The sequence below is a fragment of the Fictibacillus enclensis genome (assembly GCF_001457035.1).
Classification (GTDB): Bacteria; Bacillota; Bacilli; order Bacillales; family Fictibacillaceae; genus Fictibacillus_C; species Fictibacillus_C enclensis.
On sequence record NZ_KQ758617.1, the window covers coordinates 1,712,859 to 1,770,035 of the forward strand.

67 protein-coding genes (2 of these 67 running past the window's edge) are annotated in these 57,177 nt (G+C 44.4%); 5 read left to right on the forward strand and 62 right to left on the reverse strand.

Annotation, left to right across the window (positions count from 1 at the left end):
- From AS030_RS08780 to AS030_RS08910, 27 genes are all read right to left on the reverse strand, one after another.
- Positions 1–235 carry the 5' portion of a YpiF family protein gene (locus tag AS030_RS08780; RefSeq protein WP_061970640.1) on the reverse strand. Its footprint begins 227 nt before the window's first position, so the window shows 235 of its 462 coding nt (coding positions 1–235); the start codon lies at positions 233–235; the stop codon falls past the left edge of the window.
- 90 nt (positions 236–325) lie between these two features.
- On the reverse strand, positions 326–862 hold the full coding sequence (locus tag AS030_RS08785; protein WP_061970642.1) for a ReoY family proteolytic degradation factor: 537 nt from the start codon (positions 860–862) through the stop codon (positions 326–328).
- A gap of 93 nt (positions 863–955) precedes the next feature.
- Positions 956–2,215: a tetratricopeptide repeat protein gene (locus AS030_RS08790; protein WP_061970644.1), complete on the reverse strand. Its 1,260-nt coding sequence runs from the start codon at positions 2,213–2,215 to the stop codon at positions 956–958.
- A 317-nt stretch (positions 2,216–2,532) separates the two neighbouring features.
- Complete coding sequence (hisC, locus tag AS030_RS08795) at positions 2,533–3,645, reverse strand: histidinol-phosphate transaminase (protein ID WP_061970646.1); 1,113 nt, start codon at positions 3,643–3,645, stop codon at positions 2,533–2,535.
- Between the two features lie 18 nt (positions 3,646–3,663).
- Positions 3,664–4,482 (reverse strand): tryptophan synthase subunit alpha, encoded by an 819-nt coding sequence (gene trpA / locus AS030_RS08800; protein WP_141687043.1) that lies wholly within the window; start codon positions 4,480–4,482, stop codon positions 3,664–3,666.
- Positions 4,472–5,680, reverse strand: coding sequence for a tryptophan synthase subunit beta (gene trpB, locus AS030_RS08805; RefSeq protein WP_061970648.1), 1,209 nt, complete (start codon positions 5,678–5,680; stop codon positions 4,472–4,474). The genes trpA and trpB overlap by 11 nt, the downstream gene beginning before the upstream one ends.
- Complete coding sequence (locus AS030_RS08810; RefSeq protein ID WP_061970650.1) at positions 5,661–6,320, reverse strand: phosphoribosylanthranilate isomerase; 660 nt, start codon at positions 6,318–6,320, stop codon at positions 5,661–5,663. The genes trpB and AS030_RS08810 overlap by 20 nt, the downstream gene beginning before the upstream one ends.
- Positions 6,310–7,068: an indole-3-glycerol phosphate synthase TrpC gene (gene trpC / locus AS030_RS08815; RefSeq protein ID WP_061970652.1), complete on the reverse strand. Its 759-nt coding sequence runs from the start codon at positions 7,066–7,068 to the stop codon at positions 6,310–6,312. The genes AS030_RS08810 and trpC overlap by 11 nt, the downstream gene beginning before the upstream one ends.
- The gene (gene trpD / locus AS030_RS08820; RefSeq protein WP_061970654.1) at positions 7,049–8,089 is read right to left on the reverse strand and encodes an anthranilate phosphoribosyltransferase; all 1,041 of its coding nucleotides are present in this window, start codon (positions 8,087–8,089) and stop codon (positions 7,049–7,051) included. The genes trpC and trpD overlap by 20 nt, the downstream gene beginning before the upstream one ends.
- Positions 8,090–8,442: 353 nt before the next feature.
- Entirely contained in the window at positions 8,443–9,225 is a 783-nt protein-coding gene (locus tag AS030_RS08825; protein ID WP_061970657.1) for a CheR family methyltransferase, read from the reverse strand.
- A gap of 110 nt (positions 9,226–9,335) precedes the next feature.
- On the reverse strand, positions 9,336–9,779 hold the full coding sequence (gene ndk, locus AS030_RS08830; protein ID WP_061970659.1) for a nucleoside-diphosphate kinase: 444 nt from the start codon (positions 9,777–9,779) through the stop codon (positions 9,336–9,338).
- A gap of 100 nt (positions 9,780–9,879) precedes the next feature.
- Complete coding sequence (gene hepT, locus AS030_RS08835; RefSeq protein WP_061970661.1) at positions 9,880–10,845, reverse strand: heptaprenyl diphosphate synthase component II; 966 nt, start codon at positions 10,843–10,845, stop codon at positions 9,880–9,882.
- A gap of 9 nt (positions 10,846–10,854) precedes the next feature.
- On the reverse strand, positions 10,855–11,703 hold the full coding sequence (locus tag AS030_RS08840) for a menaquinone biosynthesis protein (protein WP_061970663.1): 849 nt from the start codon (positions 11,701–11,703) through the stop codon (positions 10,855–10,857).
- Positions 11,704–11,768: 65 nt separating this feature from the next.
- The gene (locus AS030_RS08845) at positions 11,769–12,632 is read right to left on the reverse strand and encodes a UbiA-like polyprenyltransferase (RefSeq protein ID WP_074440489.1); all 864 of its coding nucleotides are present in this window, start codon (positions 12,630–12,632) and stop codon (positions 11,769–11,771) included.
- A gap of 16 nt (positions 12,633–12,648) precedes the next feature.
- Positions 12,649–13,356 (reverse strand): demethylmenaquinone methyltransferase, encoded by a 708-nt coding sequence (locus tag AS030_RS08850; protein ID WP_061970666.1) that lies wholly within the window; start codon positions 13,354–13,356, stop codon positions 12,649–12,651.
- Between the two features lie 2 nt (positions 13,357–13,358).
- Positions 13,359–14,066, reverse strand: coding sequence for a heptaprenyl diphosphate synthase component 1 (locus AS030_RS08855; protein ID WP_061970672.1), 708 nt, complete (start codon positions 14,064–14,066; stop codon positions 13,359–13,361).
- Between the two features lie 117 nt (positions 14,067–14,183).
- Positions 14,184–14,405 (reverse strand): trp RNA-binding attenuation protein MtrB, encoded by a 222-nt coding sequence (gene mtrB, locus AS030_RS08860; protein WP_061970674.1) that lies wholly within the window; start codon positions 14,403–14,405, stop codon positions 14,184–14,186.
- Positions 14,406–14,429: 24 nt separating this feature from the next.
- Entirely contained in the window at positions 14,430–14,996 is a 567-nt protein-coding gene (folE, locus tag AS030_RS08865) for a GTP cyclohydrolase I FolE (RefSeq protein WP_061970677.1), read from the reverse strand.
- Positions 14,997–15,184: 188 nt separating this feature from the next.
- Positions 15,185–15,457: an HU family DNA-binding protein gene (locus AS030_RS08870; protein WP_061970679.1), complete on the reverse strand. Its 273-nt coding sequence runs from the start codon at positions 15,455–15,457 to the stop codon at positions 15,185–15,187.
- 263 nt (positions 15,458–15,720) lie between these two features.
- Positions 15,721–17,199, reverse strand: coding sequence for a stage IV sporulation protein A (gene spoIVA, locus AS030_RS08875; protein ID WP_061970681.1), 1,479 nt, complete (start codon positions 17,197–17,199; stop codon positions 15,721–15,723).
- A gap of 295 nt (positions 17,200–17,494) precedes the next feature.
- A complete protein-coding gene (locus AS030_RS08880) occupies positions 17,495–18,211 on the reverse strand; it encodes a hypothetical protein (RefSeq protein WP_061970684.1) in 717 nt (238 codons plus the stop codon).
- A gap of 14 nt (positions 18,212–18,225) precedes the next feature.
- The gene (locus AS030_RS08885; protein WP_061970686.1) at positions 18,226–18,426 is read right to left on the reverse strand and encodes a DUF2768 domain-containing protein; all 201 of its coding nucleotides are present in this window, start codon (positions 18,424–18,426) and stop codon (positions 18,226–18,228) included.
- 174 nt (positions 18,427–18,600) lie between these two features.
- Positions 18,601–18,861: a stage VI sporulation protein F gene (locus tag AS030_RS08890; protein WP_061970689.1), complete on the reverse strand. Its 261-nt coding sequence runs from the start codon at positions 18,859–18,861 to the stop codon at positions 18,601–18,603.
- Positions 18,862–18,948: 87 nt separating this feature from the next.
- Positions 18,949–19,989: an NAD(P)H-dependent glycerol-3-phosphate dehydrogenase gene (locus AS030_RS08895; RefSeq protein WP_061970691.1), complete on the reverse strand. Its 1,041-nt coding sequence runs from the start codon at positions 19,987–19,989 to the stop codon at positions 18,949–18,951.
- A gap of 18 nt (positions 19,990–20,007) precedes the next feature.
- Entirely contained in the window at positions 20,008–20,595 is a 588-nt protein-coding gene (gene plsY, locus AS030_RS08900) for a glycerol-3-phosphate 1-O-acyltransferase PlsY (protein WP_061970694.1), read from the reverse strand.
- Positions 20,596–20,610: 15 nt separating this feature from the next.
- The gene (gene der / locus AS030_RS08905) at positions 20,611–21,924 is read right to left on the reverse strand and encodes a ribosome biogenesis GTPase Der (RefSeq protein ID WP_061970696.1); all 1,314 of its coding nucleotides are present in this window, start codon (positions 21,922–21,924) and stop codon (positions 20,611–20,613) included.
- A gap of 127 nt (positions 21,925–22,051) precedes the next feature.
- Complete coding sequence (locus AS030_RS08910; protein WP_061970699.1) at positions 22,052–22,663, reverse strand: YphA family membrane protein; 612 nt, start codon at positions 22,661–22,663, stop codon at positions 22,052–22,054.
- Between the two features lie 92 nt (positions 22,664–22,755).
- Between AS030_RS08910 and AS030_RS22980 the strand changes: the two genes are divergently transcribed.
- Positions 22,756–22,896: a YpzI family protein gene (locus AS030_RS22980; protein WP_074440490.1), complete on the forward strand. Its 141-nt coding sequence runs from the start codon at positions 22,756–22,758 to the stop codon at positions 22,894–22,896.
- Between the two features lie 77 nt (positions 22,897–22,973).
- On the opposite strand, the gene rpsA is transcribed toward AS030_RS22980, so the two are convergent.
- The 14 genes from rpsA to AS030_RS08980 all read right to left on the reverse strand — a co-directional run bounded on the left by rpsA (position 22,974) and on the right by AS030_RS08980 (position 36,281).
- Positions 22,974–24,119 carry a 30S ribosomal protein S1 gene (rpsA, locus tag AS030_RS08915; RefSeq protein WP_061970702.1) on the reverse strand — a complete coding sequence of 382 codons (1,146 nt, stop codon included), beginning with the start codon at positions 24,117–24,119 and terminating at the stop codon, positions 22,974–22,976.
- Between the two features lie 75 nt (positions 24,120–24,194).
- The gene (locus tag AS030_RS08920; protein WP_061970705.1) at positions 24,195–24,776 is read right to left on the reverse strand and encodes a lysophospholipid acyltransferase family protein; all 582 of its coding nucleotides are present in this window, start codon (positions 24,774–24,776) and stop codon (positions 24,195–24,197) included.
- A 3-nt stretch (positions 24,777–24,779) separates the two neighbouring features.
- Complete coding sequence (cmk, locus tag AS030_RS08925) at positions 24,780–25,454, reverse strand: (d)CMP kinase (RefSeq protein WP_061970707.1); 675 nt, start codon at positions 25,452–25,454, stop codon at positions 24,780–24,782.
- 131 nt (positions 25,455–25,585) lie between these two features.
- Positions 25,586–25,765 carry a DUF5359 family protein gene (locus AS030_RS08930; RefSeq protein WP_061970709.1) on the reverse strand — a complete coding sequence of 60 codons (180 nt, stop codon included), beginning with the start codon at positions 25,763–25,765 and terminating at the stop codon, positions 25,586–25,588.
- 129 nt (positions 25,766–25,894) lie between these two features.
- Positions 25,895–27,244, reverse strand: coding sequence for a germination protein YpeB (gene ypeB, locus AS030_RS08935; RefSeq protein ID WP_061970711.1), 1,350 nt, complete (start codon positions 27,242–27,244; stop codon positions 25,895–25,897).
- 14 nt (positions 27,245–27,258) lie between these two features.
- A complete protein-coding gene (gene sleB, locus AS030_RS08940; RefSeq protein WP_061970713.1) occupies positions 27,259–28,152 on the reverse strand; it encodes a spore cortex-lytic enzyme in 894 nt (297 codons plus the stop codon).
- Positions 28,153–28,272: 120 nt separating this feature from the next.
- Positions 28,273–28,953 (reverse strand): glutamic-type intramembrane protease PrsW, encoded by a 681-nt coding sequence (prsW, locus tag AS030_RS08945; RefSeq protein WP_061970715.1) that lies wholly within the window; start codon positions 28,951–28,953, stop codon positions 28,273–28,275.
- A gap of 150 nt (positions 28,954–29,103) precedes the next feature.
- Positions 29,104–30,072 (reverse strand): asparaginase, encoded by a 969-nt coding sequence (locus AS030_RS08950; protein WP_061970717.1) that lies wholly within the window; start codon positions 30,070–30,072, stop codon positions 29,104–29,106.
- A gap of 71 nt (positions 30,073–30,143) precedes the next feature.
- A complete protein-coding gene (locus AS030_RS08955) occupies positions 30,144–31,124 on the reverse strand; it encodes a YpdA family putative bacillithiol disulfide reductase (protein ID WP_061970719.1) in 981 nt (326 codons plus the stop codon).
- 143 nt (positions 31,125–31,267) lie between these two features.
- Complete coding sequence (locus tag AS030_RS08960) at positions 31,268–32,548, reverse strand: Glu/Leu/Phe/Val family dehydrogenase (RefSeq protein ID WP_061970721.1); 1,281 nt, start codon at positions 32,546–32,548, stop codon at positions 31,268–31,270.
- Between the two features lie 188 nt (positions 32,549–32,736).
- Positions 32,737–33,654: a D-alanine--D-alanine ligase family protein gene (locus AS030_RS08965; RefSeq protein ID WP_061970722.1), complete on the reverse strand. Its 918-nt coding sequence runs from the start codon at positions 33,652–33,654 to the stop codon at positions 32,737–32,739.
- A 166-nt stretch (positions 33,655–33,820) separates the two neighbouring features.
- Positions 33,821–34,411: a genetic competence negative regulator gene (locus AS030_RS08970; RefSeq protein WP_061970724.1), complete on the reverse strand. Its 591-nt coding sequence runs from the start codon at positions 34,409–34,411 to the stop codon at positions 33,821–33,823.
- An 82-nt stretch (positions 34,412–34,493) separates the two neighbouring features.
- Positions 34,494–35,438: a MerR family transcriptional regulator gene (locus AS030_RS08975; RefSeq protein WP_061970726.1), complete on the reverse strand. Its 945-nt coding sequence runs from the start codon at positions 35,436–35,438 to the stop codon at positions 34,494–34,496.
- 210 nt (positions 35,439–35,648) lie between these two features.
- Positions 35,649–36,281 (reverse strand): CBS domain-containing protein, encoded by a 633-nt coding sequence (locus AS030_RS08980; protein WP_061970728.1) that lies wholly within the window; start codon positions 36,279–36,281, stop codon positions 35,649–35,651.
- 175 nt (positions 36,282–36,456) lie between these two features.
- Here AS030_RS08980 and AS030_RS08985 point away from each other — a divergent pair, with 175 nt between their 5' ends.
- Positions 36,457–36,675 (forward strand): hypothetical protein, encoded by a 219-nt coding sequence (locus AS030_RS08985; RefSeq protein ID WP_061970731.1) that lies wholly within the window; start codon positions 36,457–36,459, stop codon positions 36,673–36,675.
- Between the two features lie 4 nt (positions 36,676–36,679).
- Here the strand turns inward: AS030_RS08985 and AS030_RS08990 are convergent, their stop codons facing one another.
- From AS030_RS08990 to AS030_RS09010, 5 genes are all read right to left on the reverse strand, one after another.
- Entirely contained in the window at positions 36,680–37,132 is a 453-nt protein-coding gene (locus tag AS030_RS08990; protein ID WP_061970733.1) for a DUF2663 family protein, read from the reverse strand.
- Positions 37,133–37,238: 106 nt separating this feature from the next.
- A complete protein-coding gene (locus AS030_RS08995; protein WP_061970736.1) occupies positions 37,239–37,535 on the reverse strand; it encodes a hypothetical protein in 297 nt (98 codons plus the stop codon).
- Positions 37,519–38,139: a CPBP family intramembrane glutamic endopeptidase gene (locus tag AS030_RS09000; protein ID WP_074440492.1), complete on the reverse strand. Its 621-nt coding sequence runs from the start codon at positions 38,137–38,139 to the stop codon at positions 37,519–37,521. Before AS030_RS09000 ends, AS030_RS08995 begins: the two co-directional genes overlap by 17 nt.
- The gene (locus AS030_RS09005) at positions 38,078–39,637 is read right to left on the reverse strand and encodes a RecQ family ATP-dependent DNA helicase (RefSeq protein ID WP_061970746.1); all 1,560 of its coding nucleotides are present in this window, start codon (positions 39,635–39,637) and stop codon (positions 38,078–38,080) included. The genes AS030_RS09000 and AS030_RS09005 overlap by 62 nt, the downstream gene beginning before the upstream one ends.
- Positions 39,612–40,679: a YpbB family protein gene (locus AS030_RS09010; RefSeq protein WP_061970749.1), complete on the reverse strand. Its 1,068-nt coding sequence runs from the start codon at positions 40,677–40,679 to the stop codon at positions 39,612–39,614. The genes AS030_RS09005 and AS030_RS09010 overlap by 26 nt, the downstream gene beginning before the upstream one ends.
- A 242-nt stretch (positions 40,680–40,921) precedes the next feature.
- On the opposite strand from AS030_RS09010, the gene AS030_RS09015 reads away from it, so the two are divergent.
- Both AS030_RS09015 and serA read left to right on the forward strand, forming a co-directional pair.
- Positions 40,922–41,170, forward strand: a complete 249-nt coding sequence (locus AS030_RS09015) for a ferredoxin (RefSeq protein WP_061970751.1) — start codon at positions 40,922–40,924, stop codon at positions 41,168–41,170.
- Positions 41,171–41,354: 184 nt separating this feature from the next.
- A complete protein-coding gene (gene serA / locus AS030_RS09020) occupies positions 41,355–42,926 on the forward strand; it encodes a phosphoglycerate dehydrogenase (protein ID WP_061970754.1) in 1,572 nt (523 codons plus the stop codon).
- 49 nt (positions 42,927–42,975) lie between these two features.
- Here the strand turns inward: serA and AS030_RS09025 are convergent, their stop codons facing one another.
- From AS030_RS09025 to AS030_RS09095, 16 genes are all read right to left on the reverse strand, one after another.
- Positions 42,976–43,785 carry a histidinol-phosphatase gene (locus tag AS030_RS09025; protein WP_061970756.1) on the reverse strand — a complete coding sequence of 270 codons (810 nt, stop codon included), beginning with the start codon at positions 43,783–43,785 and terminating at the stop codon, positions 42,976–42,978.
- Between the two features lie 27 nt (positions 43,786–43,812).
- The gene (locus tag AS030_RS23545; RefSeq protein WP_156412563.1) at positions 43,813–43,986 is read right to left on the reverse strand and encodes a hypothetical protein; all 174 of its coding nucleotides are present in this window, start codon (positions 43,984–43,986) and stop codon (positions 43,813–43,815) included.
- 152 nt (positions 43,987–44,138) lie between these two features.
- The gene (locus tag AS030_RS09030; protein ID WP_061970758.1) at positions 44,139–45,929 is read right to left on the reverse strand and encodes an ATP-binding protein; all 1,791 of its coding nucleotides are present in this window, start codon (positions 45,927–45,929) and stop codon (positions 44,139–44,141) included.
- Positions 45,926–46,645, reverse strand: coding sequence for a response regulator transcription factor (locus AS030_RS09035; RefSeq protein WP_061970761.1), 720 nt, complete (start codon positions 46,643–46,645; stop codon positions 45,926–45,928). Before AS030_RS09035 ends, AS030_RS09030 begins: the two co-directional genes overlap by 4 nt.
- 114 nt (positions 46,646–46,759) lie before the next feature.
- On the reverse strand, positions 46,760–47,953 hold the full coding sequence (ccsB, locus tag AS030_RS09040) for a c-type cytochrome biogenesis protein CcsB (protein WP_061970763.1): 1,194 nt from the start codon (positions 47,951–47,953) through the stop codon (positions 46,760–46,762).
- A 20-nt stretch (positions 47,954–47,973) separates the two neighbouring features.
- Positions 47,974–49,587, reverse strand: a complete 1,614-nt coding sequence (gene resB / locus AS030_RS09045) for a cytochrome c biogenesis protein ResB (protein WP_061970765.1) — start codon at positions 49,585–49,587, stop codon at positions 47,974–47,976.
- Positions 49,588–49,601: 14 nt separating this feature from the next.
- Complete coding sequence (gene resA, locus AS030_RS09050; protein WP_061970767.1) at positions 49,602–50,129, reverse strand: thiol-disulfide oxidoreductase ResA; 528 nt, start codon at positions 50,127–50,129, stop codon at positions 49,602–49,604.
- Positions 50,130–50,187: 58 nt separating this feature from the next.
- Positions 50,188–50,937: a pseudouridine synthase gene (locus AS030_RS09055; RefSeq protein ID WP_061970769.1), complete on the reverse strand. Its 750-nt coding sequence runs from the start codon at positions 50,935–50,937 to the stop codon at positions 50,188–50,190.
- A 113-nt stretch (positions 50,938–51,050) separates the two neighbouring features.
- Positions 51,051–51,581, reverse strand: coding sequence for a spore maturation protein (locus AS030_RS09060; RefSeq protein WP_061970771.1), 531 nt, complete (start codon positions 51,579–51,581; stop codon positions 51,051–51,053).
- Positions 51,582–51,584: 3 nt separating this feature from the next.
- Complete coding sequence (locus AS030_RS09065) at positions 51,585–52,178, reverse strand: nucleoside recognition domain-containing protein (RefSeq protein WP_061970773.1); 594 nt, start codon at positions 52,176–52,178, stop codon at positions 51,585–51,587.
- A complete protein-coding gene (locus AS030_RS09070; protein WP_061970775.1) occupies positions 52,171–53,340 on the reverse strand; it encodes a D-alanyl-D-alanine carboxypeptidase family protein in 1,170 nt (389 codons plus the stop codon). The genes AS030_RS09065 and AS030_RS09070 overlap by 8 nt, the downstream gene beginning before the upstream one ends.
- Before the next feature lie 74 nt (positions 53,341–53,414).
- On the reverse strand, positions 53,415–53,972 hold the full coding sequence (locus tag AS030_RS09075) for an isoprenylcysteine carboxyl methyltransferase family protein (protein ID WP_061970777.1): 558 nt from the start codon (positions 53,970–53,972) through the stop codon (positions 53,415–53,417).
- Between the two features lie 16 nt (positions 53,973–53,988).
- Positions 53,989–55,077, reverse strand: coding sequence for a type III polyketide synthase (locus tag AS030_RS09080; RefSeq protein WP_061970779.1), 1,089 nt, complete (start codon positions 55,075–55,077; stop codon positions 53,989–53,991).
- Positions 55,078–55,160: 83 nt separating this feature from the next.
- The gene (locus AS030_RS09085) at positions 55,161–55,550 is read right to left on the reverse strand and encodes a hypothetical protein (protein WP_061970781.1); all 390 of its coding nucleotides are present in this window, start codon (positions 55,548–55,550) and stop codon (positions 55,161–55,163) included.
- 15 nt (positions 55,551–55,565) lie between these two features.
- The gene (gene scpB / locus AS030_RS09090; protein WP_061970783.1) at positions 55,566–56,153 is read right to left on the reverse strand and encodes an SMC-Scp complex subunit ScpB; all 588 of its coding nucleotides are present in this window, start codon (positions 56,151–56,153) and stop codon (positions 55,566–55,568) included.
- Positions 56,150–56,902, reverse strand: a complete 753-nt coding sequence (locus AS030_RS09095) for a segregation/condensation protein A (protein ID WP_061970785.1) — start codon at positions 56,900–56,902, stop codon at positions 56,150–56,152. The genes scpB and AS030_RS09095 overlap by 4 nt, the downstream gene beginning before the upstream one ends.
- A 126-nt stretch (positions 56,903–57,028) precedes the next feature.
- Here AS030_RS09095 and AS030_RS09100 point away from each other — a divergent pair, with 126 nt between their 5' ends.
- Positions 57,029–57,177: the 5' portion of a DUF309 domain-containing protein gene (locus tag AS030_RS09100; RefSeq protein ID WP_061970787.1), read on the forward strand. The gene runs 370 nt beyond the window's last position; 149 of the gene's 519 nt are visible here — the first part of the coding sequence; it begins with the start codon at positions 57,029–57,031; the stop codon falls past the right edge of the window.

Genomic DNA, 57,177 nt, shown 5'->3' on the forward strand with positions numbered 1-57,177 from the left:
GAAACATCAACGTTTCACTGTCTTCCTCCATCAAATACGTGAACGGGGGCAAAAGAAACAGCCGTCCGTGAAGCTGGCGCTCAGTCTCCTCTCCGATCAGCGTCGCATAATCTGCCATGCTGGCGCTTGTCCTGATGGAAGCACCGAACGACAGAGGAAGCAGCGGGATGATGGCAGTATCCACAAACTCTTTTGACTGCTGGTATACGGTAATATCTCCTGAACTCCATTTCATCTGCGAAACTCCTTTTTATGTATGTATTGTCGTTGTATTCATCATCGTATCAGAAAATAAAAAATAAAGCCCTCTTTTTTTGAAAGAGGGCTACAATTTTCTTAGTTCATCCGTAAGTTTTTGGAATGTAACTTCATCCTTTTGGTCCAGTGCCTGATCAATCTTCACCAGTATTTTTTGTCTTTTGAACTGGGAAACAGATTGATCCAATATTAGTTCGGCCCATAGTCCGTATTTGCGGTCCGTTACCATGTTGTCAGGCAGGTGCGGATTTTCCTCCAACACGGACGCGTACTCTGGCGTTAGTCTCGAGGAGTTGAAATTAAGTTCTATAAAAATATCCTCTTCCTGGTTAAGGCGAATGTCGTGGAATGATTTCTCAGCATCGGTCGTCAGCACGTTTTGTTTGTAAAAACGGAACGGAACCCCATCCGTACACTGAGCTGACATGATAATGGCTTTAGGGCAGTACTCGGCTTTTTCTACAAAGTGAACCTTTTCCATGAGCTGGTCGTCACTGACAAGGTAGTTTAACAACCAGACGCACTCACGTTTTTTTAATTGATAATGATTTAAAAACCATTTAATAAAATCCTTTTTTTCAAGGACAGAAACGGTGCTGCTCATTGTGATCCCCCCATCATTCCTAACCAAAGTATATTACTTTAGTATATTCTTGCCCTGCTCGATAAATCCTGCTTTCCGGAAAGAATAATTGAATTAAAATTCCTCCAGCCTGCTGATGGTTTCTTCCAGATGATAAAGGTTTGGGTTTAATGACAAGGCATGCTTCAGGACTGTGGATGCCTTTTCAGGTTCTCCTTCTTCAATCAGAAACATTCCGTATTCTTCTAAAAAGACTTCATGGTTTTTAAAATTAGGATAAGCTGATTCATATTGTCCACGAGCGGCTTCAAATTCTTCTGCTTCCTTGTAGGCATAGGCGAGGTCCCATGCCATCTCAGGCGTCTCATCTCCCTGTTCCTTTACATGCGTTAGGAGCTCGATGATATCATCAAACCGCTCTTCTTTCTTCAGCTGTGAAGACAGATGAAGAACGGCATCTGCATTGGAAGGGTTCAGCGCAATGACATCTCTTGCAAAGCGCTCACCTTCTTCCTGATTGCCCATTCGATACAAAAGCTTTGCTGCGCGGACTTTCAGGTCTTCATTGAATTCATCCTTGGCAATCCCCTCCCGGACAGCTTCCAATGCTTCGTCAAGCGCTCCTTCTTCCTCATAGGCAGAAGAAAGCAGGGGATAAAGGGTCGTAAAATCAGGATCAAGGTCTTTTAATTCTGTCAGGGCTGTAATTGCCGTTTTAAACTCACCTGTTTTAAAGGCCGTCAGGCCATAACCGAACAAACTGTGCAATTCTTTTTTAATCTCCAAGCCTTTTTTGTAGTACTCAAGCGCTTCCTCAAACTTGCCTCCTCTGCTCAGCGATTCGGCAAGCCTTAAGTAAAGATCTCCTTCCGGAAGGGTGTTTGCAATCGGTTCGGCTTCTTTAAAGAAGGCAGCGGCTTTCAGGAAATCGCCCCGTTGTAAATAAAGTTCACCGAGCGCATATGCAAGAACTGGTTCCTCCGGATTGCTTTTTCTGGCTTTCAGCAGCTTTTGCTCTGCCACTTCATGCAGACCCTGCATGAAGTAAAGGTCAGCCTGCAAAAGAAGGGATTGGACATATGATTCATCATAGGCACTGATTTGCCCCAGTATTTCAAGGGCTTCATCTTCTTTTTCCATTTCAATGAGGAGTTCAGCCGCAAAGATGGTAAGGTCGCCTTCTTCCGGATAGAGCGCTCTCAACTGGGTAACAATCTTTAACGCTTCATCAAGATGGCCCCAATTTTCATAAAGCCTGGCAATGTCATACAAGGTTTGATGATCGGCTTCTTTTCTTAAAACTTCAACTAGCTGGATACCCTCCTGAACATGTCCCATTTCAACAAGGGTAATGGCTTCCTGTAACTTTTCCACTGGCAAAAACTCCTTCTCTCACTACAATTGTTCTATACGATTATTATACATGAGAGTAAGGGTGTACTTCAAAAGGTACGTTTGGCTAACCTTCTATAGACAGGCTATGAGGCCTCTTCCAAAGATATGATTGCCTTCCAATAAAAAAATCCCCGACGGTGAAAGCGCTGTCAGGGAAAGCAATAATATGGATAGGAGTGGAGAGAAACCATATTAGTTATAGTATAGCAGGTACATAATAAAAATCAACCGTATTTTTCGAAAATTTTGAATACAACAAGAAAGAAGCCAAGCGATGGCTTCTTTCTTGTGATTTATTATACGGTTTCCTTTTTTATGCCGGCTGCCGTCTCCAGATAAGTTTCCAAGTGGCTGATAATCTCCTTGTTCTGGATCTCATCGCCTACCGTGATCCGCAGGCTTGTTGGAAACCCGAGCGCTGCTCCCGAGCGGACAATATAGCCCCTTTCAAGCAAATGCTGAAACAGCTTATTGGCATCTTCATTAAAATCAATCAAAATAAAATTACCCTGTGACGGATAATAGGACAGTCCATTCTTCTCGCAAAAGTCGTAATACTGCTTGAGTCCTTTTCTGTTCCTGTCCAGACATGATGCAAGGAAGTCCTGGTCTTTAATGGCTGCACGTGCAGCTGCCTGGGCAATTCTTGAAGTGTTGAACGGTTCTCTAGCCGGTTCAATGGCCCGAATAATGCGCTCGTCCGCAATTCCATAGCCGATTCTTAGTGCTGCCAGACCATAGGCCTTTGAAAAAGTCCGCATGATTACAAGGTTAGGATATTGTGAGAGGTAAGGAATGGTTTCAGGATAATCCTCCGCCACCACGTATTCATAATACGCTTCATCACTTACGACGAGAACATGCTCAGGCACCTCGGCCATAAAGGATTCAAAAGCTTTTTGGCTGATATAGTGCCCTGTTGGATTGTTTGGAGAACAGAGCCAGACAATTCTCGTGTTTTCATTAATTGCTCCGAGCATGCCTTTAAGGTCATGCTCACCGTTAATTAGCGGGACTTCACGGATTTCTGCCCCTTCGATTATTGCATTATGCTTATATTGTGGAAAGGTATGTTCCGCCATCACCGTATTGGTGCCTTCACGCAAATAACTTCTTGAAAGAATCTGGACAACTTCGTCCGAACCGTTACCGAAAATGAGTTTTTCTTGTTTAACTCCCAAAAATTCAGAAAGCTCTTCTCTCAGTTCTGCGCTGTAGCCATCCGGATATAATCCAAGATGAGCGGTTTCTGCAATAATGGCATCACGTACTGACGGGGAGCTGCCATAAGGGTTTTCGTTTGACGCCAATTTTGTAATTTTAGTCAGACCGTATTCCCGTTTTACTTCTTCAATTGGTTTTCCCGGTTGATAGGGTGTTAAATTCTGCAGTTGTTTTTTCGCCTCCACAAAGACCCTTCCTTTCTGTTAACTGTACACTTTCTTCACCGGGACCACTTTGGACAGAAAATCAGAAAACGCCGCAATGGCTTTTTCCTTTGTTTCCTCGTTCACAAGTTCAGGCCCCAGTTCTTCAATTTTTTTGACAATGGCACTTCCCATGATAAATCCATCGCATTTCCCTTCAAACTGCTGCATCTGTTCCCTGCTGGAAAGACCGAAGCCCACAAGTACCGGAACTTGGCTTGAAGCCTTGGCATTTTCCAGAAAACGGTTCAGGTCTTTGGCAAATGAAGTTCTTGTCCCTGTCACGCCAAGGGATGAAATACAGTACAAAAAGCCTTGGGCCGTTCGGCTGATCTCTCCCAGCCGCTCCTTGGATGTCGTAGGGGCAGCCAGGGAAATGAAGCTCAAGTCATGTTGCTGGCACGCCTCATGAAGCTCTTTGCTTTCTTCAAACGGCATATCCGGCACAAGAAGCCCGTCAATATCATGCTGTGCTGCCAATTCAAAAAATTTCTGTTCTCCCAATTGTAACAAAAGATTGTAATAAGTAAAGATGATAACCGGTATCGTCAGTCCTTTCTCCCGCATAATGGAGACTAGCTGTATCGCCTTTTCGAGCGACATCCCGTTTTTAAGAGCACGCAGCGACGCACGCTGGATGACCGGTCCATCAGCGAGCGGATCGGAATAGGGAATCCCCAGTTCCAAGGCCGAAGCTCCTTCCTGCTGCAGGGCAAGAGCAAGGTCAACAGTCGCTTCTGGAGAAGGATCGCCAGCTGTAATAAAAGGTACAAAAAGTGGCGTCTTTTGCGTCTGAAACTCTTTCATCCTATTGGTCATGGGAATCTTCCTCCTTCTGCTGTTCAAACAGAGTATGAACATCCTTATCTCCGCGGCCGGAGAGGCATATAATCATATTTTCGTCAGGGCTCATGGTTCTTGCTTCTTTGATCGCCTGGGCAACAGCATGCGCACTCTCAAGTGCACAAAGAATCCCCTCTTCCAGGCAAAGAATGTTCAGTGCCTCGAGCGCTTCCTCGTCGGTAATACATTGATAATCCACCCGTTTAGTGAATTTTAAGTAGGCATGCTCAGGTCCCACACCTGGATAATCGAGTCCCGCCGAGATGGAATAAGGCTCCTGGATCTGCCCTTCCTCTGATTGCAGAAGATACGTAAGTGAACCGTGGATAACGCCTTCTCTCCCGTTTGCCATTGTAGCTGCATGCAGCCCTGTCAGGATTCCCTTTCCTCCGGCTTCAACGCCTACAAGCTTTACATCCTCATTGACAAACCCGGCAAAAATGCCGATTGCATTGCTTCCTCCGCCCACACAGGCTACGATCTTATCGGGAAGCTTTCCGCCATGCATCTCCTTGTACTGGGCTTTCGCTTCAAACCCGATCACACTTTGAAACTCTTTAACAATTTTCGGATAAGGGTGCGGACCAACAGCGGAACCAATCAAATAAAACGTATCTTCAACCGCTGACACCCACTGCCGGATGGCTTCATTTGTCGCATCCTTCAAGGTCCGTGTGCCGCTGGTTACAGGTATAACTTCTGCACCAAGAAGTTTCATTCGGAACACATTCAATTCCTGTCTCCGGATGTCTTCTTCTCCCATGTATACTTTGCATTCAAGGCCGTAGCGGGCCGCCGCAGTTGCCGCCGCCACACCATGCTGGCCCGCTCCTGTTTCTGCAATGATTTTCTTTTTCCCCATCCGTTTGGCGAGGAGTGCCTGTCCGATCGCATTGTTAATTTTATGTGCGCCGGTATGGTTCAGATCCTCTCTTTTCAGATAGATGCCTGCTCCGCCGAGTCGTTCGGTCAGCTTCCCTGCATAGGTTAATGGGGTGGGTCTTCCTGAATAATGTGTAAGCTCATGTTCAAGATCCTTTTTAAAATCTTCATCATTGATCGCTTCCAAAAATCCTCTTTCCAGTTCCTCAAGGGCAAACATAATCGTTTCAGGTACGAACTTCCCGCCAAACTGGCCATATCTACCCTTGCTGTCAGGATATACTGTTTTCATTGATGATCATCCCTTCCAATTCTGTAATTGCCTCTTTGCTTTTCTTGCCGTCCATTTCAATTCCACTCGAGATATCAATTCCATGAGGCTGAAAGCTCAGCAGCCTGGTGATATTACTGGCTGAAATTCCTCCTGCAATGAAGCACGGCACTTCTTGCACCGAAGCAGCCTCAAGATAAAAGGGTACAGCTTCCCAGTCAAACGCCGTGCCTGTCCCTCCATATGCACCTGCCACTCTGGCATCGATAACATAACCGTCAGCAACGCCCGCGTATTCTGCCAGTGCCTTCCATCCTTCCTCTTCATGCCTGACCGCTTTCCAAATGGTTTTGCCAGTCTTCTTCTTTAACTGCTTCAGAAACTGGGGTGTTTCGTCCCCGTGGCACTGAATCACGTCAAGAGGAAGTACATTAAGTGCCTGTTCAATCTCCTCAATGGATGAATTCACAAATACACCCACGAGCTTTTGAGGAACCGGTTGAAGTTCCTTTAACCAGCGTGAGACTTCTTCCGGCCTCACCTTTCGTTTGCTTTGCGCAAAAATAAATCCCGCATACCCTGCAGAAGAATTCATGACAAGCTCCAAATCTTCCCTGCTCCTGCATCCGCAATACTTTACCGCGATATTCTTATTCACCATACAGCAGCTGAATTCCTTTTCCCGGAGAAGAAGCGCGCATCAAGGTTTCCCCCACTAAAATGGCATCGATGTTATGCTCACGCAAAAACGTTAGATCTTCTGCCGTTTTGATCCCGCTTTCGCTCACGGTCAGTATCCCGTCTGGAATATGGCGAGCGATGGCCTCGGTATGTGTTACATCCGTTTTGAAGGTTCTGAGGTCGCGATTATTGATTCCGATTAATTTTGGGGTAAATACATTAAGGACCCCTTCCAGCTCTTCCACAGAGTGAACCTCTACCAGACAGTCCAGATTTTCTTCACGAGCATACTCATACAGTTCATGAAGCTTTCCGGGGTCCATGGCTGCCGCGATTAATAAAATCGCATCAGCACCAATATGGGCACTCTCCCTGATCTGTACTTTATCAATGATAAAATCCTTTCTTAGCACAGGCAGCGAGACCATTTGCTTTACGGCCACAAGATCAGCTGCATGTCCGCGGAAGAAACGCTGATCCGTCAGAACGGAAATGGCTGCGGCTCCTCCCTGTTCATATGACGCTGCAATTTCAGACGGCACATAATGTTCCTTAATGACTCCTTTGGAAGGAGAGGCTTTTTTCACCTCGGCAATCAGGGCGGGTTTTCGGCTGGAATTGGCAATCGCTTCATATAGGGATACCTTTTTCTGGTTCGGCTGGCCCTCAAACTCGCGGTCAAGCTTTGTTATTTCTTCTTTTTTCACTTCAAGAATTTGTTGCAGCATAGGGTACTCCTCCTGTCTGGTTTTGTATCATTTCAAGGTGCTCAAGGGCTTTGCCACTGGCAATAAGATCCTGGGCATAAGACACTCCCTCCCGGATACTATCCGATCTTCCGGTAAGGTATAGCGATGCCGCCGTATTGTAAACCACAATATTGCGTGCCGATTCAGGTGCATTCCCCTTAAGGACTCCCTGGATTAGAGCGGCGCTTTCCTGGCTGGATGAAACGGTCACATCCTCCAGTTTACCGTACGTGAGCCCCACATCTTCCGGGGAAAGGGTAAATTCTGAAACCTGGCCATCCTTCACTTCAAAAAAGTGTGTCGGTGCAAAAATCGAGCACTCGTCCAGGCCGTCCTCCCCCGTTACAACCAATGTTCTCTGATTCTTAAACTGTGAAATGGCGATCGCCATTTTTTCGGCCGTTTCCCGGTTAAACGCTCCGATCAGCTGATGTGTAGGATGTGCGGGATTTACAAGTGGCCCAAGGATATTAAACACGGTTCGGAATGAAAGGCCTTTTCGCGTCTGGCTGGCATGGCGAAGTGCCGGATGATAATTCGGCGCAAAAAGAAAACATAAAGAAAACTCATCCAGATTTCGATTAATTTCAGATACATCACTGCTCGATTGGATACCAAGCCTGCTCAATACATCTGCACTTCCGCTTTTGGATGTAACGGCCGAATTTCCGTGTTTTGCGACTTTCACGCCGTCTGATGAAAGCATGAGCGCTGAAGCTGTGGAGATATTAAAAGTGGAAGCCCCGTCGCCACCGGTTCCACACGTGTCAAGAAGCTGCGGAAAATCGACGTGCAAAGGTAAAGTGTGATCAAGAATCGCAGTGGAAAAACCGATGATCTCTGAAATCGTTTCTCCTCTGAGACGCAGTATGGTAAGCAAACTGGAAAGTTGAACTTCTGTTGCTTTCCCTTCCAATATTTCATTCATCATTTCGTAAGCTTCACTTTCTGAATACGTTTCTCCCAGGATTCCTTTTTGAAGCAGTTCTTTTATCGCCATTGCTATTCCTCCTTAATGATTGTATAAGCATTAGGGTGCAAGGCGCGTTTCATACCGGGGTTAAATAAATTGGAAGACAAAACATGTGTTGATCCACCTCCATCAGGATGGAGAATGAATGAGGAAAAAAAGGGGACAAAAAAACCCATGCACGAAGAGGCATGGGTGATATCTATGTAATAAACCCTCTGCTCCGCTCCACTCATCATTCTCGGCTATTCTCATCTCTCTGCTAAACTCACTCTGGTTCTCTAAATTCATCTCTAAACTCTGATCAACTAAACTAAATCGTTAAAACACAAGATAAAGCATTTACTTCAATTTGTCAACCCGCAAGAATCATCGATATCTGTTCAACTGATCGGCTTCTGATAAAAAAACGGCTCCATGGGATGCAAATTGAATCTTCCCGGGTAAAAAATCTGTTCGGTGCTGCCTACAAATAGATAACCTCCCGGCCGCAATGCTTCTGAAAATTTACGGAACAGTTCCTCTTTTGCTTCTTCCGTAAAGTAAATCATAACATTCCGGCAGACAATCAGATCAAATCCATCTTCAAAGGCATCCAGCAACAAGTTATGCTGTTTAAACCTTATGTTTTTTTTTAGATGGTCCCCTATGGCTGTTCCTTTTTCAGTATCGCTAAAACATGAGGACCTTATTGCTTCAGGCACGTGCTTCAGTGCGTTGTTGTCATAAATCCCTTCCTGCGCTCTTTTAAGGGCGGCCCTGTCAAGATCTGTTGCAAGAATGGAATATTCCCTCTTTGATGAATCATTATGCAAAAGACAGGAAAGGGTATACGGCTCCTCTCCTGCAGCACATGCGGCACTCCACAGCTTCAATTTCCTCTTTTGGGCGATAAGCTCTGGAATTATCCTATGCCGAACCACATCCCATCGTTCAGGATTTCTGAAAAACTCGGAAACATTGATGGTCATCCGTTCGAGAAATTCATCCATCAGGCGCTGATCTCCTTTTAATGCATCATAATAGCCGGAAAAGCTGGCATAATTTTTTTTATCGCGCAGAGCGGTAAGGCGTCTTTTCATCTGAGCCTCTTTATACAGAGATAAATCAATAGACGTTAACAAATTGATCCGCTCAACGAAACGCATGTAATCCTGATCCATCATTCTTCCCCTTTTTTGTGGTGATACCTTGTTTATCGGTTGAAAAGGGACAACTTTTACTTTTCTACAAAATGAAAAAACCAGCCGCAGCGGGCTGGTTTGTAACGCTTACATTAAATCCAGGAAGAACCTGCTTTTTCGTATTGTACGAGCTCTTCTTCATGAAAGAATAATCCGATTTCACGTTCAGCGCTCTCGGGAGAATCAGATCCGTGGATCACATTGTTGCTCACCTGAACTGCAAAATCTCCGCGGATGGTGCCCGGTGCAGCTTCGCCAGGGTTGGTTTTGCCCATCATGTTTCTTGCAGTTGCAATTACATTTTCACCTTGCCATACCATTGCAAATACAGGCCCGGACGTAATAAAGTTTACAAGATCACCGAAAAAAGGACGTTCTTTGTGCTCAGCATAATGATTTTCCGCAAGCTCGCGTGAAATGGTCATCAATTTTGCACCAGCGAGCTGGAATCCTTTTTTCTCGAATCGTGAAACGATCTCTCCGATCAGATTGCGTTGAACACCGTCGGGCTTTACCATTAGAAACGTTTGTTCCACAATAATTCTCCCCTATCTTCTATGTAGTTGCTTTTGAGGGTCGTCTATAATCTTCAACCCCTAGAAAATAGTAACAAAGATTAAGGTATTTAGCAACGTGTTAAAATTTCCGGCGGCCAATATATTTAGCAATCTTGATCATGCTGTTTTTCGCCTGTCCCGCAGGCAGACCTTCCGCTGCAGCAAGCGCATCTGCCAAATAAGACTGTGCCGTTTTGGAGGCACGCTGGATGGATCCGCTTGTCTTTATTGTATCAATAATGGATGAAAGCTCGCTTTCATCCATCGTTTTGTAAAAACGGCCGATTTTCTCTTTAAGTCCGGGAAGCTGTTGCATGGCATAAAAAACAGGAAGGGTAATATTGCCCTGCCTCAAATCGCCGCCTGCGGGTTTACCCAGCTCCTTCTCGGTGCCCGTAAAGTCCAGGATGTCATCGGTAATCTGATACGCCATTCCAACCGAATATCCAAAGCGGTACAGTCGCTGCTGAAGCTCGATTGAAGCATTCGAAGCAATGGCGCCAAGCTGGCAGCTGATGGCAATAAGCAGTGCGGTTTTTCTTTTGATCCTGCGCAAATACTGCCGGACATTCTGATTAAGATCATATTGTTCCCTGATTTGCTGGATTTCGCCAAGCGACATTTCCTTCATGGCATAAGACAAAATCTGATGTGCGGCAATTTGATGAATATCCGACATCAGTTCAATTGCCTTGGCAAACAGGAAGTCGCCCGTATACATGGCTACTTTGTTGTCGTAAGCCGCCTTTACCGTTTTTGCTCCACGCCGCAATTCAGCGTCATCAATCACATCATCGTGAACGAGCGAAGCCATATGGATGGTTTCAAGAGCAGCTGCCACCTTTTTGACAGGTTCAATATCATAATTTCCAAAATGTCCGGAAAGCACTACAAAAACGGGGCGGATTCGTTTTCCGCCCGCTTTCAGCAACTGGTTTCCTGCGTTCTGCATAATAGGGTGCTGAGAGGAAATGGTCTGTTCCAGTTCTTTTTCAATCTGTTGTAAATCCTTTTTAACATGCGTATACAGTTCTGTCAGTTTCATTTTCTTCACCTAAATGCCCTGTAAGGAATAATTGAAAAATGTAAATTCAGGAAGAGATTGAATGAAGGAATGCTTATAGGCCAGTTCAAAATAAAGCTTCAGCCCCTTAATATGGTTTTCACTCAAATCATAATTAATGCCCTGGAAGTAATGGGACCAAAACGCGGATTCGCCGCCATGCTCATGAAGGACATCTTCAATCATTTCCTGGTAGCCATCCGCCTTTGTACGGCCTTTACTTTCCGTCATTTGAATCAGGAGTTTCTCCAAGAGTGGAGCTTCTCTTTTGATCGCATCGTTTCTTACTGCCATGACGGCATACGTCATTGGAAGGTTGGTATTCTCATACCATAGTTCTCCAAGGTCATAGACGTAAATATCTTTTTCCTGCCTCCAGCCACCTTTAATCGCATCCTCTCCGATCAAGAGGCAAGCATCATAGCTGGAGAGCATCTCGTCATAATTCGGAGTCATTGTTTCATAGTAAGGATTCACGCCTATAAATTCTTTTAGGATCACCTTCAATAAAGCGACTGAAGTTGCCGAGCTTGAGGTCAGGGCTATACTTCGTCCGTCCAACTCTTCAATTTTTATTTTGGAGAATAAAAGAATGGAACCTACCTTTCCGTACGTAGAAACAGACAGGTTGGGAAAAAGACTGTACTGGTGACTGTTCTCGCCGTAGGCAAATGACGATATTCCGCCCAGATCAATTTCTCCCCTTGCCATTCTGCGGTTTAATTCGGCCGGAACCTGCGGGATAAACTGGGCTCCGGTCTTTTCAATTTCCTTTTTATTTAAATAAAAAAACAAAGGAAGAATGTTAGTATATTTAATTTCGCCAATATTCAGCGCCATTACTCTCCCCACCTTCTGAATGATTCATGATGCTTCCCGGGTTGTTACCCCTACAGCAAAAACTTTTATAAAAGCAAATCTCCCAAAGAGAAAATAAACATAACCACACTCAAAATTCCGTTCATTGTAAAAAACGCAAGGTTCAGCTTTGACAGGTCATCGGCGGAAACCATGGAGTGTTCATATACCATAATCGCGCCAGACAAAAATACACCTGCGAAATAAACCCAGCCAAAGGAGGATACCGCCCCTAAAACAAGAAAAGCTGTAAAGCTGATCAAATGAAAAATGCGAGCGATAACAAGGGCCTTGGGAATGCCGAAATAAGAAGGGATGGAATATAATCCGTGCTTCCTGTCATAGTCCGCATCCTGAGTGGCATAGATCACATCGAACCCGGCAGTCCAAAACACGACACCGGCATAGAGCAAAAACGCTTCAGCTGACAATGTTCCGGTTGCTCCCACCCATCCGCCAAGAGGAGCGAGGGCGATGGTCCCGCCCAAAATGACATGGCATAAATAGGTAAACCGCTTTGTATATGAATAGAATACCAGAAAGAAAACAGCAAGCGGCAACAGCCAGACAGACAGGATGTTCAGCTGGTAGGCACTGACAAAAAGCAGTACAAAAGAACCGGCAATAAACAAAGCTGCCTCTTTCATGCTGATCAGCTTTGCCGGGATGGCCCTCATGGCGGTTCTCGGATTTTTCTGGTCGATTCTCGCATCAATGACTCGATTCAGCGTCATTGCTGCACTTCTCGCGCCTACCATCGCAAGGGTAATCCAAACCCACTCCATCAGGGAGGGAAACGTTCCTTCCTCCACCACATTTCCCAGTATTGCTCCAAGGAAAGCAAACGGAAGAGCAAACAAGGTATGTTCGAATTTTATCATTTCAAGAATGATAGCTAATTTCTTAAACACAAGGCAATCTCTCTTTCTATGTTTGTTTAATTCCCATGTGCATAGCTGCCGTTCCGAACGTATATGGCTTAACCATGACACGGGTCAACCCGGCTTCTTCAAACAGGGACTTCAGTTCGTTTCTGTTTAAAAACTCCCCTGCCGATTCCTGAAGCCATGAGTATTCGTTGTAGCTTTTTGCAAGAAGCTTGCCAAGAACGGGCATGATCACTGAAAAATAGAAACGAAACAGAGGCCTGACCACCGGGGTGGTAGGCTGAGAGGTTTCTAGACAGACGACCTTGCCTCCAGGTTTTGCGACGCGGCTCATTTCTTTAACTACCTGCAGATAATCGGGGACGTTTCTCAGTCCAAACCCGATCGTTACATAGTCAAAGGTATTATCTTCAAATGGCAGCTCCATAGCGTTGCCATGGATCAGCTCCACATTTTCCATGTTAAGCGATTCTACTTTTTTCTTACCGACTTCAAGCATGTTCTGGCTAAAGTCCAGGCCTTTGACATGCCCTTTCTTGCCAACAGCTTCTGCCAGCGCTATGCTCCAGTCACCCGTTCCGCAGCAAACATCAAGCGCCATGCTTCCTTCTTTAACGGCCATCTGTTTCATCGTGTCTTTCCGCCAGCTTTTATGCCGCTGGAAGCTGATCACATTGTTCATGAAATCATATTGATTCGATATTTTTTCAAATACCGAGTGGACTCTCTGTTCCTTTAATTGTTCCATGGCTACCCTTCCTCCGGCAATAAATAGTGAGGCCCGTCAAGCAGTCCCCTCATTCTCTTTTCCATGACTGGTTTTAGCGATAACGGCTGCTTTTGTGTTTTCAATTTATGCCGGGCAAGCAGCACATCATTTTTAATTTGGAGATGATAATCTGAAAAAAGAGAGTCAGGGCAATGGGAGGTGGCAGAAATAAACAAAAATTCTGAGATAAAAGGTATGTATTGTTCTTTCTTCAGATGACGGGCGACACGGTTTAAAATCCCTGCCTCCATTCCTTTTATACTGTTGGTTACCTCTTCTGGCTTTATATGTTTGCTGTAAAAAAGCCGCATCTTGTTTTCATTGACATCCTGAATCCCCAAAGAGAGTGCACGAATTAACGCCACATCCTCACAGACGGAAAGCATAAAGTAGTAAAGGCTGCTGTAATAGTCTCCTGCCAGTACGGTCAACTGCCTCTCCTTGACATGACCATCCCTGATCTTCAAGATCGTTTCATGCGTGTCCAATGCACATTGAACAAGCATAACCGCAGCATATAACTCTTGCAGCTCCTCTCCCTCGTATCCGCTCTCGGCCAGCAGCGAACAGGTGATCAGACATTTATCCTTGTTTAACTGGGGAACATTAACATATTCCTTTAAAAACGAATGTTCCATTTTCTGTAAAACGTATTCATTTAACTTATTCACTTCATGGATGATCCTCATGTCACTGCCCCCGCATCCTGCAACTAAAGCTTACTCTATCTATTATGTATCATATCATATTGAGCATTCAACTATTGATTACTGCATAAAGAAAACTTGGCTCGTGCCAAGCTTTTTTTATACTTCCGTGTCGACTTCACCATGCCGTGTATAAATAACGGCTTTGCCCCGCACTTTCACAGCAGACGTATGTTCTGTAAATTGTGCGAGCATAACTTCGCCCTTGTCCAGCTTCTCTGAATGGTGGAAACGGGTCTCTGTCCCTCTTGTCAAACCGATGACGTTGACTCCGTTTTCTTTTGCCTTGATGACGAAAAACTCATTCTCATTTACCTTCATTCCGTACACTCCGTTCCTAAAATTTTAGCTCCGAATAAAAGTAAGAACTTCTGCCCGGGCGGCTGCATCATCTACAAAAACTCCTCTTACGGCAGAAGTTACGGTTTTCGAGCCGGGTTTCTTTACTCCACGCATGGTCATGCACATATGTTCCGCTTCAACAACAACAATCACGCCGTGCGGGTTCAGTGTTTCAACTAGAGAATCAGCGACAGTTGACGTGATTCTTTCCTGCAGCTGCGGCCGGCGAGTAACGGCTTCAACTGCACGCGCCAGTTTGGAGAGGCCTGTCACCTTTCCTCCTTTAGGGATGTAGCCGATATGGGCTTTTCCGAAAAAAGGAACCAGATGGTGTTCACACATGGAATAGAAAGGAATATCCTTAACGAGAACCAATTCTTCATGGTCTTCTCCGAAAATAGTGGCAAAGTGCTCTTTCGGATCCTGATTCAGCCCCTGAAAAACTTCCTGGTACATTTTAGCCACTCGTTTTGGTGTATCGACAAGGCCCTCACGCGATGGATCTTCGCCAATGGCCTCAAGAATCATGGTAACCGCCTGTTCTATTTTCGCCTGATCAAATTCCTTCACTGCATTATCCTCCAATTTCGTTCGTGCAACGTTCCAAGTAGTTTTACTTAACGATTGCTGTACGTTTTTCTAAACCGATTCTAGCATATGAATCAGGCAAAGGCAAAGGTAGGGGGCTAAAGTCGCATGTTTTACATAAAAAATAAAAGAACCGCACAATGCGGTTCTTGCTTGCCCTATGTATAAGCTTATTTTAGAGCATCCTTAAGGGCTTTTCCTGGTTTGAAAGCAGGTACCTTGCTTGCTGCGATTTCGATTTCTTGACCAGTTTGCGGGTTGCGGCCTTTACGAGCTGCACGCTCACGAACTTCGAAGTTACCAAAACCGATAAGTTGTACCTTATCACCTTCTTTTAGCGTATCAGCAATTGCCTCAAAAACTGCATCAACAGCTTTAGTGGCATCCTTTTTAGAAAGTTGAGTTTGTTCAGCTACTGTGTTTACAAGATCAGTCTTGTTCATTCCATTCACCTCCTCTCAAAGAACGCTGTATCTATGCTCTGAATATTCGGTTGTACTACTATCATAAAGCTCTCGCTCCTGTTTTATACAGGATTTACTAAATACTTTGATGACAAGCCTTATATTAAACGATAAGCCATAAGAATACAATGTTTTTATGCGAAAAATAGCGAAAAACCCCTATTCCCTTGGCCAAAAGGCCTATTTTTTGGAATAACCTCCTTTCTTTCCATGCAAAAAAGACTCCAAATAGGAGTCTTTTGCTATAAAATAATGGCTATTAATCCTCCGGAGCCCTCGTTTATGATACGTTCCAATGTTTCCTTCAGTTTGTACCTTGCATTTTCCGGCATGAGCGAGATTTTGCCCTGGATGCCTTCGCGTACAATTGAATTGAGTGAACGTCCAAAAATATCGGAGTTCCAAATCGAAAGCGGATCTTCTTCAAAATCCTGCATCAAGTACCTGACCAGCTCTTCGCTCTGTTTTTCCGTGCCGATAATCGGGGCAAATTCCGATTCAACATCCACTTTGATCATATGAATCGACGGGGCCACCGCTTTCAGGCGGACTCCGAAGCGCGAGCCCTGGCGAATGATTTCAGGCTCATCGAGGCTCATATCAGATAGTGCAGGTGCCGCAATTCCATAGCCGGTTTGCTTCACCATTCTGAGAGCATCCGCCACTTGATCATACTCCTGCTTCGCGTAGGCAAATTCCTGCATCAATTGTAACAGGTGGTCTTTTCCCCTGATTTCCACTCCCACAACTTCTTTTAGGATCTGGTCATACAAATCATCGGGAGCAAACAGATCGATTTCGGCAATTCCCTGCCCCATTTCAATCCCCGCAAGACGCGCATCATCAATAAACTCAAAATCGCTGAAACTGCCGACAACCCGGTCTACATCTCTTAATCTCCGGATGTCTTTCACGGTTTCTCTCACAGCTTCCTCATAGCTCTCTCTCAGCCAATGTTCCTCCCGCAGGACCATCACCCAGCTTGGCAGGTTCACATTGACTTCAAGAACCGGGAATTCGTAAAGAACTTCTCGAAGCACATTGTTGATATCATGCTCTGTCATGCTTTCCACACTCATCGCAAGTACGGGAATATCATATTTCTCATTTAATTCCTTGCGCAGCTGTTCGGTATCCGGGTGGTGCGGGTGAACGGAATTGACCACCAGAATAAACGGTTTCCCTACCTCTTTCAGCTCTTCAATGACACGCTCTTCGGATTCAATATAATCGTATCTTGGTATTTCGCCAATCGAACCATCTGTCGTCACAACCACACCCAGCGTGGAGTGCTCCTGAATGACTTTTCTTGTGCCGATTTCGGCTGCCTCATGAAAAGGAATGGGTTCATCATACCACGGAGTGTGTATCATGCGTGGACCATTTTCATCTTCATAGCCTTTTGCACTCGGTACAGCGTATCCGACACTGTCCACAAGACGGACATTCACATCAAGGCCCTCTGCCACATGAATACTCACTGCATTGTTTGGAACGAATTTCGGTTCAGTCGTCATGATGGTCTTGCCTGCTGCGCTCTGCGGAAGCTCATCCTGTGCCCGCTGGCGCTCGCCGTCGTTTTGAATGTTCGGAAGCACCACCAGTTCCATGAACCGCTTGATAAACGTTGATTTCCCTGTACGAACAGCACCGACTACTCCGAGATAAATGTCTCCTCCTGTCCGTTCAGCGATATCTTTGAAAATATCGATTTTTTCCAATTCAATTCCCTCCCGATCCAAATAAGTTCCGGATGCTATTCTTGGACATTACATCTATATGATGTTGTCCCAAAAATATGATAAGGAATGAAAGTTTTTTCATACAAAAAAGAGCGTGGACCTGAGTTCGTTGTATAGACCGGGAGAGAAGCACAATTGCTTGTGACCTTCCGTGTGCAAACTGTCCAGGTGTTCACCATGTCCGTTTTTTATATAAATAACTCTCCTCCTTTTCTATGAATGTATTAAAAAAGGGGAGAGTTCATGACTATTATTTGTGCCGCACCCTATAAACTTACCGTTTACCGATCAGGAACTCGGGTTCTCCATTCTTCACGCCATAGGGAACTGAACGCACAGGAACAAAATAGGAATTTTTCGTCAGCAGAGGGCGAATGTCTTTTCCTTCTTTATTATCTTTTGATTTTTTTAGCGCTTCGTATAAATCAATCGAATAATCCACGTGTACTTTCGAGTCATTGTCCACAAAAAACGGAAGATTTTTCCCGCTGTAAGGGCTTACGGCATAGGGTGCTTCCTTATACCCCATCTTTTTGTAATCGAGGGTATACCTTCCACTGGCCAAAATTTTGTCATAGGGAGGGTATTTGTGCGTGCGGGTATATTCCTTGAGACGAAGCTCAAGATCCTGGGCTTTGTTTACGATCACAAGATCGATCAGCTTTACCTTCGGCTTCGTTTCCGCGTCTATGAGAACATACTGAAAGGTTCCTCCTTTTTCAAACGAATTGCCTGGAGGCTGCTGCATATATTTGGGTACCAGTCGTCCAAAATCAATGGGATATTTTTCATAAATATCAGTGGATGCATCCTTATTCTTAATCGGCAAAACGGAGGTATCTTTTTTGTAGTCATTCACCGCTCCCTGCACCATTTGAATCTGGTCATTATAGGGGACCCGGTTCTCAGCTTTCTGTTGATTAGGATACAAGCAACCTGTCAGGCTGAAAAGCATACAGATGCTTGCGATAATTAAACATATTTTTTTCATTCCAGCTGCTTTCCTTATCCTTTCACCGGACCGCTAAAGACGACGAGTACAATTAGTATGCCTGCCGTGAACATGCAAAGATATGCGATAGCTGCCAGTATGTATTTAAAAAAGCCTTTTAATTTCGCCCTGCTGATCATAATCGAAAAAACGGCAATAAACATTAGACCGATGGATGACAGAGCGATCCACATTTTCATTAATCCTGCGTCCATATGTATCCTCCTTTTTACAGCGTAAATTATAGCATAAAATATAAGAATTGCGTAAGCGCTCTTATTTAATTCAAGAGGCATAATCTGCAAAAAAAAGGCAGGCTGGTGCGCGTTGCACCGCCTGCTTAGATGACTAAGTATTCCGACCTGCAGAGAGATTGACTGTGCGTTCCCCTACTTGTTGTCGAACATTTTGGACAATGTACTAAAATCAAGGGGTACATTGTTATTAATTACAGCACTGACAATCTGGTCTTCTTTTTGTTTGGAAACAGGAACACCGGCCAAGGAGGCTACCTGGGAGATCAGTCTTCTTAACGTTCGTTCATCCCGTAAATTTTCATTACTGACCGTTTGGGCCAGTTTGAAAATATCTTCCTTTTTTACGTTGGTTTTCTTTTCAACTTTATCAAAAAATTGATGATTACGATCCATTTTTCGTCCTCCTCCACAACCTATTCACCACTATCCTATGCATAGGTCTAATAATCGTGATAGAAATCAGGGAGAAGGACGGTGCGTTTATTCTGCGAGCCCGTCTGAAATGAGGGAAGAAACGTCTTCCACCTCATGAGTACGGCTTCTTTTCATGAGTTCATCGACCGCTTCTTTTGCATCTTTACCATCAAACAGGACATCATGAAGCACGCTCGTTATGGGCATTTCAACCATTTCCTGTTTGGCGAGCTGGTAGGCTGCTTTTGTTGTTCTTACGCCTTCTACTACCATGCCCATTTTTTTCAGGACATCATCAAGCGCCTCGCCTTTGCCAAGCATATTGCCAGCCCGCCAGTTTCGGCTGTGAACACTCGTACAGGTTACGATCAAATCGCCTATGCCGGTCAGGCCCGAAAATGTTAATGGATTTGCTCCCATTTTCGTTCCCAGTCTTGCGATTTCAGCAAGACCCCGTGTAATCAGGGCCGCTTTTGCATTATCGCCATAGCCCAGACCGTCTGACATGCCTGCTCCTAATGCAATGATGTTCTTCAAGGCGCCCCCAAGTTCAACACCGACAATATCAGGGTTGGTGTAGACACGGAAGTTCTGGTTAATAAATAAATCCTGTACAAACTCTGCCTCTTCAATAGCAGAAGATGAAACAGTCACTGTCGTCGGCTGCCTGAGTGAAACTTCTTCAGCATGACTCGGTCCTGAAAGAACAACAATGGACCGCCGTTTTTCGGCGGGAACCTCTTCTTCAATGATTTCTGATACCCGTTTATAGGTTTCAGGCTCAATCCCTTTGCTGGCATGAACCAGGGTCACAGGCTCATCAAGTACAGGAACAAGATCACGCAGCACTTCCCGCATCGCTTTTGTAGGAGCGACAAGCAGCAGAGTTCGTACTCCTTCCACCGCTTCCTTTAAATGGTTGTAGCCAACAATTCCTGCTGGAAGAACGACACCAGGTAAATATTTTTCATTTGTATGTATGGTATTAATTTCGTTGATTTGCTCTTGCCTTCTCCCCCATAATCGGACATCATGTCCATTATCGGCAAGTACAAGGGCCAAGGCTGTTCCCCAACTTCCTGCTCCGATTACAGCAACTTTTTCCATTCCTATTCCACTCCTTACCTATTGTCCTAATTTTCGTTCATTACCATTTAACAGTCTGGAAATATTGGTACGGTGCCTCCAAATGGAAAGCAAACCAATCAACATGGCAATGAGTGCTGCCTCAACTGGCACTGATCGAAAAACAAACATTAAAACCGGTGTTAAAATCATGAAAACAATCGACCCCAAAGAAACATAACGTGTTAACGCAATAATAAGAATCACCAGGATACCGGCAATCAGGGAAGGAAAAAACGAGGCCACAACAAACACACCAATCGTGGTTGCGACGCCCTTCCCCCCTTTAAATCCATAATACACCGGCCAATTGTGTCCGATGATGGCCATACCGCCTGCGATAATGGCCGTGGTCAGAGGAAAATGAAGAGACAAGGCTACCCAGACTGGAACGATGCCTTTTAGCACGTCAAGCAAAAGTACAAAAATGGCAGGGCCGACCCCGATTACCCGCAGTGTGTTGGTGGCACCGGCATTTCCGCTGCCAAGCTTTCGTATATCTCCCTTATTCAACCCTTTGGTAATGATGTAACTGAAACTGATGGAACCTAAAAGGTAGGCTCCAATGAATAATAAAAGAATGTCCATAAAAGGCACCAGCACCTAATCATTTTTCTTGCGGGCAATAATTCTGATCGGAGTGCCAATGAAACCAAATGTTTCTCTTACCCGGTTTTCAAGGAAGCGTCTGTACGAAAAATGAAGAAGTTCAGGGTCATTAACAAAGAGAGCGATGGTCGGCGGTTTGGTTGCCACCTGTGTTGCATAATTTATTTTCAATCGTTTTCCGTTATCTGTCGGTGTTGGATTCATGGCAACCGCATCCATAATCACGTCGTTTAATACGTTGGTTTGAATACGCAGAGCATGGTTCTCCGCCACCTGGTTGATCAACGGATAAAGGGCATGAAGACGTTGCTTGGTTTTAGCCGAAACAAAAAGAATCGGCGCATAGCTTAAATAAAGGAAGTGATCCCTGATCTTTTGCTCAAATTCACGGAGTGTCTTATCATCCTTTTCAATCGCATCCCATTTGTTCACAATAATAAGGACCGCTTTTCCTGCCTCATGGGCAAAGCCTGCCACCTTCTTGTCCTGTTCAATGATGCCTTCTTCGGCATTCAGCACCACACAAACGACATCCGCACGGTCAATCGCCTTTAAAGCGCGCAGTACGCTGTATTTTTCGGTGTACTCATACACTTTCCCTCTTTTACGCATGCCTGCTGTATCGATAATCGTATACTTTTGGCCTTCACGCGTAAATTCAGAGTCAATAGCATCTCTAGTTGTTCCTGCAATATCACTGACAATCACTCTCTCCTTGCCGAGGATGGAGTTCACAAGCGAGGATTTTCCGACATTCGGTCGGCCGATCAAGCAGAAACGGATGGTTTCTTCATCTTCCTCGCCCTCCGGCTGCTGCGGAAAGTGGCTGAATACCGCATCAAGCATATCTCCAAGACCGATCCCATGAGAACCGGACAATGGATAAGGCTCACCCATACCCAGTGAATAAAAATCATAGATAAGTTCCTTGCGCTCCGGATTGTCAATTTTGTTCACACCTAGGACAACCGGTTTTTTTGACCGATAAAGAAGCTTGGCCACTTCTTCATCCGCAGCGGTTACTCCTTCTTTTCCATCCACCAAAAACAAGATCACATCCGCTTCGTCAATGGCGATTTCGGCCTGCTGCCTCATCTGGTGCAACAGTGGCTCATCCCCGATTTCTATTCCGCCTGTATCAATAATATTAAATTCACGGTTCAGCCATTCAGCCGAACTGTAGATTCTGTCTCTCGTTACACCCGGCATATCTTCCACAATGGATACCCGGTCTCCTACAATTCGATTAAAGATCGTGGACTTTCCCACGTTTGGTCTTCCGACGATGGCCAATACTGGCTTTTGCATGTCGACACATCCTTTTACTTAATAGTTCCCAAAAAAGAAAACCCTTCCGTCATGAAGGGCCTAGAGTTAGCTCATTTATTTTAGCAGATAAAAGTCCAACCCACAACCACCAGGCGACGAGACACGCTTACCGGGAAGCCCGCTTCAGCACTCTCCCTTTTCCTTTTACTGTTTCTGCATAAACGTAAGCTGAAAATTGATGAAGTCCTTCCCATGCAAAGCAGAGTGCAATTGACAATGTCAAAACATCAAAAAATGTCAGGCTGCCCAGCTCAATATCAAACGTCAGTTTTTTTATAATGAAATGATACACCATTTCACCGACAGCCATCCCGGCTCCCAGCATAAACGGTCTCAGACTTGTTTCCCGCAATAAAAACAGAGATAATAGGAACAGTACCCCTGCAAGCAGCCATTTCACTTCCAGAACTATCCATACCGGATCATACATGGCGAAAAGAATCATGGCGTTATAGGCAAGAGCAATCAAACAGGAACAAAAGACAAATGACAGCATTCGTTTAAAATCCAGCCTGAATGCAAAAAGAAAACCGCACACCAGCAAAAATACAAACGAAAAATGGAGTAATAAATTCCCCGCTCTCAGTGTAAACCCCTGCAAGATCACGATCATTAAAAGCATTATGGAATAAATCGTCCTTCGCCGGCTTGCTTTCATCAAAAATGAGCAGTAGGCCCAGCCAATCCATGTAATCCAATAAAAGAAAATACCATCCATGTTGCTCTCCTCCTCATCCTCCATTATGGCTAAATCGAATAAAACCTAATCACACAGTCATAATAAAAGAAAAGCGAAAGGAGGAAATCCAGATGGGAAAAGACCGCCAGGAGAAAAAGCTGAGAGAATCACACCGTGTAGAATCCGATCGTGACCAGTCCTTAAAATATTCAGGTGCAACATCACTCGAAGGACCAGAAGAAGCCAGAAAAAGAAACCACCAGAAGGATTAATTTTCCCTTCAAAAAAAGAACTCCGTGGAGTTCTTTCTACAAGATAGGTGTGGAAAGAATGACGGAGTTCTTTTTAATTAGTCTTTTTTAAGCCCTTTGAGCTGATCGCCAATCATGTCTGCAAGAGAAAATCCTTTTTCTTCTTTAGGAAAATTATTTCGGATATCCTTCTGCTCAGTATCTTCCTGGGCTGCACGAATGCTGAGTGAAATTCTTTTCTCTTTCGTGTCTACATCTAGGATTTTTACGGTAACCGTTTCACCTTCTGACAATACCTCACCAGGACTTCCGATATGGCGGTTGCTGATCTCGGAAATATGGACAAGACCTTCAACACCAGGAGCTACTTCCACAAATGCACCGAAGGAAACAAGACGTTTAACGGTGCCTTGAATAACTTTTCCGGGGGATAAGCTGGAAACATTGCTTTCCCACGGTCCGGGCTGTGTTTCTTTGATAGACAAGGAAACCCTCTCATTGTCGCGGTCAACCGAAAGCACTTTTACCTTTACTGTATCTCCCTCCGATACCACTTCGGATGGGTTTTCAACCCGTTTGTGCGAAAGTTGGGAAATATGGACAAGACCGTCAAGACCGCCAAGATCCACAAACGCACCGAAATCAGTAAGACGCTGAACGGTTCCGTCAAGCACTTGTCCTGCTTCAAGGTTATTGAGCAGTTCTTGTTTCTTTTGGGATTCCAGTTCTTCTTCAACCGCACGGTGTGAAAGGATCACACGGTTCTTTTCCTGATCCAGCTCAACAATCTTTACTTCAAGTGTGCGGTTTTTGTAATCGGTGAAATCTTCAACAAATCGTTTTTCAACCATGGAGGCCGGAATAAAGCCTCGAACACCAAGGTCAACCACAAGGCCGCCTTTGACCACTTCATGAACGGTAACCTCAAATGTCTCATTTTGCTCGAACTTTTTGTTGAGTTCTTCCCATGAGTTCACAGTATCCACCGCTTTTTTTGAAACGGTCAGCTGATCTTCTGTCAGGGACGTGACTTTCACTGTAACCTTGTCCCCCTCTTTCAGGAAATCTGAAGCTTTTTCCACAAAAACATTGGAAATTTCATTGACGGGAAGAACCGCATCCTGTTTGTAGCTCACATCAAGAATGGCCAGTTTATCTTCAACCTTTAAAACGGTACCTTCTACGATATCCCCCACTTCAAGGACCTTTGTTTCTTCTAGACTTGTGTTTAATTCGTCAGCCATATGTCACTGCCTCCTCAATTTCGTATAAGTATATATTTTCAACCTTCAATTTGAAGGATGTATACAGTATGCCTTTTACGATGATTCCTTTAGAAGCTTTTCTATATTTAACATTATAAGGTTTGTTGCGTCCCTAGCGGAAGCTTTTTGCTCCCTCATTTCAGAAAAATCAATCGGTTTACCAAAAATTATGGTAACTGTTTTGCCGCGCTTATACTCTCCTTTAATGGCACATGGAACGACTGCAGCTTCCGATTTTAAAGCAAAAAAACCGGCACCGGCAAGCCCCTGTCCGAGTTCTCCTGTCTTGCTTCTTGTGCCTTCAGGAAAAAGACCGAGGACCTTGCCTTCTTTTAGCAGATTCAGGCCGTTTCTCAACGCTTGCTTATCGCTCATTCCCCGTTTGACCGGAAATGCATTGATCGTGGGGAGAAGCGTTTTTAGGATGGGCATGTCAAAAAGCTCTGCCTTGGCCATGAAATGAACATCTCTTGAAGCGGCTACTCCGACGAGCGGAGGATCAAAATTATTAATATGGTTGCTGCAGAGCAGAATCCCGCCGGTTTGGGGAATATTTTCTACCCCTCTAACCTTGATGCGGTACATGCTTTTTAAAAATGCGCCGCAGACCATCTTCCCAAATCTGTAAAGGTTCACTTATTATTCAGCCCTTTCACTCACCAAATGAAGAATTTCATTAACAACATCTTGAATGGACATTGATGTGGTGTCAAGCTCTATTGCGTCATCTGCTTTTTTCAAAGGAGCAAATTCCCGCTCAGAGTCACGCTTATCGCGCAGGCTGATTTCTTCTTTTAGTTGTTCCAAGCTGGTTTCGTACCCTTTATTCCGATTCTCTTCATATCTTCGCTTGGCACGCTCTTCCACGGATGCCACCAGGAATACCTTCAGTTCTGCATCCGGCATAACGTGTGTGCCAATGTCACGGCCATCCATCACGACCCCGCCCTGGGCTGCCAATTTTTGCTGCCGGCGGACCATCTCCTCACGCACTTCCTGGGGAGTGGCAACAAAAGAAACATTATTCGTGACCTCTGCGCTTCGAATTTCCTCCGAAACATTTCTACCGTCAAGAATGACAGCCTGTCCGGCATCGGTGATCTCAAGCTCGATCTCCGTCTCTTTTAGAAGAGACTGCAAAACGCTGCCATCATGTAAATTACTGCTGGTTTTCAGTGCTTTATAAGTAAGTGCACGATACATTGCTCCTGTATCTATGTAAATGTAGGAAAGCTGATCCGCGACCAATTTGGCGACTGTGCTTTTACCCGCTCCGGCCGGTCCGTCAATGGCGATTTTTAATTTCTTGTTCATGTTTCCTCCTGCTTATCAAACAACATATTTTGGTACCATACGAACAAAAGCAGGTAATCACCCTGCTTTTTGTAAGCTTAAAAGCATCACTATTCATAGGTAACTTTCCGCCATTAACTATACCATAAAGCTTATTGGTGGTCTATGGTCTCGGTTGTCCTTGGCTGGTTTCCTTTGATGACCCCTTCATAATAAATACTCTTATTGACATTCCTCTTCCAGCTGTCATGTGTCAGCACCCATTGCGACAATAGAAGAAAAACCAGATGAATCAGAGCAAGCTTTACGAGCAGATTTTCTACTTTTCTCATGGCCATTCCCCTCCATATTTGGGACTAATATAACCAATCCCCGGTCTCACTATACACTTTAAACCCATGGAAAAAAGGAAAAGCCAATGATTTTTCCCTTCGAAAAAATCTCTGACTTTTCCTTTCCTTTTACATGGAAGCGTAATCCGGCTGCCCTTCTCGCAATTTCTTCACTTGCTCTTCATCACCATTTTGCGCGCTGATATAAATGATGTACGTTTCATCACCGATCACACCGAGGAATTCATAACAGTACACTTCCTGTTTAACGTCATTCTGAATGATGGCCATGTGCTTTTCCATCACTTTAAATTTCGGGTTCAGCTTCGTTCTTGCCTGCTGCTCCGTAATTTTTGCAGCCGGAATCTTCCTGTCATAATGGGAAGTGAGGAAATCTGTGCCCTGGTACCCCATGATATCACCATTGTCGAGTGCGACTTTGATGGAGACCGTGTCAGGATAAATTCTCACTCCGTCTTTTGTGCTGACAAAGGTAAATACAGCAATATTGTCATACTGGTTTGCCGAAACCACTTCCATTTTGCTCTTCATGTGCATGTTAAGAAACGAAATGGCTTCTTTTTGTGCTTTGTTCACACTGATTTTTTGAGCTCCCACTTTACGATCCTGAAGAACCCAGAGCGGGTATCCGCCTTTTTTGGTCACATCCATATATGTGGTAGCTTTTGTATCCGGGTTATACATCGTAATGGAATACGCCCGGTATTGAGAACCTTTACCCGTTTCCTTTACAGTAATCTTCACATTCTTCTTTAATTGGAAGAACTTAATCGCTTCTTTTTTCGCTTCTTCCTTTGTGATGTTTCGGCCTTCGAGCTTGTTCACATTTCGCTTTTTCGCATTATGCATGCTCGCCACTTCCGGCCCAAAGTCGGTTTCACCAAATCCTTGCGCAGATTTGTCAACCGTTTTGAAGCCGTCAATGATCGTATTGTCGTGTGGCTGGTCTTTTTTGGACAATGCCATTTCCACATCCGTCCAGCGTATATCCTTTTTGCTCGCGACTGCTTCGGTTTTACGCAACTCATCCTGAATATTGGAGGAGTTTGCGTAAAGTTCTTTCAATTTATTGTATTCCTTATTGCTGAGCGGCTTTTTTTCCAAATCCCGCAATGAAACACGGTAACTGAAATCTCCCATCTTCGTTAGAAAATCTTCCGTTTTATTAAACGGTAGCAATCCAAGGGGCAGCTGTCCCACATTATTGTGAGCTTCAGACGTTAAGCGCCATACCTGGGCCAATGTTGGGGAGATCTGGCGCTTGGAGTTCATGGCGAGCGTCTCCCCAATTTTGTCGTGCAGCGCATCCATATTAAAGTTCAAATCATGGAACGCGCGCTGATAATTATTTTCCGACTGAATTCGTATCGCGTTCTTTTCCTGCTGCTGTTTATATCCCCAATACCCTGTACCTGCAACGGCTACTACTAAAAGAGCAATCAATGCATTTCGTATCAAGGAAATCACCTCCGTTATTTGGTATAGATGTGCTTACCAATTTTTTTAATTTGAGGCCGTGTCCAAATCCAGCCTGATGTGGCCGTATCCGGGTTAAAGTAATAAAGTGCTTCACCGGTTGGATCCCAGCCATTCAAGGCATCCATGACGGCTTTCTTTGCCTTTTCATTCGGAGTTAAATAAATTTGGCCATCCGCCACTGCTGTAAAGGCTCCCGGTTCAAAAATAACTCCTGAAACAGTATTCGGAAATTCGGAGCTTTCCACCCGGTTGATGATGACCGCTGCTACAGCGACTTGACCGATATACGGTTCTCCACGTGATTCGCCATAAACGGCATTTGCCATTAAATTGATATCATTCTGTGAATAACCGTCCGGAATATTTGCTCCCTGCTTTGGTGTGCGAACCTTTACTGCTGCTTTTGCACCAGGCTTTGCAGCATTTCCCTTGGCTCCCTGTTTGGCGGGTGTTCCTTTTGCACCGGCACCGGTTTTGCCTGTTGATTTTTTGACTTGTGTTTCTTTCGGTACTCCACCATAGGTGGTGAATTTGTTGCCTTTACGGATTTGCTTATGCACCCATCCATAATCAAATTTTGTTTGATCCGCCAGTTTCTTTTTTGTTGTAAAACCGGCGAGACCGTCCACTTTCAGCCTATTTTCATACTGAAAATTGCGGAGGGCCCAATACGTTCTCCAGCTAAAGACACCGTCTATCGGACCATTATAGAAACCGATATACTGCAGTCTGGATTGAAGCTCGATCACATCATCACCCGTTGCTCCTTTTTGAATGACTTGAGGGGTAAAAGCATGAGTGGTTTCCGGAGTAAATCCGGTCAAAAAACAAAATATCGCAATTAAAAACAACAGCGTTCGCTTTATGTAACGCATTGATTTCTTCATGGAAAGTGCCTCCTGTGAAATATTCTCAGCTTTGTATGATGGTGTTAGCTTTTGTAAATCTCAGCATTTTATACAAAAAGAAACGCATAGAAAAAACCCGAAGAATGCCTCTTCGGGTTTTTACGAACCAATATTTTTTTGCCTTGCCAGCCAGGCGGTTTTGTGTGCATTGGCGAGTTTTACCTTTTTTAACCCCAGCCACCATAGGAACAGCATGAATGGAAGCATGGCAATTAAAAAATCCTGTTCAAATGCCAATAAAATCCAATTATATACTCCGTGCAAAGCAAACGGAATGATTACAGAAAACACGAGAAGCCATTTTTTCTTGGAGCCGGATGAAAACTTGGCTTTTCCAAAGTAGTATCCGCTGATAACGCCAAACAGCGCATGGCTGGATACAGGCATCAATGCTCTTCCCAATGCTTCATTCACACCATGAACATACAAATAGAATATGTTTTCCATGGATGCAAATCCAAGGGATAAAGATACTGCATACACAATACCGTCATATGGCTCATTAAATTCGGCATGCATATAGGCACAATAAAAAACCAAAAACCATTTTAGAAACTCTTCAAGCAGCGCCGACAATAGGATTCCATCCGTCAGCGGTGACACCATAAGTTCTTCTTTAAATCCAAATTGAATCACCATTACGGGAAAAACAAGCAAAGCCCCGAAAATATATAAACGGATCACCATTGATACAGGCTCTGTCTCGTATTTATCTTTCAGATAAAAAAAAGCAAGCAGGGCAATAGCAGGTGCGAGCCCTGCCGAAATGATTCCAAACATAGCAGCCCTCTTTTCAGCTGTTTTCATTCATCGTACCATGGAAAAAGAAGAATGGGAACAACAAGACCCGTTTTATAAACAAATTGTCAATTTTACAAAAGAAAAGCTTCAGCACCTTGCCCAGGTCCGACAAGCGCTGGTGTCAATTGATTAGAAAAGGCTATTGATGGGGTCTTGCTCCTGTGCGGCAAGCAGAACGGCAAGCCGGATTCTTGCTTTTTTGCTGTCATAATCCTTGCCGAGGATTACACCGTTCTCAACCAGGTCATATGTGCTTCCCAGGTAGTCATACGTCGGATACACTTGACCTTCTTCTGAACTGGTGGTGATTACGACGTGAATGCCTGATTTCACTGCATCCACGATCGCTTCCATCATCAGCGGGGCCACCTGGCCGCGACCGGCTCCTTCTAGGACAAGTCCCTTTACCCCGCTATCCATTGCCGCTTTGATAAATTTCCCGTCAGCACCAATATAGCATTTGATAATATCCACTTGAGGTACTTCCTTGTGGAGGGGGTATACTTCCCGGCCGATCGGTTTTTGATAGGGAACCACTTTATCATTATCAATAATCCCCAGATAGCCAAATCCAAATGAATTAAAGCCCTGAAGATTGGACGCATGCACCTTTTTTACATACCTGGCACTAAAAATCCGTTCATTGAACACCACTACGGTGCCAGAACCCTTTAAGTCCGGATCACAGGCAGTGTAAATCGCATGGCGCATATTTGTGTAGGAGTCGCTTCCGGTTTCTCCCGGTGATCGTTGAGAACCGGTAACGACCACTGTACGCTCATCTGCTACCGTCAAATCAAGGAAATATGCGGTTTCTTCGATGCTGTCGGTACCATGGGTGATTACCACACCGTCATATTGATCCTCACGGTACAGATTTTCAATTGCTTCTTTCAACACCTTCAAATGATCAAAAGTCATGTGCATGCTTGGAACCTGAAACAGCGAAAATATTTTCACTTCAATGTCGCTGGGAAGTTCAATCATGTCAGCAAGCTCTTCTCCTGTAAGAGCGCCCGAAGACAAAAGTCCTGACGTTTCATTCGGCTTGCTGGCAATCGTTCCGCCTGTCGTTATTAATGCCACTTTTTTTGTCATATGTATACACCTCTTTCGTATCATAACACAGCGGGTTTGCAGGAAATTGTAAAAAAAAAAAAAGCCCCACGTTATTGCCGTGGAGCTGTAAGGGCTTCTGCAATGAGATGGCCATGAAACCTGCCATTTTCAATGAAAATTTCATTGGCGTTGTTTCCGGCAGCAATGACCCCGCAAATGAACACATTTTTAACGTTCGTTTCCATGGTTTCCGGATGGTGTGCCGGACGGCCGGTCTCCTTGTCGATATCGATGCCGATTTTATGCAGAAAACTATGATCAGGATGATACCCGGTCATTGCGAATACAAAGTCAGCTTTCACTGAAGCTTCTTCTCCATTTTTCTCATAGATGACATGGTCTTCCCCGATTTCAAGCACATTTGCTCCAAAGTGCATTGCAATTCTTCCATGATTCACATGGGATACAAAATCGGGAAGCACCCACGGTTTTACACTTGGGGAATAGTCCTCTCCACGGTAAAGAACCGTAACCCTCGCCCCGGCTTTCTGCAATTCAAGCGCCGTATCGACCGCTGAATTTTTTCCCCCAATGACGGTTATGTCTTTATCATAGTATGGATGTCCTTCTTTAAAATAATGGAAAACGTGTCCCTGGTCCTCACCTTTTACATTCATGTACGTCGGATTATCGTAATAGCCTGTGGCGATGATGACGGCACCAGAGGAATATTCATGCTGTTCACCTTTTACCGTTTCGGTCTGGACAGTGAATTCAGCGTCATTGATTCTCTCTACCCCGGTGACCTTCTCATACGTATGAATGTTAATTTCCTTCCGCTTCGCCACTTCTCGATAGTAGGTTAAAGCATGGATTCTTCTTGGTTTTCTTTCTTCATTCACAAAAGGCATATTTCCTATTTCGAGCTTTTCACTGGTACTAAAAAAGGTTTGATGGGTCGGATAGTTGTAGATGCTCTCTACAATGTTCCCCTTTTCAATGACCAAATAGGATAGTCCTTTTTCTTTGACGGCGATTGCTGCGGATAAACCGCAGGGACCCCCGCCTATAATCACAACATCGTACTTCATTTCTCCACTCTCCTGGTCTTTATCTGTAGGGATCTTTTGTCTGCACAACCATAGTATTCAATCAGAGGATTGAATTATCCAAAAACAAAAAAATCCCCTATCTGAAAGTAATGATAGGGGATTGAACCGTTATTTGCAAAAAATTAAATCCATCCGCGGAAGCGGGAAGCTTCCGCCATTTTGCGGACACCGACCATGTAGGCGGCAAGCCGCATGTTCACTTTGCGGTTCGTTGAGGTTGTATACACGTTATTGAATGACTTGACCATCACGGTTTCAAGCTTCTTCTCGACTTCTTCCTCGGTCCAGTAGTAGCCCTGGTTGTTTTGCACCCATTCAAAATAAGAAACGGTTACGCCGCCGGCACTTGCCAGCACATCCGGTACAAGGAGAATACCGCGTTCTGTCAGGATTTTTGTACCTTCAAGTGTCGTTGGTCCATTTGCTGCTTCCACAACGATGGAAGCTTTTATGTTGTGGGCATTCTCGGCTGTGATCTGGTTTTCAATGGCAGCCGGAACCAGAATGTCGCAATCCAGCTCCAATAGTTCTTTATTGGATATGGTGTCTTTAAATAATTTGGTAACCGTGCCAAAACTGTCGCGTCTTTCCAGCAGATAGTCGATGTCCAGTCCATCCGGATCGTGCAGGGCACCATAGGCATCGGAGATTCCAATTACTTTTGCGCCAGTATCATGCATGAATTTCGCCAGGAAGCTTCCTGCGTTTCCAAATCCCTGAATGACGACACGCGCACCCTCAAGGGAAAAACCGCGTTTTGCAGCGGCTTCACGGATGCAGATGGTCACACCTTTTGCCGTAGCGGTTTCACGTCCATGGGATCCGCCGAGAACCAATGGTTTACCGGTGATGAATCCAGGAGAATCAAACTCGCGGATCCGGCTGTATTCGTCCATCATCCACGCCATAATCTGGGAGTTCGTGAATACATCTGGAGCAGGAATATCTTTTGTAGGACCTACAAGCTGGCTGATTGCGCGAACATAACCGCGGCTTAAGCGTTCAAGCTCGCGGAATGACATGTTTCTCGGGTCGCAAATAATGCCCCCCTTACCGCCTCCATAAGGAAGGTCCACAATTCCAGCCTTAAGGCTCATCCAAATCGAAAGCGCTTTTACTTCTGTTTCGGTTACACTTGGATGGAATCTCACGCCACCCTTTGTAGGTCCGACAGAGTCATTGTGCTGAGAACGGTAACCTGTAAAAATTTTAGTGGATCCGTCATCCATTTTTACAGGAATGCGGACAGTCAGCATACGGATGGGCTCTTTCAACAACTCAAATACTTCTTCAGGGTATCCCAATTTATCCAATGCTTCCCCAATCACAGATTGTGTTGCGGTTAGCACATTGTTATTTTCATGATTTTCTGATTTGTGATCTGCTGCGTTTTGGGCAGTCATTTGTTTACCTCCCATTAATGTCACCTCTAAAGTTTAGTCAATCTTCAGAGACAGTATACACCTTTGTTTGCTCCATGAGAAGGGAATTTTGAAGAATGTCCCGAAAAACGTAAGCGCTTACGGTACTTTTTTCCCATCCGCAAAAAAGTCAGCAATAAAGCCCTTCTGTTCCAACAGAAGGGCAACTTTTATTTTTTTAGTGAAAGCGAAACAAGCTGTTCAATCATTTCAGGGTAAGAAAGACCTGCTTCTTTTGCCGCATCCGGAAATAAGCTTGTAGGTGTCATGCCAGGAAGAGTATTTACTTCAAGAATAACTGGATCGGTTCCATCTCCCGGAACGATAAAGTCTACACGTGAATAAACCTCGCATCCCAATACTTCATGAGCATCCACCGCTTGCTTTTGAAGCAAAGCTGTTGTATCTTCATCGAGACGTGCAGGAACATAATGGACGCTGCCGCCTGCGGCATATTTAGATTCATAATCGTAATATTCATTTTTCGGGACAATTTCAACAACAGGAAGAGCTTTGACATCCCCTTTATCTCCCATAACCGCTACGGTTACTTCTTTTCCTGAGATAAATTCTTCAATCAGGACGGTCTGATCGTGAAGCATGGCTGTAGAAATTCCCTTCAGCATTTCTTCTTCGTCCTTTGCAATCGTTAACCCAATGGTGGAGCCTTCATGGTTGGGTTTGACCACCAAAGGAAAACCGAATGGCACATCCAGCTGATCTTCCTTATACAGCTTTTTCTCCAGAACCACTTCTTGAGCGATGCGGATACCGGCATTCTTAAAAAACTGCTTGGACCTTGCTTTATCCATTGCAAGAGCAGAGGCTAGAACGCCTGAACCGACATATGGAATTTTCAGCATATCAAGCAAGCTTTGCAAGCGGCCGTCTTCGCCATAACGCCCGTGCAATCCTATAAAAACAGCATCCACATCAAGATGAATAATGTCATCGAGACGGTCGGGATGAAAGTCAACACCAATCACTTCATGTCCTCTGCTTTCAAGAGCATTGATGATTTGTTTGCCGGAGGAGATGGAAACCTCTCGTTCAGCAGATATGCCGCCATATAATACTGCAATCTTCATTGTTAAGAATCACTCCTACCCAAAATATATGTATTATCAGTATATTCCCTGCCACTCCGTATGAGCTTTTCTTTGAGGAAATCCAATCTATCATACCACGTTTAGTGCTTGATGTAATAGCAAACACCGCCTTTTGAACTAAAAAAACTCCCGTTTGGACGGGAGCTTAATTAAAATACTTATTAATTTGCGAAATCGCATGACTGTCCATCAGTGCTTTTCCGTATTCGATCACCCTGTGGCTCGTAATCGTAGATGAACTGCCAAACTCGGCCATCAGCGCAATCAAAGTATCCAATTCGATTTCTGTAAGGTCATGTTCTTCAAATTTCAAGTAAAAACAATTTTCGAACGAGTAGAGAACGCCAGCATCCAAATTTAAAGGTTTCAGGCGTTGTGCTAGTGCAATCACATCTTCAAAGGAAGAAAACTCATAGAAGATTTCGTCACTTTCATCAAGTGTAACCTGCATTTCAATATAGTCATCATCGTATTCATCTTCAAGTTCATACTCGTTATGCCCTTTTGTCACAATGACCACCATTCCTTGCGCCGGTAAAGCAAAAACTTCAACAGCGATCGGTCCGTCTGCTTTAAACCCTACTTCATCGTCTGCTTCGGTCATCATGTCTCGGAATAATTGGTGAACTTTTGGAATGTCCTGCCATATCTCATCTTTGGATATTCCGCGTTCCTTTAAATCATCAAACGTTAGGAAGATTTTGATCTTGTTATAAGTTAATCGCTCTACCCGCATTTCTGGTCCCCCTTACATTCGATTCCGCATCTCTTTACTTACACTATATGAGTGAGAAGGCAGTTGGTGATTAATGATCCTCTCACTTCTGTGACCAAAGAGGCGGTCGTTTTTCTTCTTTTAATTTTTGGTGAATCCATTGATCCCATTCCGTTTTGGTGTTCCCTATTATAATGTCTTTAAATTTGGTTTTTATATCATTGGATAAATATTCAAGTCCCAGGCCTCCCAAGCCAATTTGGAGGGAGGGATGGTGATATGCCGCCTGCTCTATCCATTCAACTGTTGACAGCAAATGCTCTTCGATGGTGCAGGAAACAAATAGCAATTTAGGATCAACCTCCCGGATGACAGTATCGAGATCTTCAGGAGGGATGCCTTCACCGAGGTAAATCACCTCAAATCCTTTTTGCCGCAGGTAAAGTGTAAAAATCAAAAGGCCCAGTTCGTGAGTCTCTTTTAGTCCGCATACTGCTATCACCCTTGGAAGATAGCTGTCCACAGGAAGATGAAACATAATATTACCAATCTTCCCTTTTAAAAAGCTGGAGGCATAGTGCTCATGGGCCACCGTTATTTTTTGGTTTTCCCACATGTCACCTACCTTAACAAGCAATGAACCCAGAATGTCGATGGTCACTTTTTCGAGAGTAAAAAGGCTGAAAGCCCTGTCCATCACTTCCTTGGCTTTGCGCTCATTGAATGACATCAGAGCGGAAAGAAGCTCGTCCGACAGCTGCATTGCTACATCCTTCTGCCCACTGCTTTCCACAACAATCTGTGATATTTTATTCCCATGGTGTTCCAGCAGGTCGACTGCCTGGCTTATTGTAAAACCATGTTTAATTTTATTCATAAGCCATTTGATAATATAGATATGTTCATCAGTATAAAGCCGGTGACCCGCTTCGTTTCTCTTGGGCTCAATGATCGAATATCTCCGCTCCCATGCACGAAGTGTTCCTGCCTGGATGCCAAGCATTTTAGACACGGCTTTTATATTGTATTTTCCTTCCGGTGATGCCATTTCTATATCCTCCAATAGCTGATTATACCTATTAGTATAGCGGACAGATTTACTGGTGTAAAATTTCAGGAATCCGGAGAAAAACCAATTTTTACTGAATACTCTTTTTTTATTTGGAGATTTTATTTTTCATTCCCCTAATATGCTGTTTGGTAAAACACATTTTAACTGAAAATTGCTAAAAAGGACAGCCCTAAATTAAGGGCCGTCTCAATCTTCATGTATGCTTAAAATCCTGAATCCGGACTGGCTGAGCTTTTCCGTAAATTTATTAAGGTTAGGGGTTTTTTCTACCTTCATCACCATCCTTCTGACCAATTTATCCGTCTCATCAAAAGTGGTTAACGAAATAATGTTTTCATGAAATTGTTTTGTAATTTCAGACAGTCTCGCAATCCTTCCTTCCGCTTCCAAAGAGGCAAAGGCGATTCGCACTCCAGGCATTTTCATGCCAAACGCGCTTTGAAACTGTTCAAGCACATCATACCTTGTGATAATGCCAAGGAGCACATTATGTTTATCCGCTACCGCAACGATTGGCATGTCGTTGACCATAAGAAGCGTTTGTTCAAACATTTCATCCTCAGACACAGCCTGGTTTTTGTACCTTGAAATTTCCCCGGCTTTTGTTTTCAGCAAAAATTGCTCTTTTGACAAAGAGCTTATGAAGCAGGACTCATAGATGAAGTGGCGTGTGATGATTCCCTGATAGCGTTTTTCCTCAACAACCGGTATGCCATCCAGGTCATGTTTTTCCATCAAATCCAATGCCTCCTGGACTGATGCATTCTTTTGGATAAAATGTGTTTTCCTCAATGGAACCATATGACTTTTCACAAACATACCCTATTTTTCCTCCCCAACATGTAAATTTTCCCGTCTCACTATTTACATGAGCAGGGCCATCTTTATTAAAATTATGAGAATATTTAAAAATCTCTTATTGTAAATCCTGTAAAATTGACTTATCATTAAAATTACAAACCGATAAATTTCAAATAGATTGGAGAGGAACAGCATGACTTTATTAAAAATCAAGACAAAATCTCTCGTGTTAAATAAAGATCTTGAATATAACGAAAAACTGGGTCTTCCCGTTGAAGTTTATTGCCCTCTGGCCCATCAAACCATTGCTTTCGGAAGGATTGAAACGCTGGATGACCATTTTGTCGTGATCAATTCGGAAAAACATGCAATTGCCGATTATTTCTTCTTTGGCTGCCCATGTGCCGTCTAACCTTTCATTTGTGATACAGATTAATGTTGTATTCTGATTTTATAAACTCCATGACCTGGTGCCTGTTATTCCACATGTCAGGTCTTGGCCATAAATCGTCGCCACGCTCTACGATCTCTTTCCGTATGCTTTCAAACTCTTCATCCGCTTTTGAACATTTCTTTTTCATCCGTTTCCACTGAACCCCTGCCAGCAAAAAGTAAACAAAAATAAACCAAACCATCTGGTCACCTGCCAGGGATGCCACTGCCGCCCGCACACTTTCTGCCTCATTCCACTTAAATCCATACAAATAAATCAAGCTTAAGCACCCCATGAGTGAACTGTAAAAGGCCCACCATTTCATCTGCTTGTCAAGCTGGTCTTTTCGTTCCTTTTTTTCGATTAACGTTTGGAGAACCACTTTGCAAATGTCCGAAATATAAGGCTCGACCTTCCAATTGTTCAATGCATTCATATAAGCCCCCTCCTGCTTCAAATTATGCTTCTGCCAATTAAATCATTCCGAATGGGCTTCCTGTTTTTGTTCATGAAAAAAAGCTGACGGCAGTTATGCCGTCAGCTTAATTATGAGATTCGATCTGCACTTTTTGAACATCATCTTTACCGTTAATCGGATTCATGACTTTCGGAAACCAGAGATTATAAGTAAGAATAAAAACAACAAGCAGCATAAATGCCAGAAGGAGGCTCCGGGTTAGCGGCAGCCGTTTTTTCTTTTCCGGAGTTGAAGGCGCAGGGGGTGTCTTTTCTCCGGCTTGTGTCCCGTTGATCCTTTTCGCTTTTCTTTGATGAAATTCTTTTCTCGAAGGCAGTGGACGATCCTGAATCAGTCCGGTCTCCTCACTCACGTTCTTCAAAAAAACCACCTCCGTTTCCAGCCCGATTGTTTCGGGAAATCAGCCAGCCTTTAGAGATAAGAAGGCCAAGCAGGAAATCAATAAAAAAATGTGCAGTCATGGGTATAACTAAATTGTTGGTTTTTTCATATAAGTATCCGAGCAGAAAACTTAATAGAACCGCTGCTATGAATAGAACTGGCTTTTTTATATATCGTACATGGAGTACAGCAAATAGTAAACTCGTTAGGCTCAAACCCAATAGAGGCTGAATGGCACCGCGGAACAGCCACTCTTCGGAAAACGAGATCACAGCCGTCAAAAAGGCAATATGCCAAATCGGGACCTTTCTGAAAATCCGTTCATTGATGCCGCCATCATCGAGCATTCTTTCGGGTAAAATCAAATGAAGCAGCAGATTGACCAGCACCACCAGAAGAGCTGTCCCCAGACCGAGTACAAGTACAGGAAACACTCCCCACCTGAACCTCTCCAGATGAAACCCGGTAAACAGCATAATCAATGTTCCCGCAGCCAGAAAAACTCCCTGGGACACATATATATTAAGTCGCAGCTCCTTGTCGCTCATTTGCCGGATCAGCGCAGATTGATCCCACTTCTTCATGAACACCATCGCTTTCCTGATTAAAAATATATCGAAGCTCCTTTTGCCAGCTCATATGCTCTTCAAAAGAACGTTCCTTTTCTTCTTTTCTATAAAAAAGACCGAGGTCCAAATGGCAAAAACTGCAGCAATTTCTTTTCATGCTTTGGCTGGTTTCACTAAAGATATCCCCGATTTTTTTCCGTTTGCAGAAATCACCTTTCGTCCATTCTACCATTTCATTCAGTTTTTTGCGCTTGTGCGCTTTTCTGTGTTGAATTTTTGATAAAATGCGATCTCTTGCCGTTTCTGGCAAGAGCTGTCTGGTTCTGGAAAAATAACCTTCCTCCTCAAATTGGTAAAACATAAATCTTCTCGCGCTCTCCCCCATTTCCATGCGTTCGAGCATCTCTAAAAATTGAAGAGGGTCACCGGCAGGCCACGAAGCGCAATGAAGGACTTGGGTTTCGTTTGGATACTCATGATCAATGAACATTTCCGGAAGTTCAGTATCCCCGCAGCTGTACAAAAGCACAGCAAGGCTGGGCTTACCATCCCTTCCGGCCCGTCCGATTTCCTGTACATACGATTCAATATTGGCTGGCATATGAAAATGAATGACGTAACGGATATTCGGTTTATTGATGCCCATTCCAAAGGCGTTCGTGCAGCAAATCAGATCCAGCTCATCATTTAGAAACTGTTTTTGAATCAACAGCCGGTCTTCATTTTCAAGGCCTCCATGATAGGCAGCCACCCTGCTCTTGCCATGCGCACGAAGCATTTCTGCGAGTTGTTCTGCCCATGACCGGGTTGAAGCATATAAAAGTCCGGGTCCTTCCAGGGTAGAAGCGAGCTCCAGTGCCCGGTTCAGCTTGTCCATATGAACCGGGTGCTGTTCGGTGGCGAGTGCAATATTTGGACGGTCTACACTGTACACATGCTCTATGCATGAAGGAATTCCAAGCTTGTCACAAATGTCCCTCCTGACTTCGGGTGTTGCTGTTGCCGTCAATGCCAGACATGGGGGTTGGCCCAGTTGTGACCGTATGGAAGAAAGTTTAAGATAGCTGGTGCGGAATTCGTGTCCCCACTGGGAAATGCAATGGGCTTCGTCTACTACAAAAAGAGAGATCGATAGTTTTTTTAACTCTCTGATCATATATTCATTTTGCAGGATCTCTGGGGATACATAAATAAACTTGTAATAGTAAAGGTTCCGCATAACCCTTCTTTTTTCTTGAAAATCCATAAAGCTGTTCAGGGCTACCGCTCTTTTCTCTCCCGACCGCTTCAGTTGTTCCACCTGGTCTTCCATCAGCGATAATAATGGTGATACTATGAGCACCGCTCCTGAAAAAACATATCCGGGTAGTTGGTAGCACAGAGATTTCCCTGTTCCTGTCGGCATCATTGCCAATACATCTCGTTTGCACAGAATATCCTCAATGACTTCAAGCTGGCCGGCACGAAATTCACGATAGCCAAAACGTTCATATAACAGGGTTTGAAGTTCCAAGAATATCTCCCGCCTTTCCTAAGACAAGCCTGATTTTAAAATACGATATATCTTCCAGTCTATCTTTAATCACTTTCAGCTTTTTTGTCTGAAGGACAGTATAAGCATTTAAAATCCTTTGCTGTTCTTCCAAAGAAACATAGTGATCGATTGAAAAACGGTCATAATGGATGGCAATTTCAACAAGATGATCTTCAATGGTGCTTTTTTTCATCCTGCGAATATTAATGATTTGCTCCATGCTCTTTCCTTCGTTCAAAAGATTCCAAGTTTTTTGTGCCGAAAGAGTTAACGGCTTGTCCAGATCCAGACCAGCCATCAATTTGTTCAGCACCTTGTACTCCTCATGTGCCTCCTTGGCCCTTTTCAAAAGAAAGTGAAGCATGGAACGAAAACGAAGCTGTGCTTCCACTTCCGGGATCTGAAGAATCTGTGCAACTTGTTTATTCGTTAAGCCTGTCCGGTTATGCCTGCTCAGTCTCAGGACAAAATTCTCCGCGTCAAGATCGGCCCATTCACTAAGAAGGGCTAACATTTCCCTATACAACTGATCCGCTTCCTTCTGCCTATCTTCCCCTTTTGGGAACCACACCTTTACTGAATGAAGAACAGCTGGATCCTGCGAAACTGGCAAAAAAGAAAAATCCTGCCTGATCGCATGAGAAAGTGATTGTATGTAAAGTGTTAGCAACTGGTAGAAAGGCTGCTCAGCCTGTTTGTAGCGCATGCCATCAAACATAAACAGGTAAGGATGCAGATTAAAAAAATCTTCAGTCACCTGTGCCCCTTTATCCGTTATCGTATAGCGATCATTCTCCAGACACACCCACCCTCTTTTCAGCAGCTCTGCAGCCGTATGTTCAGCCTCATTCCGGCGAAGACCGGGCAATATTCCAAAAAAAGATGAAATATTGAACAAGTGGCCGTCTGAGAGGGTTTGTGACGTCTTTTTTCCATTAAGCATGTGGAGAAGACCTGAAAGGCTGCGTTCCCCGTTAAATTTTTTAATCAAGTATAGAAGAAGTCCTTCTGTCATATTCATTGTTTTATCACCACGCTTATAGTTTACATGAAAAAGCTTAACTATGGGTTGCTTGTTCTGTGAAGAAACTGCAGGGGAATCGGAAGTATTCGAGGAGTGTTTGCACAAACGATCATTTTTTCTATTGAAATAATGGTAGAGAATAACTTACAATATGTATAGCACACATATATTGAAGTATTACAATTTGCATGTATACGTAATATATTGTATCGTTTTACCATGATTAGGAGGTTTTAAATATGCCAAAGTACACAATTGTAGACAAAGACACTTGCATTGCCTGTGGAGCTTGTGGAGCTGCCGCCCCTGATATTTATGATTATGATGATGAAGGGATCGCTTTTGTTACTCTTGATGAAAACCAGGGTATCGTTGAAATTCCAGATGTACTGGTCGATGATATGCAGGACGCGTTCGAAGGCTGCCCTACTGATTCAATCAAAGTAGCAGACGAGCCGTTTGAAGGCGACCCATTAAAGTTTGAATAGTTAAGGACGGACCAAGCCCTTCATCCGAAGGGCTTTTTATATTCATTAAAAATCATACCAATCCGGCTTGTCAATGTCCTCAAACGAACAATTTCTCAGATTTTGTTTGTAAGCAAAAAAATCCTGTGATAAATTATCAGTGTTATATAAATATTCTGAAAAATATCAGGAGCGGAGTGATTTTATGTATACGGTGCTGGCAACCGATTCGATTGCAAAGGAAGGAATGGCAGAACTGGAGAGCATGCCTGGTGTTTCTGTCATCTACGGGCACGTTAACGATATTTCCCAACCGGAACATATTGATGCTCTGGTTGTGCGGAGTGCCACCATGGTAACCAAAGAGATGCTGTCGCGTTTTTCAAACTTGAAAATCATTGCCCGCGCTGGTGTGGGGGTAGACAATATCGATATCGACGCAGCCACACAGAGAGGAATACTGGTCATCAATGCTCCCGACGGCAATACTATTTCCACAGCGGAGCATACGTTTGCGATGATCATGGCCCTCCTTCGAAAAATTCCTCAGGCCAACCAATCGGTTAAAGAAAAAAAATGGAACCGTTCGAGTTTCAAAGGAACCGAACTGTCCGGAAAATCGCTTGGCATTGTCGGTATGGGTAGGATTGGCACGGAATTAGCCAAACGGGCAAGAGTATTCGGCGCAAAGGTGCAGGTTTATGATCCTTTTCTGACCAATGACAGAGCAAAAACACTTCAGGTAACTTCTTTACCGCTTGATGAGCTGCTGAGTACCAGCGATATTATCAGTGTACATACACCGCTCACAAACGACACCAAAAAATTGATCAACGCTGACAATCTTTCAAAAACAAAACAAGGGGTTTACCTCATCAACTGTGCCAGAGGGGGGATTCTCGATGAAGAAGCTCTTTATACTTTCTTGACCCGTGGACATGTGGCTGGCTGCGCTCTTGATGTTTTTGAAACCGAACCAGCGGTGGAAAACAGGCTGGTTCAACTGAACAATGTGATTGCCACACCCCATATTGCTGCATCTACGACCGAAGCCCAGTTAAATGTCGCATCACAGGTTGCTCATGAGATATCCTCCTTTTTCAAGGGAAAACCGGTGAAAAATGCCGTGAATCTCCCTGCGGTTTCCAATGAGGAATTTCAAAAAATTTACCCATTCTATGAGCTTGCCAAGATGTCTGGCCAATTGCTGTCACAATCTTTTTCCTCCCCAATTAAGGAAATTAAAATTACCTTTGCTGGTTCCATCACCGACTATGACACCGGACTTGTAACCAGAGGGCTACTGTCAGGGTTTTTACAGCCAAGAGTTGACCGGATCGTAAACGATATTAATGCCGCACTGATTGCTAAAGAACAAGGATTTACCTTTGGCGAAACCTACAGCACGGATGCTCAGGGCTATGAAAATTGGATGAAAGCCCGAGTAATCGGAGAACATGACAGCTTCAGCCTTCAGGCCACCTTTATCAGCGGGTATGGACCGAGAGTCGTCAATATTAACGGATATTCTACCGATTTTGTCCCCGAAGGCTATCTTGTTTATATTGAACATATCGATCGCCCGGGCGTCATCGGAAGGGTCGGTAAGCTGATCGGCGACCTTGAGATTAACATTGCGTCAATGCAGGTGGGACGAAAAATGGCAGGCGGAGAGGCCATCATGATGCTGAGCTTTGACAAGGAGCTGGCTCAAGACATTCTGCTGAAAATCAAGGAACTGCCAGACGTTGTGTCAGCCACCAAAATTAATCTGTAACGCAAAAAGCACGGAGATCGAAACTCCGTGCTTTTTGCTGTGTTTTAAGTTAAAAGGATATTTCTTTTCTTTGTCCCTTGTTAAACGTCATAACCGAGGTGTATCCTGTTTCCTTTGCCAGTTGAAACGCTTGATCATAATCTGCTCCTACATGACCGGGCTCGTGTGCGTCAGAAGAAAAGACGATCGGTATTCCTTTATCTTTGCACATCTTGAGAAGAACGGGTTCTGGGTACAGCCTTTGAACGGGTTTTCTTAAGCCGGCAGTCGAAATCTCCACACAGGTCTTTGAATTTTTCAGTGCTTCAGTGGCCCGGTCGTACTGCTCAAGCAAAAATTCTTCATCCTTGGGTATGTACTTGAAAATCTTAACAAGATCTATATGGCCAATGATGTCAAAAAGATTGGACTCCGCGAGCGTGACCACCTGATCGTAATATTGTCTGTACACCTCATACAGGTCCCTGCGGTCCCATTCTTTGCGGTATTCCGCCAGGTCGATTCCGAAATCACCTACCCAGTGGACAGAACCAATGACATAATCAAAATCATAGTTTGAGATAAACTGCTCCATCTCTTTATGGCTACCGGGGGTATAGTCCATTTCGATCGACATCTTCACATCCAAATCGTTGTTCCATGCTTCATGAAACAATTTCACATAGTCTTCCATATCATAGTATCTGCGTTCTTCCATCCAGGGCTTGCTGACAATATCCTTCGTTTGATAGAAATGATAGGCATGTTCAGAAATCCCGAAATTAGGAATGTTTTTAGAGCGTGCTTCATCCACAAATTTCTTTAAGTAGTCCAGTGTGAGCGTTCCTTTTTCCAAATGATTGTGATAGTCTGTCGGCAAAACCGTTTCCTCCTCTTATTGTACAACCTATTTCTTGGGCAAATCCTTATCCACTTTTGTACCATGAAAAACGGGTTGCTTCAAGTGTTTTTCGAAATTTCCCCTCGATTTCGCCTCTCCGCCCTTCCCTCCAAGAAATAGCATGCCAATACAAAGGGTGATCGCCAGTACTACCAAAAAACGTCTTCCGTAGTCTTTCATCTTTTCCTCCTGAAACAAGAATCACCCTTTCATGTTATGCGGAAGACGTTTTTTAAGAACCTTTACCGTACGAGATAATAAAAAAACAAACGGAGGGAACCGTTTGTTTTTGGGTTTGTTTCTTATGGAACAAGAAAAATCGGGCGAATTACCTATTCTTCAACAGATAGCGGCAAGAAGATGGAAAAAGTGGTACCTTCGTTGAGCTTGCTGTGAACCGAAATGCTCCCATTGTGGGTCACCACAATATTTTTTGCAATGGCCAGTCCAAGGCCGGTACCGCCTTTTTTTCCGCGTGTTCGTGCTTTATCGGCTTTATAAAACCGCTCAAACACAAACGGAAGGTCTTCTTCTGCAATCCCTGATCCATTGTCTGTCACTTCAATCTTCAGCCCCTGTTTGAACCGTTCCACCAAAATGGCGACCTTGCCGTTCGAGGCGGTATGGCGAAGGGCATTATCGATCAAATTGGTCAGCACCTGTTCAATTCGGTCAGGGTCAAACCGGGCGGTGCCATGTGCCTTCAGGTTAAGGGTGAGCTCAATGTCACGCTCTCTGGCAATGCCATAAAATTTCCGGACGACCCGCTCAAAGAACTCGTTAACCGAAACCGTCGCCGGACGCAGCTTCATCTGTCCGGCTTCAAGCCTTGCCAAATCGAGTAGCTCATTGACCAGCCGCCCCATTCTGAGCGATTCATCATGAATGATCTTCACAATTTCTTTTTCCTCCTCCCTGGAACCAGCCACATCGTCCACGATGGCCTCACTGTATCCCTGAAGCATAGAAATCGGTGTTCTGAGTTCATGCGAGACATTGGCAATGAAATCTTTGTTCAGTTTCTCCATCTGCCGCTCTTCTGTCATATCACGAAGTACAGCCACCGCTCCCCTTACAAAGTATTGGTTGTAAAGCGGAGTCATAACGACCACCCAGCTTCGCCCCTGAATATCAATTTCGATGTATTGTTCTTTTTCGGAAGTGACAACATTTTGAAACAACTCGGTAAGCTCCGATGGCAGGGCTTCTTTTTTGTCCTTGTCCATTCCCTGTTCATAATACCAAGCCTGCAAAAAACGCTGTGCAGGAGGGTTCGAAACAAGGATGCTCATCCTGCGGTCAAACGTAATAACGCCATCGGCCATCGAGCTGAGAATTCCAGACAGCTGTTCCTTTTCCTGATTCAACGCAGTAATGAAATTTTTCAGCTGCCTCCCCATCCTGTTAAACGCCATGGCAAGTTCACCGATTTCGTCATGGGTCAGCATCGGCACCTTCATATCGAATTCACCACGAGCCATATGAGAGGCCGCTTCCCTCATCTTGCGCAGCGGCGCAGTCACACGGCTGGATAGAAAGAAAGCAAAGATTGTTGTCAGGATGATGGCGATGCCAGCCGATAAAAAGATCAGTCTTTTGGTATAATTGGTGCTTTCAGCTATGTTTTCCAGTGACTGATACACATAAACGGCACCGGTTTTTCCGTTTTCCATCTTAAAGGGAAGACCGACGATCAGAAGCCTGTTATGTATTTCCTTCCCTTTTGACATGACTGGAAAATCGCCCTTCTTGACCACTTTTTTACCGTTTTGGTAAACAGAGGCGAGGGATTTATTTTTAAAAAAGACACTCACCGGAAGGTCCGCTTCTTCCTGCTTTCGTGATGTCGGTGAGTAATGCTCCTTTTTATTCATGATGATCATGGCGTTCAAGGAATAGGCATCCACGAGCTCCGATGAAATGCGCAGCGCCTCTTCTTTGCTGTTATAGTCCTCAAGAAGTTCCACCATTTTATGCGTGAGCTTGGTGAGCTGTTCTTCCGCTTGATTATCGTAATAACGGCCAACAAACTGCGTCAGCATCACCGTCAGTATGAACAAAACAACCGAAACCAGAAGTAAAATGGTGACCCACAGTTTTCCGACGACACTACGCCAGATCATGCTTGTTCTGCAACCTCAAATTTGTAGCCGACTCCCCACACCGTCGCAATCATGGATGCAGCTTCCGGAGACACTTTATTTAATTTTTCACGGAGCCGTTTAACATGTGTATCCACTGTTCTCAAATCCCCAAAGAACTCATAGTTCCATACATCTTTTAAGAGCTGTTCCCGAGCATACACTTTATCCGGTGTTTTGGCCAGATAATAAAGGAGCTCGTATTCTTTTGGTGTCAGGTTGACCTCCTTGCCCCCGGCAATCACACGGTGAGCGTCATGGTCAATGGTCAGATGCGGAAACACAATAATATTTTTGGCAACCGACTCCGTTTGTAAGAATTTTGTGGAAGAGGACCGCCGAAGCAGCGCTTTAACCCGCAGAATCACTTCACGGGGGCTGAACGGTTTTACGATATAATCATCCGCTCCGGACTCGAAGCCCTGGATCCGGTTAACTTCTTCCCCTTTTGCTGTCAGCATAATAACTGGTGTCGCTTTTCGCTGTCTTAATTTTTCACAGACTTCCATACCGTCCATACCCGGCATCATGAGATCAAGCAATATCAAATCATAGTTCAGTGTCAAAGCAAAATCCAAAGCTTCCTCTCCGTTTTCCGCTTCATCCACTTCATAATTTTCGCGTTCCAGGTACATTTTTAAAAGCTTGCGGATTCGTTCTTCATCATCCACGATTAAAATCTTCGCTTCTTTTTCCACTGGTGTTCCTCCATTTCATTGAATCTGCACCTCTATCATACATGAACAGCTTGTATATAACAAAACCCTTCATCTCAAAAGGAAAAATTGAGATGAAGGGCCGCTTTTTTCGTGTTACGCATAGGAATGAAGGCCGGATATTACAAGATTAACAGCAATCAGATTGAACATGATGATGACAAATCCAATGACGCACAGCCAGGCTGATTTTTCGCCATGCCAGCCTCGTGAAAGGCGGAAATGAAGATAGGCGGCGTAAAACAGGAAGGTGATCAAGGCCCAAACTTCTTTTGGATCCCATCCCCAGAACCTGGTCCAGGCCTCCTGTGCCCATATCATGGCAAAGATCAGCGCCCCGAGCGTAAATACGGGAAAGCCGATGGCCACTGACCGGTAGCTGATTTCATCCAACAGATCCGGTTTCAGGTTCATGAGCTTCGGCTGAATCGCGGCTGAAATTCGTTTTCTTAAAATGAGCCGGACAATGCCGTACAGCACACCGCCTGTAAGCAGCGACCAGATAAAGGTATTGAATTTCCTTGGAGCCTGCTCTCCATTCATCCACGAAGGTGAGGCAACGAGCGGTCCAAAGTGGTCATCTGCCTGAGTACCGTTCGGCGGTCCGACAAGCGCAGGCACATTGTAGGTTAATTCCACCTTCTGATCCTTCTTGTCGGTGAAGTTGAACGATGTTTCATAACCTGCTGCTGCAGAAATGGCGCTTACAAGAATAAAGCCGAATACACATAAGAGAAAATACATAATGATTTCGAGCATTTTCGTCTTTTTGGTAGAGCGAGTCTGGTCAACGACCCGGATTAGAAAAATCAATCCAGCGACAAAGGAAATGGATAGAATTCCTTCTCCCAGCGCAGCTGTTGTAACATGGATTTTCAGCCAGTCACTTTGAAGTGCAGGAATCAGCGGGGCGATATCCTTTGGAAACATGCTGGCATACGCAATAACAAGAAGCGCGATCGGCATGGCAAAAACACCTAGCGCGTTGGTTTTGTATATCCCATACAGCAGGATAAAAGCAAACACCATCATCATCCCAAAAAAGGTTGTGAATTCAAACAGGTTGCTGACCGGTGCATGTCCGCTGGCTATCCATCGGGTCACAAAATATCCGAGCTGCGAGATAAAACCGAGGATAGAAAGAGCGTAGCCCACTCTTCCCCATCTTCTCGTATAAGCCGCTTTGTTCTCTTTTCCTTTTTTATCAGAAAGAGACATGGCAAAGACAAGCGTTGCAATGAGATAAATAATAAAGGCGATATAAAGCAAAGTACTGCTGAGTTCAGCCATAATAACCTCCTGTACAGGGCTTAAGCACTTTTTTCGTCACTTTGGTCAATCGGCATGACCAGCCCGGAATCTTCTGAAATGTTCTGCATCTCTCTTTTCAAGCCAAACCAGTTTTTGTTGGTATGGGCAGCAATCCATAATTGACCGTTTCTCTGTTGAATCCAAATTCTCCGGTGGTTCCAGTACAGACCCTGGACCACACCGAGCATGAAAATAATGCCCCCGATGATGATGATTGGAAGGGTCTTATCCTTTTTGACGGTCAAAGCTGAAACATTCTTAGTTTCAATTCCTGAAAACGACATTTTGTATTTGTTGTCGCCAGCCTCCACATTTTTCCGTATGCCAATAAACGCCGTTTCCCCTTTCGGCGTCTCCGGGGTAAACATCTTGAAAACAAAAGCAGGATTATCGGGAACACTGTTTTCCGTCGTTGGCTGGTCATTTTCGTCGAGTTTGAAGTTCGGAAAATACTCAACCATCTCCACTTTGTAGCCGTTTCCAAGAACGTAGGTAGATTTTGGATTAAACAGGTTTACTTTAATCTCGCCATAGCTTTTTCCTGATTTTTTATTTTCCAGCTTCAGATTCATCCTATGAAACTCATTTAACTTAAAATCTACTTGATAGAGAGAATAATCATTAAAGGATAACGGTTCATTGACTTTAATTTTAGCGTCTCTTTCTTTCTTAAGCTCTGGTTTTGCCCCGACAACATCAGAAGGACCCGCATGGTAAAGGGTGACATTGCTTTGATAGTTTTTAGGCACAGGATTCCCTGTTTTGTCCAGGGCAGCTGAATAATCTTTATCCTTCTTGTCATAAAGTTCCATAATAAATTTGTGGTTCTTCAGATAGTATTGTCCATCTTCCGTCTTTGTTCCGGGTACAGCCACTGTCTCACCTTCCCGAATCCACAGTGTCTGATCGGTATACATACCCGGGAAGAAACGAAGCATCGCCCCAATCAGAAATATGATCAGACCGGCATGGTTAACATAGGGCCCCCATCGTGAAAAACGATTTTTCTCAGCAAGGATATTGCCGTTGTCTTCCTTGATTTTATAATGTTTCTTCGCCAGCACACGTTTCACACGGTCCATGGAAATTCCGCTGTCGGACACGGCAAAAAGCCTCTGTCTTTTCATAAAGCTCTCATGCCTGGTCACCCGCTGGTATTTAAGGGCTCTGTAGAGAGGAAACCCACGGTCAATGCTCACAATAATGAGCGAGATCCCAAGCGCTGCAAGCAGCAAAAGAAACCACCAGGAACCATAAAGATTATGAAAACCCAGCAAATAGAAAATCTGGCCCGGTGTTCCGTATTCCTCTTTGTAATAAGTTGTCGGGTCCACATTAGGTGGTATGTACATTTCTTGCGGAAAGATGGTCCCAATCGCTGCAGCAATTAAAATCACAATAATGATCCAAATTCCCACTTTAACGGATGAAAAGAAATTCCAAATTTTATCAACCATCGTTTTATTGTAGGTTTGAGAACGCACGGCGCTTCCCTCATACCTCATGTTGATCAATTCGCGCGAATTTTCATTGGTTAACGGCTTTCCGCACGATTCACAGATTTCGGTTCCGAACGGATTGCTATGGCCGCATTCACATTTGATTGTTTTCAATTTTGCACACCCCGTTACGGCTTGATTTTTTCCATATACGATTTAATGGTCTCATTCGATAACGACTCACTCGTTATTTCGATGACTTTTCCGTTTTTGTCCACCAGGAACGTGGTTGGGATTGGCCCAATGCCATACGCTTTGGTGACTTCCCTGGATCCATCAAGTGGAATAGGAAAAGACAAATGAAAGCGGTCAGCAAAATTCTTAACAGAAACGCGGGATTCCCCCACATTAACGGCGAGAATCTCTACTCCCTGCTTCTTATAATTTCTGTATTCCTTTTGCATATACGGCATTTCCCTCTGACAAGGCTTGCACCAGGTTCCCCAAAAATTCAGGAATACACCCTTTCCTTTGTAATCTGAAAGCTGTACCTTGTTTCCCTGTAGATCCGTCAACTCAAAATCGGGTGCTTGATCTCCTTTTTGAACACTGCCGCTTTTATCGTTAAATACATTATTATATAGGGTGTAGCCAACCGCAACGGCAACGATGACAAGGAGAATCGAACGAAACACCAGTCTTTGCTTTTTCTTCACGTGCGACGCTCCCATCTTCTGCTTCTAGGTTTCCATCTTAACTATAACGCCTTGTATTTTAGTTATGGCCCCTCTTTTTTGACGGTTGTGTGACAGCTTGGTTTCGCAGTTGCTTCACTTCATGAGGCGTCAGCTCTCTAAATTCCCCTGGATTTAGGCCTTTCACGTCCAAAAAAGCATACCGTTCCCTTTTCAGCTTCAGGACCGGATGCCCAATGGCTTCAAACATTCGCCGTACTTGACGGTTTCTTCCCTCATGGATAGTGAGCTCAATAATAGCCGTCTGCTTTTTCTTGTCTCCCGAAAGGAATTTAACCCTTGCCGGAGCCGTTTTTCCGTCATCCAGCATGATCCCTCTTTCAAGCTTTTTCAGAACTTCCCGTTCCGGAATTCCTTTTATCTTTGCAATATAGGTTTTATCCACTTTATATTTCGGGTGCATCAACTCATTGGCAAATGTACCGTCATTGGTCATAATCAGGACACCAGATGTATCATAATCCAGCCGTCCGACAGGAAAGATCCGCTCCTCGACGATATCTTGAAAATAATCGGAAACCACCTTTCTTCCTTTATCATCCGAAACTGCCGTAATCACTCCAGATGGCTTGTACATTAAAAAGTAAACCGATTGTTCCCTTTCGATTTGCACGCCATTAACTTCAATCCGGTCTTTTCCTGTAACTTTTGTCCCAAGCTCCCGGACAACGGTTCCGTTGACTTTAACTTTTCCTTCCGTGATTAACTCTTCTGCTTTTCTTCTTGATGTAATGCCGCTTTGGGCAATTACCTTTTGTAAACGTTCCATGATTTCACCTCATTTAACATCATACTCTCTCGCCTTCCATTTCACAAGGTCGCAACAGAAAAGCCGGTTTATAAACAAAAACACACCGGATGTTTGGTTCCATCCAGTGTGTTCTATGAAAATACGAGACTGACAACCACAATTGAAGCGATAAAACCGACAAGATCAGCCAGCAAACCAACCTTCAGAGCATAGCCCATTTTCCGGATGCCCACCGCCCCAAAATAGACGGTCAACACGTAAAAGGTTGTATCGGTGCTCCCTTGAATCGTTGAAGCAAGCCGGCCAACAAAGGAGTCAGGGCCATGGGAAGCGATCAAATCAGATGTCATGCCAAGCGCCCCGCTTCCGGAAATGGTTCGCATCAGCCCGAGCGGAACAACTTCCCCAGGTACATGCATCCAATCAAACAGCGGCTTTCCAAAATCGAGAAGGAGATCAAGCGCTCCTGAAGCCCGGAAAACGGATATCGAAACGAGCATGCCGACCAAATATGGAATCATAGAGACAGCAAGAGAAAAACCTTCTTTTCCACCTTCCACGAAGGCTTCATAGGTTGGCACCTTCTTGCAGGTGCCGTATAGCAGAATGAATCCGATCAAAAAAGGAATAAACCATATCGAAAATGAATTTATGAAACTCATACTCTATTTTTTCCCCTTCCGGACGGACCTGTAATAGAAAAAGCGGTCAATAGAAAGTGCGAACACGGTGGAGACAGCCGTAGCCATCAGTGTTGTCCCTACTATGTCCGTAGGGTTTTGCGAGCCGTAGTTCATCCGGATGGCAATAATAGTCGTAGGAATGAGCGTAATGCTCGAAGTGTTAATCGCCAGCAGGGTAATCATGGAGCGGCTCGCTTCGTTTTTCCCCCCGTTTAATAATTTCAGCTGTTCCATAGCCTTAATGCCCATAGGAGTAGCAGCATTCCCAAGGCCAAAGAGGTTTGCGACCATATTGGATAATATATAGCCAAGCGCCGGATGGCCTTCTGGCACATCTGGAAAAAGCCGTTTAACGAGCGGGCGGAACAAAAGAGCCAAAAACTCCAGCAGCCCGCCCTTTTCCGCAATTTTCATCAATCCCAGCCAGAAAACAAGGATACTGATCATGCCCAGACTGATGGTGACGGCTTCCTGTGCGCTTTTAAAAACGGCTGCATTCACCTTATCCACATTGCCGCTGAAAATCGCGACAATAAACCCGGTCACCATCATCCCCACCCAGATGTAATTAACCATGACGAGTACCTCCGTTTATCGCGAACAATGAGGCAACCATCTGTTTAAACACATTCCAGATACTCCTGTCTTCCTTCACCAGGCCTTTCCCTTCATAAAACAAAGGAAGATTACCAATGATTTGGTCTCCAAGCATCACCTTCATTTTGCCAATTGGTTTAGGCACTGCTCCCTTTTTCCATTTTCCTCCTTTTGGCGGCTGATACAGATTCACCGATTTTTGGATCTCCCTTTTCTCCCCCTTCATCAAGGGGTAATTGAGGTCCCTTGCCGCTTCAATTTTATTTTCATACGCTTTAAGCTTAATCCCGTCTACAACCCCTTTTTTAACGAGGCTGGTCAGCTTGAACGTCCGGTACCCCCAGTTAAACATGGCAGAGTGATCTTCCCAGTCATTGGGATCATTCAACGTAACGGCGATCAGCCCCATGTCGTCCTTTTTGGCGGTGGATACAAGGGTGCGTTTAGCAAGCTTTGTATAGCCCGTTTTTCCGCCAGTGGAATAGGGGTACAGCTTCAGCATTTTATTTTTATTCCTCCAGACCCGTTCCCATTTCTCGCCTTCTTGTGGCGACCGGTACATAACAGAGGAGGAAATCTCCCTGAACTTTTCATTTTCCATCGCATACCGGGTAAGCAGCGCCATATCATAGGCGGAGGAATAATGGTCATCGTGGTCATCAAGACCATGCGGATTTCTGAACAGGGTGTTCTTCATTCCGATTTCACGGGCTTTTTGATTCATCATATAAACGAACCCATCCATACTGCCGCCCACATATTCGGCGATGGCCACAGCTGAATCATTGCCTGAACGGAGAATCAATCCATATACGAGATCATTCAGGGAAATATGCTCCCCCGGTTTTAAATAGAGAGAAGAACCTTCCGTCCGTGTCGCCCTATCACTGATGGTGACACGGTCAGATAGCTTGCCCGATTCAATGGCAAGGATCGCTGTCATGATCTTGGTAATGCTTGCAATGCGCATGGGACGGTGTTCATTGCGGGCATAAAGAATCCTTCCTGATTCCTGTTCCATTAAAATAGCGGCCCTAGCTGATACACCAGGCCCTGCAGCTTTTACTTGAGGAAGCATGCAGGTCATCAGAAGTGCAGCCACTATAATAAGCATTGTCCATTTTTTCGTTGAATAGCGCATGGTATCCCGTCCTTAGTTGTTTTGTACAAGTTTATGCAAAAAACGGACGGTTATGATTGGTAAATTCTTTCCAGTCAGCGATCATCGCCTGGCAGGAACCGATGCTTCCCCTCAAAATGGGCGTTATAATTGGTTGCCTTCTGCAATGCCTTTTCTTCTTCCGGTATTCGGACAGACAGAATAACCGCATTTAAAATGAGAAAGAGCACCATTGTGAAATAGGCTTGAAACACTAAAGGAATCGTAATAATTTCAAGGGTAACGATGACATAGTTTGGATGTCTTATATATTTGTATGGTCCTTTGGCCACCACATGAGCACCGGGCAATATAATGATCTTCGTATTCCAGAAATGGCCTAAAGAGGAGATGCACCAAACACGAGCGCATTGGGCAAGAAGAAATAGTGAAAAAGGGATCCACCACCAAAATGCCGGTTGTTTATTAAACAAAAGTACTTCCACTAAAAACGAAATAAAAAAACACGTATGTATGCCGACCATCCATTTGTAGTGTTCCCGTCCTGCTTCAAAAGCTCCTTTGGAAAGCAGGTATTTTTCATTTTTTCTGGCAATCAAAAGTTCTGCAAGCCGTTGAATCACCAGCACTGCAAAAAAAATCCAGAACAGCATGGATCCGCCCCCTTTTTTATCTCCATTGTATATAAAGCAATTCAGATGAAAATCCCGGTCCCAGCGCAGCCATTAGACCGGTATCCCCTCTTTCAGGCATTCTTGCCATAAAACGTTCCATCACATAAAAGACCGTAGCGGATGACATGTTCCCAAATTCCTGAAGGACAGCCTTGGAGACATCCGATTTCTCAAGAGGCATGTCCAAAGCATCCACATAGGCATCCAGCACTTTCTTTCCGCCGGGGTGAGCAATAAAATGACGAATATCACGGCCGGTAAGGGCATTGCGTTCAAGAAATTGATCCACATTGGGCTTCAGCCAGCCACGAATGATGTTAGGAATGTCACGGGAAAACACGACATACAATCCGTTGTCTTTTACATCCCATCCCATCACCTCTTCAGAGTTTGGCATGAGGGTTGACATGGTATCTCTCACTTCCGGCACAGCGTCTAGAGATGAGGCGCTCCTCGCCTCAGATTCATCCCCGCAAAGCAAGGCGCAGCCTACTCCATCCGAAAATAGTGACGTGCCCACCAGGTTGCTTTTACTTTGATCATCATGCTGAAACGTCAGACTGCAAAGTTCCACACTCAGCACAAGCACGTTGGCGTCCGGAAACGCTTTGCAATACTCATAAGCTCTTGAAAACCCGGAAGCCCCGCCTGCACAGCCAAGACCCCAGATCGGGATTCTCTTGGTATGCGGGGAAAACGGCAATTTATTCATAATCCTGGCCTCGATGCTCGGTGTGGCTATGCCTGAACTGGAAATAAAGAAGATAGCATCAATTTCATGATAATCAATCGGACGGTTTAAAAACGGAGATTCCTGCAAGCACTTTCGAATGGCCCGGCCGCCAAACCGGGTCGCACTCTCGATATATGAGTCATTTTTCTCCTGCAGAGAGTGGGGTTCGGCAAACCATTCGATCGGCTTGGCGAAATAGCGCGTTTTGATTTCTCCATTATGAAAGACTTTCAAAAGCCGTTCAATGTCCTTAAACGAGCGGCGAAATAAGCCTCTTGCAAATTCAAGTGTTTGTTCCTGTTCCAGTTTGTGGGGCAGGTTTGTTGTTTGGACGGATAGAATTTTAGGCATGAACGAACCTCCGAATAAGTAGTTATATGAGTTTTCCCTTTTTCCTTTCCTTTTACGCTTGTAAATAGAAAAAAGCCCCCTGTTTAAAGGAGGCATTCTTTAGGATTTGACTTATGCTGTTCCAACTGGACCCAGATCTTTTTCACTTTGTTCCAGTCAAGATTCTGAAACAGAATAGAGAATTGATCCTGATTATTGACATATACTTTCCGGCGTTCAAGATAGCCATCCGCCTGCATCAGGCAGGCAAGAGCAGCAATGTCCTTCACAGCGAGCTGCTCTCCATTTTCCATCGTGAGCTGCTCTGTGAGATCCGGCAATTGTTCTTCTAGAAATCTCACATACAGCAACTCAAAGGAACGGTCCTTCCCCTGATGGGTATACTTGACTTCCGAACGGTTAAAAAGGTCCTCAGGGGAATTAGACTTTGCTTTTTGCAGCTCATATCCGGCAAATGATCGAATTTCCAACAAATCCTCAGCTCCTTTTCATTCATCCATGGTTTCCTGAAACTTTGAAAAAAACAAGTCTGCTTCCTCTTCAATGGACCCGTCATTGACCTGCTCAGGAAGTGGGGGAAGTTCTTCGAGGGACTTCAAGCCGAAATGTTCAAGAAAACTCTTGGTCGTTCCGTACAAAATGGCACGCCCTGTTCCCTCAGCCCTGCCCATCTCGGCGATCAATCCCTTCGATGAGAGAGTCTGCAGCGGTTTTTCAGTTTTTACCCCTCTTACTTCTTCAATCTCTGCCCGGGTGATGGGCTGTTTATAGGCGATGATGGCCAGTGATTCAAGGGCGGCCTGGGATAAACTGGTGTGTGACGGAGCTGCGACCAGCCGCTCGTAATAAGATGCATGCTCACGCTTTGTCACAAATTGATAGGAACCGGCGATTTCTATAATTTCCATTCCTCTTGAGCCCGACCGATAGTCATTGAGCAGTTCTTCTAGCAGTGCTTCAACTTCTGTCAAGCTAACCTGCAGAACATCTGCCATCTGCTTTTTGTCAATGCCCTCCTCTCCGGATACAAAGATCAGTCCTTCAATGACTGCTTTCTGTTCTGCTGATTGCTTCAAACTTCATTCTCCTTTGGTGCATAAATAAAGATTTCGCTAAAGTTATCTTCTTGCTCGCATTCTACTTCTTTCGTTTTCATAAGCTCCAGGACAGCGAGAAACGTAACAACAAGGTGCTCCCTGCTCGAAGTGGTAAACAGCTCTGAAAATTTCTTTCTGCCCGAGGTTCTGATGTCCTGAATGATTTGCTGCATCCGCGTTTCAATCGGAATTTCCTGACGCTCAATGGTCGTCTTTCTTGGAACCCTCTCCATTTTTTTCGCAAAGATTTTCTGCATGGCCGCCAGCATATCATAAATCGTTACATTGGCAACAGGATTCAGGGCTTCCTCCTCATTTTCATAGGAAGTGAGATCCATTGGCTCTCTGGTGAAAATCATGCTTCTCGCCGTTTCCTTTTCTTTCAAATCATGCGCTGCCTGTTTAAATTTCCTGTATTCCACCAGTCTTCGTACCAAATCCTCCCGCGGGTCGTCATCCTCATCCAGATCAAGCTGATCATCGGAATCGAGAACTTCCTGTTTGGGAAGAAGCATTTTGCTTTTGATGGCAAGCAGTGTAGCAGCCATTACCAAATATTCGCTGGCTACATCCAGTTTTAATTCCTGCATGGTATGTATATAATTCATATATTGTTCCGTTATGACCGCGACCGGGATATCATAAATGTCAATTTCATACGTACCAATAAGATGCAGAAGCAGATCCAGAGGACCTTCAAAAGCATCTATCTTCACGCTGTATTTCATTCTCGCAACCTCTGTTTCTACAATGTATCTTGTATCGGAATTATACCATATTTTAAAGGGAGTTCCTTTTTTGCTTTCTCTTTTTTTAGTAGAATAAAGAAGAACCTGTCCGAAGGAGGACCTTCAATGTACCCTGAAGCTTATATTGACTTTCTGGCATACTTTCATGGAACAAGGGATTATTTCGAGTGCCATGAAGTCCTCGAAGAACACTGGAAAAAAGAAGGCATGCAAAATGACGTCTGGGTGGGCCTGATTCAGATTGCTGTCTCCCT

Bases quoted from the DNA above. Each gene is read 5' to 3' on its own strand.
- AS030_RS08785 (WP_061970642.1), bottom strand. From the start codon at position 862: ATGAGCAGCACCGTTTCTGTCCTTGAAAAAAAGGATTTTATTAAATGG.
- trpA (WP_141687043.1), bottom strand. From the start codon at position 4,482: ATGACCAATAGGATGAAAGAGTTTCAGACGCAAAAGACGCCACTTTTT.
- trpB (WP_061970648.1), bottom strand. From the start codon at position 5,680: ATGAAAACAGTATATCCTGACAGCAAGGGTAGATATGGCCAGTTTGGC.
- AS030_RS08810 (WP_061970650.1), bottom strand. From the start codon at position 6,320: ATGGTGAATAAGAATATCGCGGTAAAGTATTGCGGATGCAGGAGCAGG.
- trpC (WP_061970652.1), bottom strand. From the start codon at position 7,068: ATGCTGCAACAAATTCTTGAAGTGAAAAAAGAAGAAATAACAAAGCTT.
- trpD (WP_061970654.1), bottom strand. From the start codon at position 8,089: ATGGCGATAAAAGAACTGCTTCAAAAAGGAATCCTGGGAGAAACGTAT.
- AS030_RS08825 (WP_061970657.1), bottom strand. From the start codon at position 9,225: ATGATGGATCAGGATTACATGCGTTTCGTTGAGCGGATCAATTTGTTA.
- hepT (WP_061970661.1), bottom strand. From the start codon at position 10,845: ATGAAACTGACAGAACTGTATACGCATGTTAAAAAGGATTTACAACAG.
- AS030_RS08840 (WP_061970663.1), bottom strand. From the start codon at position 11,703: ATGGCGCTGAATATTGGCGAAATTAAATATACTAACATTCTTCCTTTG.
- AS030_RS08850 (WP_061970666.1), bottom strand. From the start codon at position 13,356: ATGGAACAATTAAAGGAACAGAGAGTCCACTCGGTATTTGAAAAAATA.
- AS030_RS08855 (WP_061970672.1), bottom strand. From the start codon at position 14,066: ATGAGGATCATCCATGAAGTGAATAAGTTAAATGAATACGTTTTACAG.
- mtrB (WP_061970674.1), bottom strand. From the start codon at position 14,405: ATGAAGGTAAATGAGAATGAGTTTTTCGTCATCAAGGCAAAAGAAAAC.
- AS030_RS08870 (WP_061970679.1), bottom strand. From the start codon at position 15,457: ATGAACAAGACTGATCTTGTAAACACAGTAGCTGAACAAACTCAACTT.
- AS030_RS08880 (WP_061970684.1), bottom strand. From the start codon at position 18,211: ATGAAAAAAATATGTTTAATTATCGCAAGCATCTGTATGCTTTTCAGC.
- AS030_RS08885 (WP_061970686.1), bottom strand. From the start codon at position 18,426: ATGGACGCAGGATTAATGAAAATGTGGATCGCTCTGTCATCCATCGGT.
- AS030_RS08890 (WP_061970689.1), bottom strand. From the start codon at position 18,861: ATGGATCGTAATCATCAATTTTTTGATAAAGTTGAAAAGAAAACCAAC.
- AS030_RS08895 (WP_061970691.1), bottom strand. From the start codon at position 19,989: ATGGAAAAAGTTGCTGTAATCGGAGCAGGAAGTTGGGGAACAGCCTTG.
- plsY (WP_061970694.1), bottom strand. From the start codon at position 20,595: ATGGACATTCTTTTATTATTCATTGGAGCCTACCTTTTAGGTTCCATC.
- der (WP_061970696.1), bottom strand. From the start codon at position 21,924: ATGCAAAAGCCAGTATTGGCCATCGTCGGAAGACCAAACGTGGGAAAG.
- AS030_RS08910 (WP_061970699.1), bottom strand. From the start codon at position 22,663: ATGGATGGTATTTTCTTTTATTGGATTACATGGATTGGCTGGGCCTAC.
- AS030_RS22980 (WP_074440490.1), top strand. From the start codon at position 22,756: ATGGGAAAAGACCGCCAGGAGAAAAAGCTGAGAGAATCACACCGTGTA.
- rpsA (WP_061970702.1), bottom strand. From the start codon at position 24,119: ATGGCTGACGAATTAAACACAAGTCTAGAAGAAACAAAGGTCCTTGAA.
- cmk (WP_061970707.1), bottom strand. From the start codon at position 25,454: ATGAACAAGAAATTAAAAATCGCCATTGACGGACCGGCCGGAGCGGGT.
- AS030_RS08930 (WP_061970709.1), bottom strand. From the start codon at position 25,765: ATGAGAAAAGTAGAAAATCTGCTCGTAAAGCTTGCTCTGATTCATCTG.
- sleB (WP_061970713.1), bottom strand. From the start codon at position 28,152: ATGAAGAAATCAATGCGTTACATAAAGCGAACGCTGTTGTTTTTAATT.
- prsW (WP_061970715.1), bottom strand. From the start codon at position 28,953: ATGTTTGGAATCATTTCGGCAGGGCTCGCACCTGCTATTGCCCTGCTT.
- AS030_RS08950 (WP_061970717.1), bottom strand. From the start codon at position 30,072: ATGACAAAAAAAGTGGCATTAATAACGACAGGCGGAACGATTGCCAGC.
- AS030_RS08955 (WP_061970719.1), bottom strand. From the start codon at position 31,124: ATGAAGTACGATGTTGTGATTATAGGCGGGGGTCCCTGCGGTTTATCC.
- AS030_RS08960 (WP_061970721.1), bottom strand. From the start codon at position 32,548: ATGACTGCCCAAAACGCAGCAGATCACAAATCAGAAAATCATGAAAAT.
- AS030_RS08965 (WP_061970722.1), bottom strand. From the start codon at position 33,654: ATGAAGATTGCAGTATTATATGGCGGCATATCTGCTGAACGAGAGGTT.
- AS030_RS08970 (WP_061970724.1), bottom strand. From the start codon at position 34,411: ATGCGGGTAGAGCGATTAACTTATAACAAGATCAAAATCTTCCTAACG.
- AS030_RS08975 (WP_061970726.1), bottom strand. From the start codon at position 35,438: ATGGCATCACCGGAAGGAAAATACAATATAAAAGCCGTGTCTAAAATG.
- AS030_RS08980 (WP_061970728.1), bottom strand. From the start codon at position 36,281: ATGTTTGTGAAAAGTCATATGGTTCCATTGAGGAAAACACATTTTATC.
- AS030_RS08985 (WP_061970731.1), top strand. From the start codon at position 36,457: ATGACTTTATTAAAAATCAAGACAAAATCTCTCGTGTTAAATAAAGAT.
- AS030_RS08990 (WP_061970733.1), bottom strand. From the start codon at position 37,132: ATGAATGCATTGAACAATTGGAAGGTCGAGCCTTATATTTCGGACATT.
- AS030_RS09000 (WP_074440492.1), bottom strand. From the start codon at position 38,139: ATGAAGAAGTGGGATCAATCTGCGCTGATCCGGCAAATGAGCGACAAG.
- AS030_RS09010 (WP_061970749.1), bottom strand. From the start codon at position 40,679: ATGAATATGACAGAAGGACTTCTTCTATACTTGATTAAAAAATTTAAC.
- AS030_RS09015 (WP_061970751.1), top strand. From the start codon at position 40,922: ATGCCAAAGTACACAATTGTAGACAAAGACACTTGCATTGCCTGTGGA.
- serA (WP_061970754.1), top strand. From the start codon at position 41,355: ATGTATACGGTGCTGGCAACCGATTCGATTGCAAAGGAAGGAATGGCA.
- AS030_RS23545 (WP_156412563.1), bottom strand. From the start codon at position 43,986: ATGAAAGACTACGGAAGACGTTTTTTGGTAGTACTGGCGATCACCCTT.
- AS030_RS09030 (WP_061970758.1), bottom strand. From the start codon at position 45,929: ATGATCTGGCGTAGTGTCGTCGGAAAACTGTGGGTCACCATTTTACTT.
- ccsB (WP_061970763.1), bottom strand. From the start codon at position 47,953: ATGGCTGAACTCAGCAGTACTTTGCTTTATATCGCCTTTATTATTTAT.
- AS030_RS09055 (WP_061970769.1), bottom strand. From the start codon at position 50,937: ATGGAACGTTTACAAAAGGTAATTGCCCAAAGCGGCATTACATCAAGA.
- AS030_RS09060 (WP_061970771.1), bottom strand. From the start codon at position 51,581: ATGAGTTTCATAAATTCATTTTCGATATGGTTTATTCCTTTTTTGATC.
- AS030_RS09065 (WP_061970773.1), bottom strand. From the start codon at position 52,178: ATGGTTAATTACATCTGGGTGGGGATGATGGTGACCGGGTTTATTGTC.
- AS030_RS09070 (WP_061970775.1), bottom strand. From the start codon at position 53,340: ATGCGCTATTCAACGAAAAAATGGACAATGCTTATTATAGTGGCTGCA.
- AS030_RS09075 (WP_061970777.1), bottom strand. From the start codon at position 53,972: ATGCTGTTCTGGATTTTTTTTGCAGTGCTGGTGATTCAACGGCTTGCA.
- AS030_RS09080 (WP_061970779.1), bottom strand. From the start codon at position 55,077: ATGCCTAAAATTCTATCCGTCCAAACAACAAACCTGCCCCACAAACTG.
- AS030_RS09095 (WP_061970785.1), bottom strand. From the start codon at position 56,902: ATGAAATACAGCGTGAAGATAGATGCTTTTGAAGGTCCTCTGGATCTG.